Below are 57,671 nucleotides of genomic sequence, written 5' to 3' on the forward strand. Positions count from 1 at the left end.
GACCGGCCGGTCTCGCCCACCCTGGCCTACGACCACCCGACCGTCGAAGCGCTCGCCCGCCACCTGGCCGGAGAGGAGCCGGCGGACGTGTCCGGCGTGGCCGCCACATCCCCGGGTGACGAACCGGTCGCGGTCATCGGCATGGGGTGCCGCTTTCCCGGGGCCGACGGCCCGGACGCCTTCTGGAGGCTCCTGCGCGACGGCGTCGACGCCATAAGTGAGGTGCCGCCCGATCGATGGGACGTCGACCGTCTCTACCACAGTGACGAGGGCACACCGGGCCGGATGAGCACCCGCTGGGGTGGCTTCCTCCCGCAGGTCGACCAGTTCGACGCGGCCTTCTTCGGGATCTCGCCGCGTGAGGCGGCCGGACTGGACCCGCAGCAGCGGCTGCTGCTGGAGGTGGCCTGGGAGGCGCTGGAGAACGCCGGGGTGGCGCCCGGCGAGCTGGCGGGAACGCAGACCGGCGTGTTCATGGGCATCTCCGCCATGGACTACGCACAACTACGGGTACGGCTCCCCGACCCGCTGTCCGACCTGGACGGCTACGCCGGCACCGGCAACGCCCACAGCCTGGCCGCCAACCGCGTCTCCTACCTGCTCGACCTGCGAGGACCCAGCGTGGCGGTCGACACCGCCTGCTCCTCGTCGCTGGTCGCGCTGCACCTGGCCTGTCAGAGCCTGCGAGCGGGCGAGTCACGCCTCGCCCTCGTCGGAGGGGTGAACGTCATCCTCGACCCCGCCGTGACCATCTCCTTCTCCCAGGCGCGGATGATGGCGGCGGACGGGCGTTGCAAGACCTTCGACGCCGGCGCGGACGGCTACGTCCGCGGCGAGGGCGCCGGGGTGGTGGTCCTCAAACCGCTCTCGGACGCGGTGCGCGACGGTGACCACGTGTACGGGGTGATCCGCGGCACGGCGGTCAACCAGGACGGGCGGACCGCCGGAGTCACGGCCCCGAACGGCCCGGCCCAGCAGGCGGTCATACGGGCGGCGCTGAGCCACGCCGGGCTGACGGCGGACCGGCTGGGCCACGTCGAGGCGCACGGCACCGGCACCTCTCTGGGCGACCCGATCGAGGTCGGCGCGCTCGCCTCCGTCCTCGGCCGGCCCGCCCCCGGCGAGCAGGCCTGCTGGGTCTCCTCGGTCAAGACGAACATCGGGCACCTGGAGGCCGCGGCCGGAATCGCCGGCCTCATCAAGGTGCTGCTCAGCCTCACGCACGAGACCATTCCCCGGCATCTGCACCTGCGCCGGCTCAATCCGCACATCATGCTCGACGGGACCAGGCTGGCCGTGCCGGTGGAGGCGCAGCCGTGGCCACGGGCGGCGGCCGCGCGCGTCGCGGGGGTCAGCAGCTTCGGGTTCGGCGGCACGAACGCGCACGTGATCGTCGAGGAGGCGCCGGTCCGGCAGCCCAGGAGCGGCGGCGGACCGTCCGGGGGAGCGCGGCTGCTGATCTTGTCGGCCCGGAGCGAGGCTTCGTTGCGGCTGCTCGCCGACCGGCTGGCCGGGTCGCTGGCGGAGCGGCCCGAGCAGGACCTCGCCGACGTGTGCCACTCCGCGGCGGTGGGACGGGCCCGCTTCCCGCACCGGGCGGCGCTCGTCGCCGAGACCCGGGACGAGTTCGCCGCCGGCCTGTCCGCGCTGGCGGAAGGCCGCACCGCGACGGAGGTCCGGCACGGTCGCACCTCGGGCACTCGTCACCCGAAGACGGCCTTTCTGTTCACCGGACAGGGCTCCCAGTACGCCCGGATGGGCGCGGAGCTGTACCAGGACGAGCCGGTCTACCGCGCCGCGCTGGACCGCTGTGACGAGATCGTCCGGTCCTGCCGGGGCGAAGGGGTGCTGCCGCTGCTGTTCCCCGAGCCCGGCGGCCGTTCGCGTCTCGACGACACCACGCACGCGCAGCCTGCCCTGTTCGCGGTCGAGTACGCGCTGGCGCAGCTCTGGTCGTCGATGGGGGTAGAGCCGGACCTGCTGCTCGGTCACAGCCTCGGGGAGTACGTCGCGGCCTGCGTGGCCGGGGTGTTCAGCCTGGAGGACGGGCTGCGGCTGGTGTGCGAGCGGGGCCGGCTCATGGGCGCGCTGCCGGCCGAGGGGGCGATGGCGGTGGTGTTCGGCCCGCGCGCCCTGGCGGCGGAGGCGATCGGGCCCTACCCGGACGTCCTGTCCATCGCCGCGGTCAACGGTCCGGCCAACACCGTGATCTCCGGCCTGGCCACCGCGCTCGACCAGGTGCTGGAGCGGCTGGCCGCCCAGGACGTCAGGACCCGGCGGCTGAACGTCTCGCACGCCTTCCACTCGCCGCTGATCAGGCCGATGCTGGCCGACTTCGCGGAGGTCGCGGCGACGGTGCGGTACCGGCCGGCGCGCATCCCGATCGTGTCCAACCTGACCGGACGGCCGGCGAGGGAAGGGGAGACCCTGGGGGCCGACCACTGGGTCGCTCAGACCGGGTCCACCGTGGAGTTCGCCCGCGGGGTGCAGGCGCTGGCCGAGCAGGGCTGCGAGATCTTCGTCGAGTCCGGCCCCAGGCCCACGCTGATCAGCCTCGCGCGTTCCTGCCTCGACCTGGACGGCGCCGTCTGGCTGGCGTCGCTGCGCGAGGGCGAGGACGGCAGGCGGTGCCTGCTGGACAGCGCGGCACAGCTGTTCGTGAAGGGTGTGGACGTACGGCCCGCGGTGCCCGGCGGGCGCAAGGTGCCGTTGCCCGGCACCCCGTTCCAGCGCAGCCGTCACTGGCTCCGGCAGGGCGATCCCGGTCAGGCGTCCGACGAGCGGCCGGACTCGACACGACCGGATCGTTCACCACTCGGCCCGCCGGAGGACGCGGCCACTCCGCGAGGCCGGCGGCTGCTGGGCGGGCGGGTGCGTTCGGCGCTGGCAATGCGGCAGTGGGAATCCCACCTGAGCCTGCCGGAGCTGCCCTTCCTCGCCGACCATCGGTTCGCCGGTTCCGCGGTGCTGCCCGCCACCGGGTACGTGAGCATGGCGCTGGACGCCGCCCGGGAGGCGTTCGGCGGCGACGACAACGTGCTGACCGACCTGACGATCAGGCAGACGCTGTTCGTGCCCGAGGACGGCAGCCCGCGGGTGGCACAGCTGGTGCTGTTCCCGGACACGGCAGGTACGGCGGAATTCCAGATCCTCAGCCAGCGTCCGGAGACCGACACCGAGTGGACGCTGCACGCCGGCGGGCGGCTGCGGCGGCGGCTCCCGCAGGACGGCCGCTCCCGGCACACGGGATGCGCCGCGCCCGAGGAACTGCGCGCGGACTGCGGCGAGGAGCTGTCCGAGGACCGGTTCTACGACCGGCTGGGCAGGAGCGGCCTCGGGTACGGACCCACGTTCCGTACCGTCCGGCAGGTCTGGCGCAGTCCCGGTCGAGCGGTGGGGAGGGTCGAAACCCCACCGGCCGACGAGCCCGGCCCCGGCCTCGATCCGGTGCTCCTGGACGGATGCCTGCAGGTGCTGGCCGCCGCGCTGCCGGACGACGGCTCCGCCGCGGACACCTACCTGCCGAGCATGGTGGAGCAGGTCCGGTCGTACGGCCGGCTGCCGGACCGGGTGTGGAGCCACGCGACGACACGACCCGGAACGGCCGACGACGGCGCACTCGTCGGCGACGTACGCGTCCTGGACGATTCCGGCCAGGTGCTGGCGGAGGTGCTCGGGCTGCGGCTGACCGGGATGAGCCCGGCGTCGGCCGACCGCGGCACGGCCCGCGCACCCGTCGTCTACCAGCCGGTCTGGGTGCAGGCGCCCCCGCCGCCCGCGGCGCCGGCGAGCGCGCCGGGGAGCTGGCTGGTGTTCGCCGACTCCGGCGGAGTCGGCGCGGAGCTGGCGGCCCGGCTCGGCGCCGCCACCTGCGTGATCGTGACGCCCGGGGACGCCTACCAGGAGACCGAGGGGCGGGTTCAGGTCGACCCCGCCGACCCGGAGCACCTGGCCCGGCTGCTCGCCACGGTCACGGCGGAGGGCCGCCCGCCGCTGCGCGGCGTCGTGCACCTCTGGTCGCTGGAGGCGGCGATGCCGCTGGAGCGGACCGACCTGGCGACGGTCGCGGACGCGCAGCGGCTGGGGGTCCACCACCTGGTCCTGCTCGTCCAGGCGCTGAGCGCGGTCTCCCCGGTCCGGCTGTGGCTGGTGACCCGGGGGGTGCACCACGTGGTCGAGGCCGACACGGCGGTCTCGGTCAGCCAGGCGCCGGTGTGGGGCCTGGGCCGTACTCTCCGCTGGGAACATCCCGAGCTGGACTGCCGGATGATCGACCTGGATCTCGCCCCGGCCCTCGGCGTGGTGAGCGCGCTGCTCGCCGAACTGCGTGCCGACCCCGCCGGCGAGGGCGGTGAGGAGATCGCCCTGCGCGGCGACGTGCGCTACGCGCCGCGGCTGCGGCCGGTGCGGCGGCCCGGCGAGGAGGACCGGCTCGCCGAGGCCGACGGGCCCGGCCCTGACGGCGTGGAGCGGCTGGCCGTACCTGTGGGGACGCCGTACCGGCTGGAGGTCACCCGGCCGGGACGCCTGGACAACGTGCGGTTGCGGCCGACGGCCCGGCGGGAACCGGACCCCGGGCAGGTCGAGATCGAGGTACGGGCGGCGGGAGTCAACTTCCGGGACGTGATGAGCGTGCTCGGAATCTACCCGGGACCGCCGATCCCGCTCGGTGCGGAGTGCGCCGGCCGAGTGGTCGCGACAGGCACCGGGGTCAGCCATCTGGCCGTCGGCGACGAGGTGGTGGCCGTGGCCGGGGCGAGCATGGGCAGCCACGTCACCACGGCCGCCGAGCTGGTGGCGCGCAAGCCCGCGTCGATCGACTTCGAGGAGGCGGCGACCGTCCCCATCGCCTTTCTCACCGCGCACTACGCGCTCGACCGGCTGGCCCGGCTGCGGCCGGGTGAGCGGGTCCTGATCCATTCGGCCGCCGGCGGCGTCGGCCTGGCCGCGGTGCAGCTGGCCCGGCTCGCCGACGCCGTGGTGTTCGCCACCGCCGGTTCGCCGGAGAAACGCGCCTACTTGCGAGATCTCGGCGTGACCCAGGTGATGGACTCCCGCACGCTCGAATTCGGTGAGGAGATCACCCGGCACACCGACGGGCAGGGCGTCGACGTCGTCCTGAACGCACTGCCCGGCGAGTACGCCACAAGGAGCCTCGCCCTGCTCGCCCCCTACGGCAGGTTCGTGGAGATCGGCCGTACCGACATCTACCTGAACCGGCCGCTGCCGCTGCACCCGTTCCGGGCCAACCTCGCCTACACGGCGGTCGACCTGGAGCGCGTCTGCCGCGAGCGGCCGGGGCTGGTCCGCACGCTGTTGGAAGAGGTCCTGGCGCGTTTCGCCGACGGCACGTTGCGCCCGCTGCCGCGACACGTCGTCCCGGTGCGGGAGGCGGTCGCAGGCTTCCGCCACCTGGCACAGCGCCGCAACATCGGCAAGGTGGTGCTGCGACTCGAAGAACGGGCCGCGCCGAACGAGGAACGCCAGGCCGGACACCGGGCGGGACAACTGTCAGGACCCGAGCTCGCCTTCGCGTCATCGGCGCCGTCCGGTCCGGCCGACGCGCTGGGGGCGGACGGGACCTATCTGGTCACCGGCGGGCTCGGCGGGCTGGGCCTGGCGGTGGCCGACTGGCTGGTGGAACGGGGAGCGCGGCGGCTCGTCCTCCTCGGCCGCGGCGCGCCCACCTCGCCTGCCGCGGAGCAGGTGGACAAGCTACGCCGGGCAGGGGCCGACGTGCGGATCGTCCGCGCCGACGTGGCCCGCGAGGACGACGTACGACGGGTGGTCGGCGGGATACCCGCCCTGCGGGGAATCGTGCACGCGGCGGGAGTGATCGACGACTCGACCCTGCGCACGCTTGAGCAGTCCAGCCTGGCGGCCGTGCTCGCGCCCAAGGTGCTGGGGGCCTGGCACCTGCACGCCGCCTGCCGCGACGCCCCGCTCGACTTCTTCGTGTTGTTCTCGTCGCTCGCCTCGGTCCTCGGCTCTCCCGGTCAGGCCGGGTACGCCGCCGCGAACGCCTTCCTGGACGCGCTGGCCCAAGCCCGCAGGGCCGCCGGGTTGCCGGCCGTCACCGTCAACTGGGGGCCGTGGGCCGAGGTGGGAATGGCCGCGCGGCACGAGGCCCGCAGGCTGCACGACGGCCACGGCGTGGGCCTCATCGCCCCGCACTCGGGCCTGCGCGTCTTCGGAACGCTGCTGGAACATCCGACGGCGCAGGCCGTGGTCGCCGCCGTGGACTGGTCCCGGCTGGCGGCCGCCCGAGGGGCCGGCAGGGTGCCGTCCGTGCTGACCGAGGTCGTCGACCGGCCCGGAAGCGATGGGCATGACAGCGCGGAGAGGGCCTGCCCGCTCCGCACGCGAGTCCTCGCCGCCGCCGGCCCGGACGGCCGCGAGTCGGTGCTCACCGAGTACCTGCGGGAACAGATCGCAGCGGTCCTGGGCCTGTCCGCGGATGCGGTGGACCCGAAGGAGTCACTGAACAACATCGGCCTGGACTCCCTGATGGCGCTCGAACTGAAGGAACGGCTTGAGTCGGCGAGCGGCGTACGGGTGCCGATGGAGATGCTGTTCCACGATCCACGCATCGTGGACCTGGTCGGCGTGCTGCTGGCGGGGTTGCCCGCACCCGGGACCGGCGAGCCGGTGAACCACAGCCGCCGAAGGGATGAGAGGGCAGGCCGATGACGGAATCGCCGACCCGGTTCACAAGTGTGCGCACCCTGGTCGACCTGCTGTCCTGGCGGGCGGAGCGTGATCGCGGGCAGCGTGCCTTCGTGTTCCTTGACGACGATCCGGCAGGCGCCGTCGAACGGAGTGACCGCGCCGATCTGGCGGAGATCGGCTACGCGGAGCTGGACCGGCGGGCGCGCACGATCGCGATCTGGTTGCTGGGCGTCAGCCGTCCGGGGGAGCGCGCGCTGCTGTTCTACCCGCCCGGAATCGACTACATCGCGGTGTTCTTCGGCTGCCTCTACGCGGGGGTGGTGGCGGTGCCCGCCTACCCGCCACAACCCAACAGGCGGATCCGGCGTATCGAGGCGATGGCCGTGGACGCCGGGGCGACGGTGGCACTGGCGCCGCAGGAGTTCCGGACGACGCTGGAATCCCTCTTCGCGTCCGAGCCCGCGCTGGCCGGTGTCCGCCTGGAGACCCCGGCCGAGGAGGAGGGCGCACACCGGAACTGGCAAAAGCCTGACATCAGCGGCGACACGCTGGCGATGCTGCAGTACACCTCCGGCTCGACCGGTGTGCCGCGCGGGGTCATGGTCGCGCACCAGAACCTGGTGGAGAACCTGGCCGCGATGGCGTGGATGCTGGACGGCACGCCGCGCGGCACCGAGCCGCGGCCGTTCCAGCAGGATCCGGAGCGCTACTGCGAGGCGGTGAGCTGGCTTCCTCCGTACCACGACATGGGGCTCATCGGCGGCATCCTCATGCCCCTGTACGCCGGTCGGCCGGCCGCGCTGATGTCCCCCGCCGCGTTCCTCCAGCGCCCGGCGCGCTGGCTGGAGGCGATCTCCCGCTACCGGGCGGCGCACAGCATCGCTCCGAACTTCGGCTACGACCTCTGCACCCGCAGGGTCACGTCTGAACAACGTCAAGGGCTCTCCCTGGAACGATGGGACCTGGCGATGTGCGGCGGGGAGCCGATCCAGGCGCGGACGGCACGCCGGTTCGCGGAGACGTTCGCACCGGCGGGCTTCCGGGCAGCGGCCTTCTACCCCTGCTACGGCATGGCCGAGGCGACGTTGATGGTGACCGGCCGTCCTCTGGACCGGCCGATGGCCGTCCAGGCGCTGGACGCCGCCGAGCTGCGGGCCGGCCGGGCGGTCGAGACCGACGAGAGTCCGGCCGCGCGGGTCGTCGTGGGATGCGGGCGGGCGGTGCCCGGCCACCAGGTGGTCGTGGTGCGGCCCGAGGACGGCACGCCCTGCCCGCCGGGCGAAGTCGGGGAGATCCAGGTCTCGGGGCCGAGCGTCGCCCGAGGTTACTGGAACAGGCCGGAGGAGACGGCCCGGACGTTCCAGGCAGATCTGGCAGGCGTCCAGGACGGCGGCCCGTACCTGCGCACCGGCGACCTGGGCTTTCTGCGCGGCGACGAGCTCTTCGTGACCGGCCGGGCCAAAGACCTGATCATCATCCGTGGCCGCAACCACTACCCACAGGACATCGAGGCGACGGTCGAGTCGAGCCATCCCGCGCTGCGGCCGGCCGCCGTCGTGGCCTTCTCCGTCGAGGACGATGCCGAACCCCGGCTGGTCGTGGTCGGCGAGGTGGAGCGTCCGCACGGCATCGAGGTCGCCGAGGTGATCGGCGCCGTACGGCAGGCGGTCGCCGAGGAACACGAGCTGCGGGTGGACGCCGTCGTGCTGGTCCGGCCGGGCAGCGTGCCCAAGACCTCCAGCGGCAAGCTGCAACGTGGTGCCTGCCGGGACGGTTACCTGGCTGCCGACTTCCCCGTGGTCGGCGAATGGCACGCCGTCGTCGGCGCGGAGCCCGTGCCTGACGAGGAGGCGCCGGCCGTACCGCCCGCGTCGGCGCTCGAACCCGTGACCGGACCGGCGAGGGGACGGTCCGCGGCCGAGATCGAGCAGTGGCTGGTCGCCCGGCTCGGCGGCCGGCTCGGCGTGGACCCCCGCGACATCGACGTGGCGCAGCCGTTGGCGCGGTACGGGCTGGACTCCAAGGAGGCCGTGGCCATCACCGGCGAGCTGGCGGACTGGCTGGGGATCGTCCTGCCCGCCACCCTCGCCTACGAGTACCCGACGATCGGCTTGATCGCCCGGCACCTGACCGGGGAGCCCGCGTCGTTCGGCGACCGGGACCGTCCCGAGCGGGACTGGACGCGAGCCGAGCCGATCGCGATCATCGGCATCGGCTGCCGGTTCCCCGGGGCCGACGGCCCGGAGGGGCTGTGGAGCCTGCTGTCCGGCGGGGTGGACGCAATCCGCGAGGTGCCGGCCGGCCGGTGGGACGGGGTTCACCGGCGCGCGGGCGACCTGCCCGGGTTGCGCTGGGGTGGCTTCCTGGACCGGGTGGACCTGTTCGACCCGGAGGCGTTCGGCATCTCTCCCCGGGAGGCCGCATCCATGGACCCGCAGCAGCGGCTGCTGCTGGAGGTCGGTTGGGAGGCGCTGGAGGACGCCGGTCAACCGGTGCACGGCCTGGCGGGCACCGACACCGGGGTGTTCGTCGGCATCTCCAGCAACGACTACGGTCAACGCCGGTTCGACGCCGTCGACACGGTGGACGCCTACGCCGGCACCGGGAACGCGCTGAGCATCAGCGCGAACCGGCTGTCCTACCAGTTCGACCTGCGCGGCCCGAGCCTCGCGGTGGACACCGCCTGCTCCTCCTCCCTGGTGGCCGTGCATCTGGCGGTACAGAGCCTGCGGGACGGGCGATGCGGGCTCGCGCTCGCCGGCGGGGTCAACGTCATGCTCTCGCCGGGGGTGACCGCCGGGTTCGCCAAGGCCGGATTCATGGCCCCGGACGGCCGCTGCAAGTCCTTCGACGCGGACGCCGACGGCTACGTGCGCGGCGAGGGGGCCGGGATGGTGGTGCTCAAGCCGCTCAGCCACGCGCTCGCCGACGGCGACCCCGTCTACGCGGTCATCCTGGGCAGCGCGGTGAACAGCGACGGCCGCACCAACGGGCTGACCGCGCCGAGCATCCAGGCGCAGGAGAGCGTGCTGCGCGCGGCCTACCGGGATGCCGGGGTGCCCGCCGGACGGGTCCGCTACGTCGAGGCGCACGGGACCGGCACCGCTCTGGGCGATCCCATCGAGGCCCGCGCCCTGGCCGGGGTCCTCGGAGAGGAACGGCCCGAGAGCCGCCCCTGCCTGATCGGTTCGATCAAGACCAACGTCGGCCATCTGGAGGCCGCGGCCGGGATCGCCGGGCTGATCAAGACGGCGCTCTCGCTCTGGCACCGGCGAATCCCGCCCAGCCTGCACTTCCACCGGCCCAACCCGCAGATCCCCTTCCACGAGCTGCCCCTGCGGGTGGTGCGGACCCCGCTCGACTGGCCTGACGACGGCGAGCCCGCCCTGGCCGGGGTGAGTGCGTTCGGGTTCGGCGGCACCAACGCCCATGTGGTGCTGGAGGAGGGGCCCAGGCTGAGCTTCGGCAGGTCGTCGGGCGGGTTTCCCGCCGCGGTTGGCGACACCGCTCCCGCAACCCCGGAGCCGGTGGCGGCGCAACTGCTTCCGCTGTCCGCGCACAGCCCGGACGCGCTGCGGGAGCTGGCCCGGGACTGCCTCAAGGCGCTGACGCCCACCGCGGAGCGTCCGCCGGTTGGCCTGGCGGATCTGTGTCACTCCACCGGCGCGCTGCGTACCCATCTTGATCACCGGCTTGCCGTCGGCGGCGCGACACGGCAGGAGGTGGCGGCCGGGCTGCGCTCGTTCCTGGCGGACGAGGCGGGGCCCGGCGTAGCGGCCGGCCGCCGGGCATACGGCCGCCCGCCCCGGCTGGCCTTCGTGTTCTCCGGGCAGGGAGTGCAGTGGTGGGGCATGGCACGGGACCTGCTGCGGCAGGAGCCGGTGTTCGCCGCCGCCGTCGCCGACTGCGCTGAGCTGGCCGACTGCGAGACGGACTGGTCGCTGCTGGCCGAACTGCACGCGGACGAGGCCGCGTCCCGGTTGCGCGAGACGGCCGTCGCCCAGCCGGTGCTGGTGGCCGTGCAGGTGGGACTGGCGGCTCTGTGGCGCTCCTGGGGAGTCGAGCCCGATGCCGTGGTCGGACACAGCGTGGGGGAGATCTCCGCAGCCGCGGTGGCGGGCGCTCTGACGCTCTCCGACGCGATGCGGCTGGCCGTGCTGCGCGGCCGGATCATGCAGCGAGCCGCGGGGACGGGCGCGATGGCGGCCGTGCATCTCGGCGCGGCGGAGGCCCGGCGGGCGGTGCTCGGATGCGAGGACACGGTGTCCGTCGCGGCCGAGAACAGCCCGGTCTCCAGCGTGCTGTCAGGGGAGCGGGCGGCGTTGGACCGGGTGCTGGCGCGGCTGGCCGACCAAGGGGTGAGCCATCGCCTGCTGGCGATGGACTACCCGTTCCACAGCCCGGGGTTGCGGCCGTTCGCGGCCGAGCTTCCCAAGCTGTCGGCCGGGCCGGTGGTGGAGGACACCTCGGTGGCCTTCTACTCCACGCTCACCGGCGACCGGTACGGCGTCCACGAGTGGGACGGCGACTACTGGGGGCGTCAGCTGTGCGAGCCCGTGCTCTTCGCCGCCGCGATGGAGAGGCTGATCACCGACGGCCATGAGACGTTCGTCGAGGTCGGGCCGGACCCGGCGCTCACGGGTGCGATGACGCAGTGTCTGGGGGCCAGGCCCGGCCAGGTGCTGGCGTCCCTGCAAAGGGGCCGCGACGACCGCGCCGCGCTCCTGGAGACGCTCGGCACGCTCTACGCCACCGGCCACCGCGTCGACTGGGACGCGGTGCGGTCTCCCGGCAGCCGCCGCGTCCGGCTGCCCCGGTACCCCTGGCAACGCGAGCGCCACTGGGCCGAGCCGGAGTCGCCGACCGCGAGCGACGGCGCCGGACACCGTCTCGCCGGCGGTGACGTGGACGCCGAGGCGCATCCGCTGCTCGGCCGGCGGACCTCGATCGCGTCGGTCGCGGGGGTGTGGGCCTGGGAGCGGCGACCGGCCGAAGGTCACCTGTCATACCTGGCCGGGCACCGGATCGACGGTTCGGCGGTGCTGCCGGCGGCGGCCTATGTCGAGATGGCGCTGGCCGCCGCCCGTCAGGTCTTCCCGGATGGGCCCTGCGCGGTGGCGGACATGGTGCTGGAGCGTCCGCTGGCGGTCACCGGCCGGTGCACGATCCAGACCGTCCTCACGCGCGTGTCCGACCGTGACCTCGATTTCCACATCTGCGCTGGTGCCGTCCCGGCGGACGTCCCACCAGGACAGGACATGTCAGGGCAGGGCGCGGGCGGTGTGCCGCTGGAGTGGGCCGTGCACGCGCGCGGCCGGGTGCAAAGGGGGCAGACGCATGGTCGCGGCAACGGATGACCCCTGTCTGCGGTTCGGGCTGATCTTCTTCTCCAGCCGTACCGAGGCGGCGGGGCAGGACGCCTATCGGCTGCTGCTGGAGAGCGCGCGGTTCGCCGACACGCACGGGTTCTCCTCCCTGTGGGTGCCGGAACGGCACTTCACCCCCGACGGCTGGCTCTATCCGAACCCGTCGGTGGTGGCGGCCGCGCTCGCCCGGGAGACCAGCCGGATCGCGTTGCGCGCGGGCAGCGTGGTGGTGCCGTTGCACCATCCGGTGCGGATCGCGGAGGAATGGGCGGTCGTCGACCAGCTCTCCGGCGGGCGGGTGGGACTCTCCTTCGCCTCCGGCTGGCATCCGGACGACTTCGTCTTCGGCCCCGACCGCTACGCCGACCGTCACGAGCACATGTACCGCGGCATCGAGTCGGTCCGCACGCTCTGGCGGGGGCAGCCCGTCACGCTGCCAGGCGGCGACGGCCCCGTGCAGGTTCGCGTGTATCCGCCGCCGGTACAACCCGAACTGCCGGTGTGGATCACCGCCGCCGGCAACCCGCAGACCTTCGAGCGAGCCGGCGCCATCGGCGCGAACGTGCTGACCCACCTGTTCAACCAGAGCGTCGCGGAACTGCGCGAGAAGATCGACGTCTACCGGGACGCGCGCCGCGCACACGGCCACGGGGAGACCCCCGGCCAGGTCAGCGTGATGGTGCACACGTTCGTCAGCGACGACGCCGAGCTGGTCGACGGGCAGGTCCGGGACGCCTTCTGCGACTATCTGAAGTCGGCGTCGTACCTGCTCACCGGGGTGGCCGCGAGCAGAGGGCAGCAGGTCGACCTCGGCAAGCTCTCCCCCCAGGACGTCGACGAGTACGTGCGGTTCGTCCACGACCGGATGGTGGAGCAGCGGCGGGTGCTGTTCGGCACCCCGGAATCCTGCCACGATCTGCTGCGCGAGCTCAGTTCGGCGGGCGTCGACGAGATCGCCTGCCAGCTCGACTTCGGGCCGTCGGTCCCGCTCGTTCTCGGCAGCCTGCCCGCCCTCGACCGGCTGCGGAGGCAGGCGGAGCAGCTGGGGGCCACGGTGAGGCCGTCGCCGCCCCCGCCGGTGCGGGAGTCGGCCGTCACGACCGGGGTGTCGGGCGGCGTCGCCGAAGTCCGGGCCCGGTGCGCCGAGCAGGTGACCGGGGCGGAACTGTACCGGCGGCTACGCGGCTGGGGCGTCGAGTTCGGCACCGACTTCCAAGGGCTGCGCCAGGTCTGGCGCCGGGACGGAGAGGCGCTGGGCCAGGTCGAGCTGGCCGACCGGCTCGCCGCGGAGGCCGACGCCTATGCCGTGCATCCCGCCTTTCTCGACGCGTGCCTCCAGGTGCTGATCGCCGCGCTGCCCGGAGGCGGGTCGGCAGACGGCGGCACGCCGCTGCATCTGCCGGTCGGCATCCGGCGGTTCGAGCTCTTCGGCAAGCCTGGACGCCAGGTCCTCAGCCACGCGGTGATCGATCCCTTGGCCGGCCGGCCCGGGGGCGAGGTGGTCGGCGACGTCCGGCTCATGCACCCGGACGGGACACCGCTCGCGCAGGCTCTCGGAGTGCGCCTGCACCCGCTGCACGGCATGTCCGGTCCGGACGCGGCCGAACCGATCGACGATCTCTGCTACCTGATGCGATGGGAAGAGGTCGCCGGGGGGTGTGCCGCCGACCGGACTCCCGGCCAGGCCACCCCCGCCGCGCCGCCGGCGGGGCGTTGGCTGGTGTTCGCCGACGACGACGGCGTGGCCGACGCACTGCTGCCGATGCTCGCGGCGCCCGGCCTGGAACCGGTGGTCGTCACCCCCGTGGACGAGCCGGGGACGGTCGAACCGCAGGCCGGGGGAGCGCATGCGGTGCGCTGGCGGATTCGTCCCGACTCGCCTGAGGACATGCGCCGTCTCATCGCTGCGGTGACCGGGCCGGACGCCCCTCCCTGCCAGGGGGCGATCCACCTTTGGAGCCTGCGGGCACCGGAGCTGGACACGATGGACGTCGCTGACCTGCCGCAGGCGCAGCGGTTCGGTTGCGGAAGCGCGCTCCAGCTGTTCCAGTCCCTTGCCGAGCCGACCGTGCCCCGGCCACCGCGGGTCTGGCTCGTCACCCGTGGAGCCCAGCAGGTCATGGACGGCGAGGGCGTCGCCGCGCTCCAGGCCCCACTGTGGGGGTTCGGCCGCGCGGCGGCGTTCGAGCACCCGGCACTCTGGGGCGGGCTGGTCGACCTCGACCCGGAGGCGTCGGCCCAGCAGGCGGCGACGGCCCTGCGCCAGGCACTCGACCACCCGGACGAGGACGAGCTCGCGGTACGTGCCGACAGGCGGTACGCCGCGCGCCTGGTACGGGCTCCCGCCGTCCGGTCTGCCCCGGGGGGCGCACCCGCCGGGGTGCCGGACATGGTCCGCTGCCGTCCGGACGCCCGTTACCTGATCACCGGCGGGTTGGGCGATCTCGGCCTGGAGGTCGCGCGCTGGCTGGCCGACCGTGGGGCTCGCCATCTGGTGCTGCTGGGACGTACCGGACTGCCGGACCCGCGGGACCGGCACCGGGCGCCGCCGGACGGCCCACTGGCCGCCAAGGTCGCGGCGGTGGACGAGTTGACGGCACGCGGTGTGGACGTGCTGGCCATGGGCGTGGACGTGGCAGAGCCCGCGGCGCTGTCGGCGTGCCTCGCCCAGCTCGTCCAGGACGGACGCCCGCCGATCCGGGGGGTGGTGCACGCGGCGGCCACGGTACGCGGCGGCATCCTGGTCAACCTGGACCAGGCGGCGCTGACCGAGGTGCTGCGACCGAAGATCGACGGCGGGGTGCTGCTGCACCGCCTGCTGGCCGGCGCGGACCTGGACTTCTTCCTGCTCTTCTCCGCCATCCCGGCCTCCTTCGGCTGGCTCGGGCAGGGCGCGGCCAACTACGCCGCGGCGAACGCCTTCCTCGACGCCCTGGCCGCGCACCGGCGCGCGCTCGGCTTGCCCTCGACCAGCATCGCCTGGGGACCGTGGGCGGAGGCGGGCCTGGTACGGCGGGCGGCGGGCGGCGCGGAACGCCTGGCCGACCAGGGCATAGGCACGCTCTCCAACGCACAGGGCAGGGCCGTGCTGGAACGGCTGCTCACCGGGGACGAGAGCCACACCGTGGTGGCCTCCATCGACTGGCCGCAGATCCTGCGGGTCGCCCCGGCGCTGGTCCGATCCCCGTTGCTGCGTCGTCTGATCGAACAGCGGACGGTGGCCGAGGCGCGACGTGGCGGGGCAGGCGCCGGCGGCGAAGAGCTCCGCGCGCTACCACCGCACGAGCGCGAACCGTGGCTCGGCGAGTACGCCCGGGGCAAGGTCGCCGAAGTGCTGCGCATCCCGGCGGACCGCCTGCACCTCGATCGTCCGCTCAGCGAGGCCGGCCTGGACTCGTTGATGGCCATCGAGCTCAAGAACCGCCTGGAGGCCGATCTCGGCGTGCACGTCCCGATGGTGACCTTCCTGCAGGGGCCGAGCATCCGCCGGCTCGCGACGGAGGTGATCGGGCAGCTCACCGACCCCGGACCGGCGTCGTCAGCCGCCCCCGTAACCGTCGCGGCCGGAAACCCGGCACGCGTGGCCGACGGCGGCGCCGCGAGCGTGGCGGCCTACCTCGACCAGTCACTCGCCGCCCAGGTCCTGGCCGATCTCGACCGGCTCTCCGACGAGGACGTCACGCTGATGATCGCCCAGCTTGAGGAGCACCATGACCACGACTGACCCTTCGACGGAGGGCAGCCGCGCCAGGCTGGCCGAGCTGCTCCGCCGACGGGCCGATCAGCCCCAGGTGGAACTCGACGCGTCGTACGGGCAGCAGGCCCTCTGGTTCCTCTACCGGCTGGCCCCCGGCAGCTGCGCCTACAACGTGATGCAGGTGGTCCGGGTCCGCGGCACGCTGGACCTGGCCGCGCTTCGCCGGACGCTGGAGACGGTGTCGGCCAGGCATGCCGCGCTCCGCACCCGATACGCGACGCGCGACGGCCGGACGATCCAGATCGTCGATCGGGAGCAGCCGGTCAGCCTGACCGTCCTCGACGCCTCCCGCTGGACCGGGGAACGGCTGGCCGAGGAGGTCCGAGAGCGCGCGGAGCGCCCATTCTCGCTGGAGCATGGCCCGGTCTGGCGCGTCGAGGTGTTCGCCCGAGGCGTCGACGAGCACGACATCCTCGTGTGTTTCCACCACATAGCGGTGGACATCTGGTCGCTGAGCCTGCTGCTGGACGAGATCCGAACCCTCTACGCGGTAGGCGGCCATCCCGCCGAGGCCGCGCTTCCGCCCGCCACGCCGTACTCCCGCTACGTCCGGTGGGAACGCGACCTGCTGGCCGGGGAGCGCGGCGAGGTGCTGCGCCGGTACTGGCAGGAGCGGCTCGCCGATGCCCCGCTCCAGTTGGAGCTGCCGACGGATCGGCCTCGTCCGGCTCGGCAGACGTACCGGGGCGACCGGTGCGCGGTCGAACTGAGCGGCGATCTGACGGCCCGGCTCAAGGCCCTGGCCAGGGCCGAGGGGTGCACGCTGTACACGCTGCTGCTGGCGGCCTACTTCACCCTGCTGCACCGCTACACAGGACAGAGCGACCTCGTGGTCGGCTCGCCCATGACGGTACGGCCGACCACCGAACTGGAGCGCCTGGTCGGGTACGCGGTCAACCCGGTCGTGCTCCGCGCGGACCTGTCCGGTGACCCGCCGTTCACCGAGCTGCTGGCCACGGTCCGGCGCGTCGTGCTGGAGGCGATCGAGCATCAGGACTATCCCTTCTCCCTGCTCGTCCGGCGCCTGCAACCGGATCGGGAGCTCAGTCGTTCCCCCGTCTACCAGGCGATGTTCATCTGGGACCGGCCGCGCACGGAGAACACGCGGGAGACGCCCGGCTGGGAGCTGATCGCCTCCGAGCAGTGCGGTGCCGCGGTGGACCTGACGCTGACGGTGTTCGAGCTGCCGGACGGTTTGCGGGCGACGCTTCAGTACAACCGGGACCTGTTCGACGAGCAGACCGTGTCCGCGATGGGGGAGAACCTGGGCACACTGCTGGAGGCGATCGTGGCCGCGCCGCGTCAGCACCTCTCCGGGCTGGATCTGCTCACCCCCGCGCAGCGCCGGCTGATCGTCGAGGACTGGAACGCCACCCGCCGCGAAGTTCCCGAGTGCGGTGTGCACGAGCTGGTGGCACGGCAGGCGCTGCGTACCCCCGACAAGACGGCGGTGCTGGCCGACGACGGCATGCTCACCTACGCGGAGCTGGACCGGCGGGCGGACCGGCTCGCCGTACGACTGCGGGCGATGGGCGTGCGGGCCGAGACCCCCGTGGGCGTCTTCCTGAGCAGGGGCACGGGCATGATCGTCGCGATGCTCGCGGTGCTCAAGGCAGGCGGCGCGTACGTGCCCCTGGACCCGGCCTACCCGTCCGACAGGCTGGCCTGGATGCTGACCGACAGCTCCCCGGTCCTGATCCTCACCGACTCCCGGGTCTCGGCGAAGGTGCCACCAGGCCCCTGGCCCCGGCTGGAACTCGATCAGGAGCCGGACCGGGACGCCGGTCAGGAGGCCGTCCGGCCGGACGGGCCCGTGGCGGACCGCCTCGCATACGTGATCTACACGTCCGGGTCCACCGGCCGTCCCAACGGGGTGGAGGTCACCCATCGGAACCTGGTCAACTTCCTGGTCGCGATGCGGGAACGGCCCGGCCTGCGCGACGACGACGTACTGCTCGCGGTCACCTCGTTGTCGTTCGACATCGCCGCGCTGGAGGTGTTCCTGCCGCTGACCGTCGGAGCCACGGTGGCGGTGGCGGCGGAGAGAGAGGCCGCCGACGGAGCCCGGCTGCTGGCCCGGTTGCGCTCGTCGAGGGCCACCGTCATGCAGGCCACCCCCATCACCTGGAGGGTGCTGCTGGACGCGGGGTGGCGAGCGGATCCGGAGCTGACCGTGCTCTGCGGCGGTGAGGCGCTGCCGGGCGAGCTGGCCGGCCGGCTGGCCGACCGCGCGAAGGCCGTGTGGAACCTGTACGGACCGACCGAGACCACCATCTGGTCGACGGCGCACCGGGTGGACTCGTCCGTGTTCCCGGTGCCGATCGGCCGCCCGATCGCCAACACCCGGACGTACGTGCTGGACGCGGCGCTGAATCCGGTGCCGATCGGCGTGGTCGGCGAGCTCTGCATCGGCGGCCGGGGCGTGGCCCGGGGATACCGGCACCGCGGTGACCTGACCGCGGAGAGGTTCGTGCCGGACCCCTTCGACCCCGAGCCGGGCGCACGCCTGTTCCGCACCCGCGACCTGGCCCGGCTGCGCTCCGACGGCCTGCTGGAGTTCCTGGGCCGTACGGATCACCAGGTCAAGGTGCGCGGCGTGCGGATCGAACCGGAGGAGGTCGAGGTGGCGTTGCGCGCGCACGCCGCCGTCGACGACGCGGTGGTGGTGCTGAGCGCCGCCGGCGATTCACGGGACGCCCGGCTGGTCGCCTACCTCACACCGCGGCCGCCGCGACACGGCGTCGACCGCACTCAGGTGCCGGAGCCGACCGGTACGGAGCTCCGCCGTTTCCTCGCCCGTACGCTGCCGCAGGCCACGGTGCCCTCGTCGTTCCTCTTCGTGGACGCGTTGCCGCTGACCGCCAACGGGAAGATCGACCGGCGGGCACTCGCGGCCCGGGCCCCCGGCCCGGACGACGCCAGGCCGCACGGCGCCGAGCCGGACCCGCCCTCCTACGAGGGGCCGCGCACGCCGCTGGAGAAACAGCTCGCCGACCTGTGCGGGCAGGTCCTGCGCAGGGACGGGATCGGCGTCCACGACAACTTCTTCGACCTCGGCGGCACCTCGCTGCACGTCGTCGAGATCGTGACGCTGGCCTGGACGGCCGGACTGGCAGTGACTCCGGAGGCGCTCTTCCAGTACCAGACGATCGCCGAACTGGCCGCCGCCCTCGAACCGGGCGCGCCGGCCGGGAGGCCCGCGGAACGGGGCACACGATGAGTGAATCACCCACACAGCGGACCGTGATCGAGAGTCTGGGGGTGTACCTGCCGTCGCGGGTGCTGTCGACCCAGGAGGTCCTCGACGGTTGCCGGACCCCGCTCCGGTTCCCGCTGGAGCGGTTCACCGGCATCCGATCACGGCGAGCCGTCGAAGACGGGCAGTACTCCATCGATCTGGCCATCGAGGCGACCTCTCGTTGCCTCGCCCGCTCCGCGCGGGATCCCGCCGAGATCGGCCTGCTGATCTGCTGCAACATCTCCCGGCTGGACGGGCCGATGACGTTCTCCTACGAGCCGAGCACGTCGGCCAAACTGCGCGAACGCTTCGGCCTGCGTCAGGCGCTCTCGTTCGACGTGACCAACGGCTGCGCCGGGATGTTCACCGCGATCGCCGTCGTGGACGCGTTCCTCAAGGCCGGCGTGATCGACAGCGGCCTCGTGGTCAGCGGCGAGCACATCACCCACCTCACCCGGACCGCCCAGCTGGAGATCGACGGTTTCATGGATCCCCGGATGGCCTGCCTGACCCTCGGCGACGCCGGGGCCGCACTGCTGCTGGGGCGCTCCACCGACGGGAACAGCGGCTTCCACGCGCTGGACCTCTACACGCTGGGCCGCTATGGCGAGTACTGCCTGGCGCATGCGACGGACCGGGAGCACGGCGGTGCGATCATGCACACCGACTCGCTCCGGCTGCACGCGGTGACCGTGAACGAAGCGATCTTGCACGCCATGGACGTGCTGGCCGGGCTGGGTGCGCGCCCGGACGCCTGCCAGCACCTGATCATGCACCAGACTTCGGAGAAGACACTGAGCGACGCAGTGACGGAGATCAACCGGCGCTACCGGCGGACGGTGTGTCACCCCGGCAACGTCGTCTACAACCTGGCCGAACGTGGCAACACTGCGACCACCAGTCATTTCATCGCACTGCATGACAAGGCGTCCAGCGGGCGGGTGCGTACCGGGGACAACGTGTTGTTCAGCGTCACCGGTTCCGGACTGACGGTCGGCACAGCCGTCTACACCCTGGACGACCTGCCCGACCGGCTGCGCGACCCCGGTGCGCCGCCGCGCCCGTCCGGCGCCCCGGCACCGGCCCCGAGCGCGACGCGACGGCCCCGCCGGCGGGTGCGGATCGAGAGCGTCGGCATGTCCCCGGACGGCGGGTCCGCGGACCGGCGCGCGCTCGAACTGGCCCGGCTCGCCGCCGATGAGTGCCTGCGGGAGTCCGGATACCACCGCAGCCGGATCGAGCTGCTGCTGTACGCCGGGGTCTACCGTGAGCAGTACCTTTCCGAGCCGGCACTGGCGGCGCTCGTCGCCGGCGCGCTGGAGATCAACGACAGCGTGGAGTCGGATCGGGCCAGGCGCACTTTCGCCTTCGACGTGTGCAACGGATCGCTCGGCTTCCTCAACGCCTGTCACGTGGCCGCGACGATGATCGAGGCGGGGAAGGCCGAGACGGCGATGGTGCTCGCCGCGGAGATCGAGAACAACCTGGAGGTACGGCCGGACGCCTTGCTCGGAGTGCGCGAGGTGGCCTCGGCCCTGATCCTGGACGCGGCGTCGGACGGACACACCGGTTTCGGTCAATTCCTCTTCCGCGCCCACCCTCAGCATCTGGCGGCGCGCACGATCGAGGCACGACACCACGGCGGACGTTCGTACCTCCATATTCACCAGGACGGCGATCTGGAGGACCACTACCTGTCCGGACTGACCGAGGTGACCGAGGAAGTCCTCGACCGCGACGGCGTCAAGGCGGACGAGCTCTGTGCCGTACTGGCCCCGCAACGCTCACCCGAGTTCCTGCGACGGCTGGCAGAGGCGCTGGACGTGTCGCCGGAGCGGGTCGTCAACACCTGCGCCGACGGCCTCGACCTCTACACCTCCTCACTGCCGTACGGCTTCCGCGGGGCGCGCGAGCGGGGACTGGCGAGGCCCGGTGACGTGGGGCTGGTGCTGGGCGCGGGCGCGGGCGTCCAGGTCGGCGGCGCGCTGTACTGGTTCTGAACGATGCCTCCGACGACGACCGATGCGGCCGAGCACGCGATGAGCACGACGCACGGGAGCCAACCTTGACCACAACGGCCCCCCCGAACACCTGGGCCCTGCCCAGCCTGGCCCTGCCCAGCCTGGCCCTGCCCAGCCTGGCCCTGCCCAGCCTGGCCCTGCCCAGCCTGGGTATGCACAGCTCGGGCTTGGACGGCTTGGGCCTGTACAGCGCCCAGGCGCTCTACCTGTTCGCTCCGCTCGTCGTCGGCATGGTGGTGCTCGGGGTCGCGCTCCGGTTCGATCTCGGGCGGTGGCTGCGGCGGCCGGTCGACGCGAGGCTGACCGTCCGAGGGCGGCGCGTCTTCGGCGCGAACAAGACCTGGCTCGGCATGCTGTGCAGCCTGCTGGGCTGCACCTTGGGGGTGGCGGTACAGGCCGCCGTCGGCGACCGGGCCGGCGACCTTGCACTCATTCACTACCGCGCCGAGATCGTGCTCCCCTTGGGAGCGACACTGAGCCTGGGGGCGACCGCCGGCGAACTGATCAACTCCTTCGTCAAGCGCCAACTGGACGTGCCCCCGGGGCGCCCCGGCCATGGATGGTGGGGACCCCTGCTGCACGTCGTGGACCAGGTGGACTTCTTGGTGACCCTCTGGCCACTGTTGCTGCTCTGGCTGACCCCCGACTGGCCGCTGGTGCTGCTCTCCTTCGGCTGGACCTTCGTCCTGCACCAGGCGATCACCCTGACAGGCCGCCGAATCGGCCTGACCGGACGAGCCCCATCGTAAGAGGCCGCCCCCACCGTCCACCCGAGCACCCGATGACCGTCACCATGCGAACCCAACACAAAGCACTACCCGGAAAAGCAAAATGTGGAGGCCCGTTGAACCGGAACCCCCACATGTGCGGTTGATGTGTCCGAGGGGGGACTTGAACCCCCATGCCCATCACTGGGCACTAGCACCTCAAGCTAGCGCGTCTGCCTATTCCGCCACCCGGACTTGGTGCCTGCACGCGGGACCGTCATCTCGCGTCGGCTCCGTAAGGTTAGCAAACTCTGGGGGGTGAGTCATACCAAGTATCGGCACAGCGGCCGGCGACACCTGCCCGGCGCCCCCGGCCGCACCCCCGGGATGACCCTTCCAGGTGTCTCACGTGAAGCGGGCCAGCGTGTCCTTGGCCTTTTTCGGGGTCTCTGCTGAAAAGCCCTTGCGGCAACTTTGGGTGCTGCTACGGTTACGGATCGTTGAGGGGTGAGTCCACGGACCGGCCTCACGATGTGAGGCCGGTTCCGGAAGCTGGGAGATCAGGTGGCACGCACGAAGGTCGGACAGTCGGGGGCGTCGTCCCTCGCTGTGCGCCGCGTGCCCATGACGTTCCCGGATCAGGACATGACGTTCCCGGAACAGGACATGACGTTCCCGGAACAGGATATGACGTTCCCGGAACAGGGCACGACCGCCGAGCGGGCCGACCGGATGGCGCGGTTCGCGGCCGGCGCTCGCGGAGTTGTCGTGCGAGCGGTCACGATGGGCGCCCTCGTGGCGGCCGGGTGGCTGCTCGCCGTCGTGTTCGGCATGATGTCCGCCGCTCCGGCGGCCGCGGACGCCACCGCGGCCACCACAGGAGCCGCCGACGCGGCCCCGGCTCCTCTTTCGGCCCCCGTTCAGCTTTCGGCGTCGGACAACGCCGAGGCGATGGCGGGGCGCACCGTGGACGGTCTCAACAGCCAGCAGGATCCTGGTCTGCCACCACCATCCTCCGCCGGAAAGATCTTGGACACCAACGGATTGGTGCCCAACGGTGGTGGCAGTGGCCCGTTCGGGCCCGGTATGGGGGATGTCGCGAGGTCCGGTGTCGACCCGCGGCTGCAGTACCAGCCCGCCGTCATGGCGCGTGTGCTGCCCCCCGTCGTCCGCACAGCGGCGGACGACCCTTCCTTCTCACCTGACTGATCCCGCCATCCAGGCACGCCCCGGACGACCCGTCCGGAGAGCGGCGGCGGAGCGTGGTCATTTCCCCTCCGTCGGCGGGTGAGACGTCAGTCAACCTGTTCGCGAATCCGAGGTCACCGCTGTGCGCGACCTCGCACGTCCTCGCACGGCCTCGGCTGCCCGCGAACCGTTTCAGGTATCCCCCCAAGAACCACTAGGAGCATTCAGCATGCGTACGTGGGCTAGAGCATCCACCCCTGCGGCCCTTCTGGCGGTCGCGGTCATGTCGTTCGGCAGCAGCGCGGCCCTCGCCGACACCTCGGGAGACTCCTCCGTCGGCGGCGGCAACCAGGTCAACCTGCCGATCAACCTGCCCATCGACATCAGCGGCAACGCCGTCGGCGCGGCCGGCCAGTCGACCGCCGGTTCCCAGGGCGGCGCCTCGGTCGAGAACGTCGGCCCGAGCGACATCCCCAACCGCACCTCCGGAAACTCCAGCGTGCTCGGCGGCAACCAGGTCAACGCGCCGATCACCGCGCCGCTGAACGCCTGCGGCAACGCGATCTCCCTGTTCGGCAGGTCGGACGCGGGCTGCCGGGGCGGCGCGACCGTCCACAACAAGGGCAAGGGCGGCGCCGGCGGCAACCAGACCTCGGGCGACTCCAGCCTCATCGGCGGCAACCAGCTCACTGCGCCGATCACGGCTCCGATCAACGCCTGCGGCAACGCGCTGGCCATCTTCGGCGACGCGACCGCGGGCTGCAAGGGCGGCGCCGCCGTGCACAACAGCGGCGTGGGCGTGGGTGGCAACCGTACGTCCGGGCGCTCCTCCGCGCTGGGCGGCAACCAGGTGGTCGCGCCGGTCAACGCGCCGGTCAACATCTGCGGCAACGCGGTGGCGGTGTTCGGACGGGCGTTCGCGGGCTGCCAGGGCGGCGCCAGTGTCACCAACTCGGGCGGCGGCTGGCTGCACCACATGGCCGCGCCGGGCTCCACGGGCAACGACACCGACGGGCGCTACGGCGCGGGCAGCGGCAACCAGGTGATCGCGCCGGTCAACCTGCCCATCACGGCCTGCGGCAACGCCGTCGGCAACGCGGTGGCCAACTGCCGGGGCGGCGCGACGGTGCTGAACACCCGCGCCGGTTCGGGAGCGGGCGGGAACACGACCTCTGGGCGTTCGGGCGTGCTGAGCGGCAACCAGGTGATCGCGCCGATCACCGCTCCGGTCAACGTCTGCGGGAACGCGGTGGCCGCGTTCGGCAAGGCGTTCGCCGGGTGCAGGGGTGTCGTGTCGGTCAAGAACGGCGGCCGCGGCGCCGGTGGCAACCACACCTCCGGGCAGTCGGGCGTCGGAGCGGGCAACCAGGTGATCGCGCCGATCACGGCTCCGCTCAACGTCTGCGGCAACGCGGCCGCGGTGCTCGGCGCCTCCAACGCCCACTGCAAGGGCAGCGCGACCGTCTGGCCGCACGACGGCGTGGGCGGCGGCGGCAACCACACCTCAGGGCGTTCGGGCGTGCTGAGCGGCAACCAGGTGGTCGCGCCGATCACGGCCCCGGTCAACGTCTGCGGCAACGCGGTGGCCGTGCTGGGCGACGCCGCGGCGGGCTGCCTCGGCGGCGCGCACGTCGGCAAGCCGGGCTACCCGGGCGGCGGCTACAACCAGTTCCTGCGCTCCACCGGCCACACGGCCGCGGCCAAGAGCGGGCTGCTGCCCGCGGTGCCCGCCGTCCCCGCGCTCAACAGCGTCGGCGGCGGGTCCGCGCTGCCCGACGTCGGCGGCGTGCCGAACGTGGGTGGCGTGCCCAACGTCGGCGGTGTGCCGAACGTGGGTGGCCTGCCGGTTCCCGGCAACGTGACGCAGCAGCTCCAGGGCTCGGGTCTGCCGGTCGGTGGCGGCCTCTCCTCGCTGCCGCTCGTGGACGACGCCTCCAAGACGCTGGGCCTGCCCGCCCTTCCCGAGCTGCCCGGCCTCCCCGGCCAGGCGCAGGCTCCGACGCAGGCCGCGCCCGGCAACGTGGAGGTGCCGGCCAAGCCGTGGCAGGACCGGGTGCCCACCCGGCCCGGCAAGCGTCACCTCGCCGACAGGGCCGACAACGTGCGCAAGGCGCCGCCGCGCCCCTCGTCGCCGCTCTCGCCGGCCACCGACCTGCTCACCTCCACCCCGGTCGGCGGCGCTGTGACCTCCGCCACCGGTGGCCTGCCCGTCGGCAACCTGGGCCTGATGAGCGCCGCCCAGCCCGCCGGTCTCACCGGGATGAACTCCAGCTCGCTGCTCGCGCTGCTGCTCGGCTCGATGTTCGCCGCTTCGGCCACGCTGTTCGCGACCGCTCGCCGGTTCCGGTTCGGCCGTAAGTAGATATACGGCATAGGCAGGTAACCGCAGATACCGCTACCGCTCGCCGCCGTGAGTGGTAGGCGATAGATGCTTTGCCCGTTCCGGGGGCGCGGCCCGGGGCGGGCAAAGCCATGTCCAGGCTCAGAGCGTGCTGCGGACACGGATGACCTTGCGGCGCAGCCGTACGTGCCGGCTCCCGTCGGGGTGCACCCGCACCCGCGCGAGCTCCCACTGGCCGTACTCTGCATGTTCGGTCAGCAGTTGACGTGCGGCTTCGCGAGTGAGGTCGCGCGGAATGAAGATATCCATGTAGGAGTAGTCGAGCACAACGATTAGTCTCCAGGGTGAGTCAGGGCGCCATGCCGCTCGATGGGCCTTATTCTGCGTGCTTGTGGGTGGACCCGGAAGCTAGTGGGTAGCCCGGGGGAAGGAAATTTCCGCGAGTCGGGTTACCTTTCAGATCTATGCCGACTCCCGGTAGGGGGATTGCAAGCGAACAGTGAGGTAGGAAGCAGCGTGCCAGCCAAGAACGGCAGCTCCGGCGGAACACGCCTGGTGATCGTCGAGTCGCCCGCCAAGGCGAAGACGATCGAGAAATACCTCGGCGCCGGCTACACGGTGGAGTCCAGCATCGGCCACATCCGTGACCTGCCGGAGCGGGCCGACGACATCCCCGAGGCGTTCAAGAAGGAGCCTTGGGCGCGCCTCGGCGTGAACGTCGAGCACGGGTTCGAGCCGCTGTACGTCGTCAACCCCGACAAGAAGGCGCAGGTCAGCAAGCTGCGTCAGCTGTTGAAGGGCGCCGACGAACTCTACCTGGCCACTGACGAGGACCGTGAGGGCGAGGCGATCGCCTGGCACCTGCGCGAGGTACTCAAGCCGACCGTGCCCGTCCACCGCATGGTGTTCCACGAGATCACGCCGCAGGCGATCCGCGACGCCGTCGCGAACCCGCGCGACCTCAACCTCCGCCTGGTCGACGCCCAGGAGACCCGCCGCATCCTCGACCGCCTCTACGGCTACGAGGTCAGCCCGGTCCTGTGGAAGAAGGTCAAGCCGCGGCTGTCGGCCGGCCGGGTGCAGTCGGTGGCGACGCGGCTGGTGGTGGAGCGCGAGCGGGAGCGCATGGCGTTCACCTCGGCCCACTACTGGGACCTGCAGGCGCTGTTCGACTCCGGCAAGCCCGAGGAGCGGCCGCGTGACTTCACCGCGACGCTGAGCTCGGTCGACGGCAAGAGGGTGGCCCAGGGGCGCGACTTCGCCAGCACCGGGCAGCTCAAGACGGCCGACGTGCTCCACCTGTCCGAGGCCGCCGCCGGTGAGCTGGCCGGCAGGCTCCAGGGCACGTCGTTCTCGGTCAAGTCCGTCGAGCGCAAGCCGTACACGCGCAAGCCGTACGCGCCGTTCCGGACGACCACGTTGCAGCAGGAGGCCAGCCGGAAGCTGGGCTTCTCCGCCAAGTACACGATGCAGGTCGCCCAGCGGCTGTACGAGCAGGGGTTCATCACCTACATGCGTACCGACAGCATCACGCTGTCGGAGACCGCCATCGCGGCCGCCCGCTCGCAGGCCATCAAGCTCTACGGCGCCGCGTACGTGCCCGACAAGCCGCGCGTCTACAGCAGCAAGGTCAAGAGCGCGCAGGAGGCGCACGAGGCGATCCGGCCCTCCGGCGAGGAGTTCCGCACGCCGGGCGAGACCGGGCTGTCCGGCGACATGTTCCGCCTCTACGAGCTGATCTGGCAGCGCACGGTCTCCTCGCAGATGAAGGACGCGGTCGGCGAGTCGATCAGCGTCAAGGTCAGCGGCCGTTCGGCTGCCGGCGAGAACGTCGAGTTCAGCGCCTCCGGCCGGACGATCACCTTCTACGGCTTCCTCAAGGCGTACGTGGAGGGGGCCGACGACCCCTCGACCGACCGCGACGACTCCGAGAAGCGGCTGCCCAACCTGGCCGAGGGCGACGCGCTGACCGTGTCGCGGCTCGACGTGGCCGGCCACTCGACCAAGCCGCCCGCCCGCTACACCGAGGCGTCGCTGGTCAAGGAGATGGAAGACCGGGAGATCGGGCGGCCCTCGACGTATGCGTCGATCATCGGCACGATCCTCGACCGCGGCTACGTGTTCAAGAAGGGCACCGCGCTGGTGCCGTCGTTCCTGGCCTTCGCCGTGGTCAACCTGCTTGAGCAGCATTTCGGCAACCTGGTCGACTACGACTTCACGGCCGAGATGGAGAAGGTGCTCGACGACATCGCCAACGACCGCGCCGAGCGGGTGCCCGAGCTGCAGCGGTTCTACTACGGCGCGGGCGACGGCGACGAGGGCCTGAAGGAGATGGTCACCGACCTCGGCGACATCGACGCCAAGGAGATCAGCTCGTTCCCGATCAGGGGCACGGACATCGTCCTGCGGGTCGGGCGTTACGGGCCGTACCTGGACAGGGACGGCGCGCGGGTCAACGTCCCGGAGGACACCACGCCCGACGAGCTGACGGCGGAGAAGGCCGAGGAGCTGTTCTCGCGGCCCACCGGCGACCGTGAGCTGGGGCGCGACCCGGTGAGCGGGCACACGATCGTGGCCAAGGACGGCCGTTACGGGCCGTACGTGACGGAGATCCTGCCCGAGCCGGCCGAGGATGAGGCGCCGAAGAAGCGGACGAAGAAGGCAGACGCCCCCAAGCCGCGCACCAGCTCCCTGTTCAAGACGATGTCGCTGGACACGATCACCCTCGACGACGCGCTCAAGCTGCTGGCGATCCCGCGGGTCGTGGGCGAGCTCGACGGCGAGGAGGTCGTGGCGCACAACGGGAAGTTCGGGCCGTACATCAAGAAGGGCACCGACTCCCGCTCGCTCTCCTCCGAAGAGGACCTGCTGACGGTCACGATCGAGCAGGCCAAGGAGCTGTTCGCGCAGCCCAAGCAGCGCGGGCGGCGGGCCGCGGCGGCGGCGCCGCTGCGGGAGCTGGGCGACGATCCGGCGTCGAAGAAGCCCGTGGTGGTCAAGGAGGGGCGTTTCGGCCCCTACGTGACCGACGGCGAGACGAACGCCTCGCTGCGCAAGGGCGACACGGTCGAGGACATCACCATCGAGCGGGCCGCCGAGCTGCTGGCCGAGCGCCGCGAGCGGGCGCCCGCGCCGAAGAAGACCACGCGGAAGGCGCCGGCGAAGAAGACGACCGCGAAGAAGCCGGCGGCCAAATCGTGAGTGGCACAGCGAAGGAGCCGGCGGCCGGATCGTAGGCGGCACCGCGAAGGAGTCGGCGGCCGGGTCGTAGGCGGCACCGCGAAGGAGTCGGTGAATCGTCAGTGGCACCGCGGAGAAGCCGGCGGACAAGTCGTCAGTAGCATCGACGTGTGATCGTGCTGGTCTTCGTCGCTCTGGTCCTGGTGGCGCACCTGTATCTGTGGCATCGCATGGTGCGCTCCGCGACCCGCCCCGGGCGCGCCCGCAAGGTGCTGACCTGGGGCCTGGTCGGGCTGGTCCTGCTCGTGGTGGCCACGTTCGTGGGAACGCGGATGGAGCTGGGCAACTGGCTGGCCTGGCCGGGCTACCTGTGGGTGGCGTTGATGTTCTACCTCGTGGTGTTCCTGCTCGTGCTGGAGGTGCCGCGGGCCGTCGCCTCGGTGCTCATCCGCAGGCGCGAGCGCAGGACGGTGGCGGCGGAGGAGCCGGTCCCGGTCATGGCGAGCCCGGTTCCCGCGGTGGCGGCCGTCTCCGTGCCGCCCGCGGCCGAGCCGCCCATGAGCAGGCGGCTGTTCCTGGGACGCACCACCGCAGTGGTGGCCGGGGTCGGCGCGCTGGGCACGGTCGGTTACGGCGTGAGCCGCGCCCTGGGCGACCCCGTCCTGGAGCCGGTGCGGGTCACACTGCCCAAGCTCGACCCGAGGCTGAACGGCCTGCGCTTCGCCGTGGTGAGCGACATCCACCTGGGCCCGCTCACGGGCATCGGCCACACCGAGCGCATCGTCAGGATGATCAACGGCCTGCGTCCCGACGTGGTGGCCATCGTCGGCGACCTGGTGGACGGGTCCGTCGCCCAACTGGGCGCCCTGGCCAGACCGCTGAAGAGCCTTGAGTCCCGCTACGGGGCATACTTCGTGACCGGCAACCACGAGTACTACACCCAGAACGGCCCCCAGGAATGGGTCGAGGAGCTCGACCAGCTCGGCGTCCGTTCGTTGCGCAACGAGCGCGTGGAGATCACGCACCAGGGCGCCGTACTGGACCTGGCCGGGGTGAACGACCTCAACGGCGAGGCCATGGGCGACGGCCCCGACTTCGGCAAGGCGCTCGGCGGACGTGAGCCGGGGCGGTCCACGGTGCTGCTCGCGCACCAGCCCGTACAGGTGGAGCAGGCCGCCGGGTTCGGCGTCGACCTGCAGCTCTCGGGGCACACGCACGGCGGGCAGATCATGCCGTTCAACCTGGTGGTCGGCCTGCAACAGCCCGTCGTGTCCGGCCTGGCCACGATCGACGGCGTGCAGGTGTACGTCACCAGGGGTGCCGGGTTCTGGGGGCCGCCCGTACGGGTCGGAGCGCCGCCGGAGATCACTATGCTGGAGCTGCGCTCCTGACTTTGCGCGACGCGGTGGCCACGTGGTGTCATCCTGGCGTAGTATCCGACCGGATACTCACAGGAGGTGATCATGGTTTCCTCTCCCGCCGAAGGTGCCTTGCGCCAGGCGGCCGCGCTCGCGCCCGACGTCGCGTTCTGGGCCAGGCGCGGCGGGCTGCTGTTCCGGCAGGCCCGCCACGCGGCGAGCATGAACCAGAAGGCGCTGGCCAGCAGGAGTGGGACCTCGCGCACCACACTGTCCGCCTACGAGCACGGCAGGAAGTCGCCGACGCTGGAGACGGCCGGGCGCATCCTCGACGCGGCCGGGTTCCGGCTGGCGCTTGAGCCCAAGGTCGAGTTCGCCGTGGAGACGGCGGCCGGTCGTAGCTTCCACGTCCCGAGCCGGTTGCGGCGGCTGCCGGTGGCCGCGGCGCTGGGGGTCCTGCGGTTCGGCGACCGGGTCTACGACCTGGCCGATCGCGGCCAACGCCGGGCGGCCTACTCGGTGCTGCTGAGCGAGGGCGGTCCCGCCGATCTGCTCGACCACGTCGACGGCGCACTGCTCGTCGAGCTCTGGGGCGAGCTGGCCCTGCCGTCGGCCGTCCGTGCCGCCTGGTCCCCTCTGGTGGAGGAGATCAGACAAGAGGCCGGAGTAATGAATTGATGATGATTTCGGTGGGCTGTTCCGAGTGCGCGACCTGCGCGCAGACCCGACTCCGTAATACCCTCAGCCACGGACAAGCGGGTAATTGCGCGTTGTCTTCTTGTCTTCCCATGTCCGGCCGACACCTGGATACGCTGAAATCATGACTGCCCCTAGGCGCGCCGCGAATGTGCTGGCCCATGCGCCGTTCCGCCGGCTCTGGACGGCCATGTCGGTGTGCAGTCTCGGCGACTGGCTCAACATCCTGGCCCTGACCGCCCTCGCCGGAAACCTCAACCAGGGCGACTACCGCATGCAGTCGTTGGCCGTGGGCGGCGTGTTCATCGCCAAGATGTTGCCCGCGGTGCTGCTCGGGCCGCTGGCCGGGGTGTTCGCCGACCGGTTCGACCGGCGGCTGACCATGTTCACGGCGGACCTGGCCAGGTTCGCGGTCGTGCTGTCGATCCCCGTCATCGGCACGTACCAGTGGGTGATCGTCGCGACCGTCCTGGTCGAGTGCGTCAACCTGTTCTGGGTCCCCGCCAAGGACGCCACGGTGCCCAACCTGGTGCCCAAGGACCAGCTCGAATCCGCCAACCGGCTCAACCTGCTGGTCACCTACGGCAGCGCGCCGATCGCGGCCCTGCTGTTCGCCGCGCTGTCCCTGGTCGGCGACATGGGCCGCAGCGTCCTGCCGCTGCTCGGCGGCATGGACCCGACCGCCCCGGCACTTATCGTCAATGCCCTGGCCTACCTGGTGTCGGCCTTCCTGATCTTCACGCTGCGTGGCATCCCCAGGCGCGACGGCGCGATCTCGACGCCCTCGGTGCTCAAGCAGATCGTCGAGGGCTGGCGGTTCGTGGGCGGCAACCGGCTCGTGCGCGGGCTGATCATCGGCATGCTGGGCGCGTTCGCCGCGGGTGGGGCCGTGGTCGGCGTGGCCAAGATCTACGTGGTGGCCCTCGGCGGCGGCGACGCGGCCTACGGCGTCGTGTTCGGCGCGGTCTTCGTCGGCATGGCGCTGGGCATGTTCGTCGGCCTCAGGCTGCTGCACGGGCTGTCGCGGCGGCGGCTGTTCGGCCTGGCCATCACCGTGGCCGGGCTGGTGCTCGTGGCCATCGCGCTGATCCACAACCTGCCCATCGTGGTCATGCTGACGGTGCTGCTCGGGGCGTGCGCGGGCATCGCGTGGATCATCGGCTACACCCTGATCGGGCTGGAGGTCGACGACACGCTGCGCGGGCGCACGTTCTCGTTCCTGCAGTCCACCGCGCGGGTGACGCTGCTGCTCGTGGTGGCGGTGGCCAACCCGCTGGCGGCGCTGTTCGGCGCCCACGAGTTCGGCCTGGGCACGATCGCCTACCGGTTCGACGGCACCAACCTGGTGCTGGTCATCGGCGGCGTGCTCGCGGTGGCCGTCGGCATCCTGGCGCTGCGCCACATGGACGACAGGAAGGGCGTCTCGCTCTCGGCCGACCTGATCGCGGCGGTGCGCGGCGAGCGTTACCCCGCCGAGCCGGCCGAGCACGTGCCGGGGCTGTTCATGGCGTTCGAGGGCGGCGAGGGCTCGGGCAAGACGACGCAGTCGCGGCTGATCGCCATCTGGCTGCGCGACCAGGGCTACGACGTGGTCCAGACGCGGGAGCCCGGCTCGACCAAGATCGGCATGCGGCTGCGGGCCATCCTGCTCGACGCGGCCGAGCGTGGCCTGTCGGCCCGTTCGGAGGCCCTGCTCTACGCGGCCGACCGGGCCGAGCACGTCGAGAAGGTGATCCGCCCGGCGCTCTACCGGGGCTCGCTGGTGATCAGCGACCGCTACGTCGACTCGTCGCTGGCCTACCAGGGCGCCGGCCGGGCGCTCGATCCCGAAGACGTCTCCAAGATCAACGCGTGGGCGACGGGCGGGCTCGTACCGCATCTGACCGTGCTCATCGACACGCCGCCCGAGGTGGGGCTGACCCGGCTGGGCGGGGCGGCCGACCGGATCGAGTCGGAGCCGCTGGAGTTCCACCAGCGGGTGCGCAGGGAGTTCCGCGCGCTGGCCGCCGCCGATCCAGACCGCTACCTCGTGGTCGACGGCACGATGGCGCCCGAGGTGCTGACCCGCCAGATCCAGGACCGCATTCGCGAGATCCTGCCCGACCCGGTTCCCCGGGAGTCCGAAGACGCCACGGGCACGATGCCCGCCATCCGCGACTAGCCTTACCCCGTGACGGTTTTCGATGACCTCGTCGGGCAGAACCAGGCGATCTCGGTGTTGTCGCGGGCCGCTGCGGCGGCCGGCGAGGCCGTCAGGGGCGGTCGCGGCGCCGGCATGACGCACGCCTGGCTGTTCACCGGCCCGCCGGGGTCGGGCCGGGAGGAGGCCGCGCGCGCCTTCGCCGCCGCGCTGCTGTGCCCCGACGGCGGTTGCGGCCACTGCGACCAGTGCCACCAGGTGCTGATCGGCTCCCACCCCGACCTGGAGTCCGTCCGTCCGGAGGGGCTGTCCTACAGCGTCAAGCAGACCCGCGAGCTCATCCTGCGGGCCGCGGGCGCCCCCACCCAGGGCCGCTGGCGGGTCATCCTGTTCGAGGACGCCGACCGCGCCACCGAGTCGGCGGCCAACGCCCTGCTCAAGGCCATCGAGGAGCCGCCGGCGCGCACGGTCTGGCTGCTGTGCGCGCCGGCCCCCGACGACCTCATGATCACCATCAGGTCGCGCTGCCGCCAGGTCACGCTGGCCACGCCGTCCACCGAGGCCGTCGCGCACGTGCTGGCCACGCGTGACAGCGTGCCGTGGGAGACCGCCGCGTTCGCCGCCCGGGCCGCGCAGGGGCACATCAGCAGGGCGCGGTCGCTGGCCCTCGACGAGGGCTCCCGTCGCCGGCGGGAGGCCGTGCTGGGCATCCCGCGCTCGCTGACCGGCGTGGGCGAGTGCATCTCCGCCGCCGAACGCCTGGTCAAGACGGCTGAGGAAGAAGCCGCGGCGGCCACGGCGGCGCTCAACGAGAACGAGACGTCCGAGCTGCGCAAGCTCTACGGCGAGGGGTCCACGGGCAAGGGGCTCAACCGGGGGCTGGTGCGCGGCGGGGCCGGAGCCCTCAAGGAGCTGGAGGACCGGCAGAAGTCCCGGGCCACCCGCATCAAGCGGGACTCTCTCGACGCCGCGCTGCTGGAGCTGGTGTCGTTCTACCGTGACGTGCTGGCCATGCAGTTCGGGGCGGGGGTGGAGCTGGCCAACGACGACATCCGGTTCGACCTCGACCAGCTCGCCAAGTCGTCCACGCCGGAGGAGACGCTGCGGCGGATCGACGCGATCATGCGGTGCCGGGAACGGCTGGGCGCCAACGTCAACCCGCAGATGGCCGTGGAGGCGATGATGTTGTCGCTGCGTGCGGCGGCCTGACCTGGTCTCGGCCCCTGCCCGCGGCGGCTCGCCTTCGTGATCCGACGGCGGTGGTGACGGCGACCCCTCGATGCTCATGAACGCGGTGCGCCGCACGCCGGACGGCTCGATGTGCCGGTTCCGGGGCGCCTGAGGGTTCGCCTGCCGGAGATCTTGTGCGGGCGGAAAGATATCCGGGTGACCGGAGCAGCAGACGAGCCCGTGAGGCGTCTCTGTAGCGTGGAAGTCGAACTGCTCTCCCAACAACAGGCCCTGGAGCGGCAGCGGGTCGATGTGGCGTCGATCTTCGCCGAACATCATGTGGGCCTCGTGCGGCTCGCCTTGATCATGGTCGGTGATCAGGCCACCGCCGAAGACGTCGTGCAGGAGGCGTTCGCACGTACGCACGCCGGCCGGGCCCGCCTGCGGGAGGCCGACAGGGCGCTGGCCTATGTGCGGTCCGCCGTGCTCAACGGGTGCCGGTCCGTCCTGCGCAGACGGGCGACGGCGTTCCGGCGGGCGGTGCCCTACGAGCCGCCGGTCTGGTCGGCCGAGAGCGCCGCGCTGCTGGGCGAGGAGCGGCGCGAGGTGCTGCTCGCCCTGCGGGAGCTGCCGCGCAGGCAGCGCGAGGCGCTGACCCTGCGCTACTACTTCGATCTGTCCGACCAGGAGATCGCCGAGACCATGGGCGTCAACGCGAGCACGGCCAGGTCCACGATCGCGCGAGGGCTCGCCGCCCTCGGCCGGGCGCTTGGGGAGGAATCATGAACAGCCCGATGGAAGACAGACTGCGGGAGGCGCTCGTCGAGGCGGGCGCGACGGTGGACACGGGCGCGCTCAAGCCGCTGCGGGCGCCCGAGCGGCGCCGGAGCCGGATGGACCTGCGGCTGGTGGGCGCGGCCGTGGCGGTGGTGCTCGCGGGGGCGACGACCGCCGTCTGGCTGGGGGTTCGAGGAGACGAGCACGTGGTGACGCTGGCCGCTCCCACCGATGGGCGGTCCGATTCGTCGGAGTTGACGATCTATCTGTGTTCGAGGACGGCCAGTGGGAAGGCGCCGTCCTGCAAGGGGCAGGACGTCACACCCGAGCAGGCGAAGTCGATCGAGGTGGCGGCGAAGGAGGTGCCCGGCGTCGTCTCGGTGACGTTCCTCGACCGGGAGGCGGTCCTCGCCGCTTTCCGACAGGATTTCGCGCACAATCAGCAGGTGCTCGACGCGGTGACGGCCGACGACCTGCATGCGTCGTTCCGGCTGCGACTTGAGCCTGGCACGGATCCGGTGAAGGTGAAGCAGGCGCTCGCCCGGCTCCCCGGGATCGAGGACATCGACCTGGTGCCCGCTGCTGTCTCCCTTCGGCCATCGGAGGCTCAGATCAGTGTCTTCCTCTGCCAGGACGGCACGGCGCTGCCCACCTGCGGTGCCGAACGAGCATCGGACGGCGAGCAGGTCATCAAGGAGGGAAAGGGGATCACGACGAGACAGAAGGACAAGGTCCTCGCGCTGCTGAAGGCGTCCAAGCAGGTGAAGTCCATCTTTTACGAGGACCGGACGTCGGCGTACGAGAACTTCAAGCGCGACTACGAGGACAACAAGGCCCTGGTCGCCGCCACCAGGGTAGAGGACATGCCGGAGTCGTACCGGTTGCGCATGAGGTCGGAGCTCGACGACTGGAGCGGGCTGGTCAAGACCCTGAGACAGCAGCGGGGTGTCGCATCCGTCGTCGTGCAGCGTTGCCTGATCGAGAGGCTGGCCCTGACCGGCTACCGGGTGAGTCTGCCGAAGGACAAGCGGTGCCGGGAGGGCGGCTGATTCAAGATCGGGCTCGGTGCCCCTCACGTTCGCCGGGCGGACCCACGTAGTGTGGCAACGGAAGGCCGTAACAACCCCCGAGGCCGTCAGGGAGGCGAGCTCTAGCCCATGGGAATGATCATGGCCGTGAGCTTCACGCGCTACGGGAGGCTCTACTACCTCGATCCGGGCGGGCACGCCCCCAAGGTCGGCGACAAGGTGCTGGTGCCGACCGACTCGGGTCCCGAGGTGGCGGAGTGTGTGTGGGCGCCGCAGTACACGAGCGAGGACATCGACGGTCTGCCCGTGTGCGCGGGGCCGGCGGAAGAGGAACACCTCTCGCGCGACGAGTCCAACAAACGCCGCAGGGCCGAGGCCCGCAGCGTGTCCAAGAAGCTGATCAAACGACATGGGCTGCCGATGAAGGTCGTCGGCATCGACTATCTCGACCAGGACAACGTCTACACCGTCTATTTCTCGGCCCCTCATCGGGTCGACTTCCGGGCCTTGGTCCGCGACCTGGCCCGTAACCTGCGGGCCAGGGTCGAGTTGCGGCAGATCGGCCCCCGGGACGAGGCGCGGCTGCAGGGCGGCATCGGTCCCTGCGGCCGTGACCTGTGCTGCGCCACCTTCCTGAAGGACTTCGAGCCGGTGTCCGTGCGCATGGCGAAGGATCAGGACCTTCCGGTCAATCCGCTGCGCATCGCGGGAGCTTGCGGGCGGCTCATGTGCTGCCTGAAGTACGAGCACCCGCTGTACGTCGAGAGCCGGTACAGAATGCCTCGCGCGGGAAGCCGGGTGAGCACGCCTCAGGGCGACGGGGTCGTGACGGGGCACAACGTCCCGGGCGACACGGTGACGGTGCGCCTGGACGACGGCGGGAGGCGCTGCGCGTGCCCGTCCGCGTCGGTGTGTTCGCCTCGCATCCAGCACGACACGATGTACGGCACCCAGGAGGAACCAGCCGATCAGCAGCCTTCCGGCGAAGGGGAGGAAAGCTAGACAACTCATCCCGTTCTGGTCCAGGTGATGCTCGGGTCGGCTCGTCCGCGGACAAGCCGAGCAGGCGGTAGATGCCGGGCTGGAGCGGTCGGCCGTCGTACGTTGGGTGCGTCGCTTCCGTGTACGACGCAGCTCAAGCCACTGGCTGGACGCGCCGAGGGCCGCCGTCCGCGCGCGGTCACGGGAGGTGGGTTCCAGAGCCTGGAGAGCCAGCCATGAAGAAGCCGGTGGAGTCGAGCGGCGGCGTGCCCGCGGTGCAGGTGCTGCTGTCGCCTGCCAACGTCTGGCGGGCCGGGCTCGCCGTGGCGGCCGTCGTCGCGGTGGCGTTCTTCCTCCGGTTCGTGCTCACCGACGCGGGTCCGCTGATCGCCATGCTGGTGATGGCGTGGTTCCTCTCGCTGGCCATGGAGCCCGCCGTGCGCCGCATGTCGCGGCGCATGCCACGGGGCAGGGCGACACTGCTGGTGATGACGCTGTTCATCCTGGCCTTCGTGATCTTCCTCGTGCTGTTCGGCAGCATGTTCGTGCAACAGGTCGCGGTGTTGCTGAAGGCCCTGCCCGAGGTCATCACCGGCGTCGTCGAGTGGGTCAACACCCGGTTCGGCACCCGTTACGAGATCTCCGACATCCTCCACTCCATCAACCTCACCCCGCAGCAGGCGGCCGAGTACGCGCAGGGTGCGCTCGGCGGGATCCTGGGCCTGCTGGGCACGGTGACCGGAACGGTGTTCAACCTGTTCACCCTGGCGCTGCTGACGTTCTACTTCTCGGCCGACGGGCCGAGGCTGCGCCGGTGGCTCGCGCAGCTGCTGCCCGGCCGGGTCCAGCAGGTCTTCATCAGCGTCTGGGACGTGTCCATGATCAAGACCGGCGGCTACGTCTCCTCCCGGCTCATTCTGGCCACCATCAACGGCACGGCCTCGGCCCTGGTGTTCCTGCTGCTCGGCATGCCCTCCTGGCTGGCGCTCGGGGCGTGGACGGGGCTGGTCGCCCAGCTCGTGCCCACCATCGGCACCTACATCTCCATCGCCCTGCCGGTGGTGGTGGGGCTGGTCTCGTCCCGGCCCTGGATCGGCGTGGCCGCGTTGGCCTGGGGCATCGTGTACCAGCAGGTGGAGAACCTGACGCTGGAGCCGAAGATCAGTTCGCGGGCGGTGGACATCCATCCCGGGGTGTCCTTCGCCGCCGTGATCCTGGGGGCGTCGCTGTTCGGCGCGATGGGTGCGCTGCTGGCCATCCCGGTGGTGGCCATGCTGCTGTCGCTGGTCGACACGTTCGCCACGCGTCAGGAGTTCCGGGAGGTCATGGCCGCCGAAGCGGCGCCGCCGAAGGGCGGACCCGGGGAAGCGCCGCCGCCGAAGGGCGGGCACGGTGCGCCGCCGCCGAAGTGACGTGCGCTCCGGCGGGCGGAACGGGGGGCCGGTCAGCCCTGGGGATAGCCGGGGATCCGGCGACGCTGGGTCGCGGTGCCGACCCAGTGGACGAGGTCCAGCACGACCGCCACGGCGATCCAGAACCAGTCCACTCCTCTGAGTCCGACACCGGGGATGTAGAGGATCACGTACATCAACGTGGTGAACGGCAGGAAGATCAGGCCGAGCAGGGGCCAGATCCAGGTGTCGAAGGCGGCGCTCACCAGCGCGGGCCGCGCCACCCAGATGATGAAGACGGCGAGTCGTGGAAACAGCCCCGCAAAAACCGCGAACAAACAGCCCATGGCAGCCCCCGCCTCTCCATCACGCCTCACCAGAAAGAGGGCGAAGTGGATGGTCCCCGTGACCACGGCCGCTCACCCTCGACGGCGGGCATGAAAAGGCCCTGCTTCCGTTTGCCTGGCCGATGCCTTCTCGGCGTGCTGGGGGCCGAATCCGAAAGGCTGCACAGATTTGCCCCATGGAAATCCTTTGCCTCCTCGCGGTGGCCGCCCGATCGGAAAGGGGGGATCAGAAGCAGGGAGGGCGGGTCTGGCAGAGGTTGCCCCCGTACGTGCCGTGATGTGGGGTGCTGCCCTCTGGACCACCTGTTCGTCGACGCAACCGATCAGAAGGAAACAGCCCCATGAGCAACCTCATCGCGATCTCCTACCCGGACGTCGCCACCGCCATCGCCGTACGTGATCGCCTCGCCGACCTGCAACGGCAGAACCTGATCACGATGGAGGACATGGCCATCGTCGAACGCCGGGCCGACGGCACGATCAAGCTGCTCCAGACCAAGGGGACGACCGGCATGGGGGCGGCCGGCGGAGCGGTGTGGGGTGGCCTGATCGGGCTGTTGTTCTTCATGCCGCTGTTCGGCATGGCGCTGGGCGCCGCCACCGGAGCGGCCGCCGGAGCGCTGACCGATGCCGGCGTCAACGACGAGTTCATGAGGGAGCTCGCCGACACGCTGGAACCCGGCACCGCCGCGCTGTTCGTCCTGGTCGTGCAGAGCACTCCGGACAAGGTGATCCCGCAGATCCAGTCGTACGGCGGGCATGTCATCCAGACCTCGCTCAACCGCGAGGAGGAAGCGCAGCTGCGCGAGATGATGGAGGGGACCGGCGCCCGGTGAACGGAACCGTCTCGCGCCACCACGGATCCGCGGCGCGCACGGCCGAGCCTCGCTGACCGCGCGGCCACCACCGAGAGAGGTCGCCATGGGGAAGGTGCCCGATCCGGCCGACGGTCATCGGTCGCCGGCCGGCGGCGCCCACAAGGACTACACCGGTGCCGTCTACGGATCACTGCTCGCCGCCTCGGTGGTGGCGGGCACCGCGTCGCTCGGCAGGTTCCCGCGCCTGGAGATGATCGTCTTGCTGTTGGGGACCAGCGTGGTGTTCTGGGCCGCTCATGTGCACGCCCGCCTGTTCGGCGCCCGTGCGGTCTTCCAGAGCATGAGCGTGGCCGACATCCGCCGGGCCTGCGCCGAGGAATGGCCGATCGTCACTGCGGCCGTGCCGCCGGCCGTCGCCGTGGCCGTCGGACCACTGCTGGGTCTCGAACCGCAGGGCACGGCGTGGCTGGCCATCGCGGTCGCGGTGGCCGGGCAGGTCGGCTGGTCGGCCGCGGCGGCCGTGGGGATCGGTGCCTCGTCTCGGATGGTCCTGGTCACGAGCGTGGTCAATCTGCTGCTCGGGCTGGTCATCGTGGTGCTGAAGGCCGCGTTCCAGCATTGAGCCGGGGTGGCCGGTCCGCCGCGTGGTGTGCCGGGAGCTTCCCGGGGCGGAAGTCCCAGTGAGTTTCGGATCGAGGGAGGTGGACGATGTGCCGCGGCGATCCCGTCCGTGAGGGTTTCCGCGCCGGTCCGGGCGGTGGGCTGCACCGGCGGGGCGGAACGTGACCGGCACCGGCCCGGACGCCTTCGCGAAGAGCCCTCTGGCCCCTCTGGCGCTGGCCCAGTTCATCTGCAGCTTCGCCGGCTCGAACATGAACGTGATGATCAACGACATCGGCCGGGACCTGGACACCACGGTGGAGGGCGTGCAGAGCACGATCACGCTGTTCCTGTTGATCATGGCCGTGCTGATGATCCCGTGCAGCAAGCTGACCGACCGCTGGGGACGCAAGAGGTGTTTCCTCGCAGGGCTCACCCTGTACGGGATCGGCGCTCTGACCAGCGCCTTTTCGCCCAGCCTGGCAGTGCTGATCGTCGGCAACTCGGTCCTTGAGGGCGTCGGGACCGCATTGCTGATCCCGCCCGTCTACATCCTCGCGACGATGGCGTTCGACGATCTGCGGGCGCGGGCCAGGGCCTTCGGCCTGATCAGCGGGCTGGGCGGGGTCGGAGCGGCGGCGGGCCCGCTGATCGGCGGGTTCATCGCCACGGCGATCACCTGGCGGGCCGCGTTCGTCTTCCAGGCGGTGGTCGTCGCGGTGATCGTCTTTCTCAGCCGCCGGATCGCCGACCCGGTGGCGCCGGACCCGACCCGTCCCTTCGACGGCGCCGGGGCGGTCCTGTCGGCCGTCGGCATGTTCTTCGTGGTGTTCGGGATCCTCCAGGCCAGCAAGAACGCCGTGCTGATGGTGGCGTTCCTCGTCGTCGGGGCCGGGTTCCTGGTCTGGTTCCTCCTGCACATCCGCGCTCGGGAACGCGCGGGGAAGGAGCCGCTGCTCTCGACCCGGCTCTTCCGGAACCGCACGTCCAATCTCGGCCTCGTCACCCAGAACATGCAGTGGCTGGTGCTCATGGGGACGTCCTTCGTCGTCGCGGTCTTTCTGCAGAAGGTCCGCGGGTACAACGCGATCCAGACGGGCGTCATCTTCACATCGGCGACCGTGGGGGTCCTGCTGACGTCGCTGGCGGCGGAGCGGCTCACCAGGAAGCACTCCCAGAAGAACCTGATCTCGGCGGGTTTCGCCATGACCGTGACCGGGATCGCGGTCCTGCTCGCCCTGGTCGGGGCGTCGTCGAGGGTCGTCGCCTTCGTGCCGGGGCTGCTGCTGATCGGGCTGGGCGTGGGCGTGATGCTGACCCCGTCGGTCAACGTCGTGCAGTCCAGCTTTCCCGAGGAGCAACAGGGCGAGATCTCCGGGCTGTCGCGCAGCGTGTCCAACCTCGGCTCGTCGTTCGGCACGGCGATCGCGGGCACGATCCTCATCTCCGGGCTGGCCGAGGGGAACCGGTCCTATGCGCTCGCCATGATCGCTCTTGCGATCTTCGCCCTGGTGGGGCTGGGCGCCGCGATCCGGCTGCCCGCTCGGTAGGCCATGAGGTTCACCGCCCGTCCGGGGCGGCGCCCTCAAGTTGTTCGTCGAGGGCGATGGCCGCCGCGATGAGCGCCAGATGGGTGAACGCCTGCGGGAAGTTGCCGAGCTGCTCGCCCGACGGGCCGATCTCCTCGGCGAACAGGCCGACGTGGTTGGCGTAGGTGAGCATCTTGTCGAAGGCGTACCGGGCCTGCTGGAGCCGTCCGGCGCGGGCCAGGGCCTCGACGTAGAGGAAGCTGCACAGGTTGAAGGTCCCCTCCGACCCGCGCAGGCCGTCGGGGGACGCGGCCGGGTCGTAGCGGTAGACGAGGCTGTCGCTGACCAGCTCCTTGTCGATGGCGTCCAGGGTGCTCAGCCAGGCCGGGTCGCGGGGGGAGATGAACCCGACCCGGGGCATGAGCAGCAGCGACGCGTCCAGCACGTTGGTGCCGTAGTGCTGGACGAACGCCTGCCGCTCGGAGTTCCACCCACGGTCGACGATCTGGTCGAAGACGGCGTCCCGGACACTCCTCCAGCGGACGAGGTCGGCGGGACGGGAGTAGGCGGTGGCCATCCGGATGCCGCGGTCGAAGGCGACCCAGGTCATCAGGCGGCTGTAGGTGAACTCCTGGCGCCCGCCACGGGTCTCCCAGATGCCTTCGTCGGGACGGTCCCAGGTGTCGGCCAGCCAGTCGAGCAGCTTGGCGAAGGACCGCCAGCCGCGGATGCCGCCGACCTCCTGGGCCTGGGCCAGCGCGTCCGCGGCCTCACCGTAGATGTCGAGCTGGAGCTGGTCGGCGGCGGCGTTTCCGGCCCGTACCGGGCGGGACTGCCGGTATCCCTCCAGGTGGCCGAGTACTTCCTCGGTCAGCAGGGGATCTCCGTCGATCCGGTACATGATCTGCAGCGGCTCGCCCGAGGCGCGGCCGACGATCAGGCGTTCACGCAGCCACGTACGGAAAGCCTGGGCCTCCTCGACGAAACCGAGGTCGATCAGGGCGCGGACGGACAGGGAGGCGTCGCGGACCCAGGTGTAGCGGTAGTCCCAGTTGCGCTCGCCGCCGATCTGCTCCGGCAGTCCCATCGTGGCGGCGGCGATCGGGGCGCCGGTGGGCGCGTACGTGAGGAGCTTGAGCGTGATCGCCGAACGGTTCACCATGTCACGCCAGCGACCCCGGTACCGGGACGCGCGCAGCCAGTCGTGCCAGAAGTCACGGCAGGTCTCGAAGCTGTCGCGCGCGCTGTCGGGGGTCATGGGCGGCACGGGCTGGTCGCCGTCGCTGTCGCTGGTCAGGACGATCGCGGCCGTCTGGCCGGCCTGGAGGGTGAAGTCCGCCACGACGTCCTCGCCGTCGGGGCGCAGGGTGATGGGGCCGGCGGCCTGCAGGTGCAGGTTCGTGCCAGGGCCCTGGAAGACCGCTGATCGGTCGTCGTGGAGGGCGAGCGTGTGCGGTGCCCGCCCGTAGTCGAAGCGGGGACGGCAGGTGAACGTGAAGGGCAGGCTCCCGCGGACCACCCGGGCGAGCCGCACCAGGCGGTGCCGGCCGGAAGGCGTGGCGGAGGTGTTCGGTTCCATGTAGTCGGCGACCTCGCCGACGCCGCCGGGGCCCATGAAACGGGTGACGAGGATGGCGGTGTCCGGCAGGTAGAGCTGCCGGACGGTCGTCTCGTCGGCCCGGTCCACGTCGGCGGCCAGCCGGCAGTGCCCACCGCGCCCGCTGTCGAGGATGGACGCGAAGAGGCTCGGGGAGTCGAACCGGGGCGTGCACCACCAGTCGATGGTGCCGTCGCCGGAGACGAGCGCGGCGGTCTGCAGGTCTCCGATCATGCCGTGGTCCGCGATCTGCGGGTAGCCGTTCATGGATGCCTCCGTTGTTCGCCGGACATACCGGACGACTGCCTCCGGACGTGTCGCCTGAGCGACCGTGCCCGGGGGGAACGGAGCAGTCTTTTCAGGCTAACTCCTGACTTGACGTGAAGTCATCCGGGGGAGGGCCGTTCCTTCTCGTCCTGGTGAGCGCCGGGGGCTCCGCGGCGTGTCCCGTGCCGGCGGTGGTTGGGTGGTGGGGTGCGCAACTACCGCTCGGGGTGGGCCTCCGCTCTGCTGCCTATGTCTGGTTCGTGGTGGGCGCCGGTGTCGCGTGGTGTCGCGGCCGGGGTCACGGTGTCGGCGGTGCTCCTCGCCGGCGGGTGCGGCAGGGAGGAGCGGGCGGTGCGAGGGCTCCGCTGGTCCGATTGCGGTGACGGGTTCGAGTGCGCGACGTTGCGGGTGCCGCTCGATCACGGGGAGCCCGACGGTGAGCAGCTTGAGCTCGCGGTCGTCCGGCTGCCCGCGAGCGGGCCGCGGCTCGGCTCCCTGGTGGTGAACCCCGGCGGGCCGGGGGCCTCCGGGGTCGAGTACGCCAGGGCCGCCCGGCTCGCCGTGAGCGCGAAGGTGCGGGAGCGGTTCGACGTCGTGGGGTTCGACCCCCGCGGGGTGGGACGGTCGGCGCCGGTCGAATGCCTCGACGACGAGCGGCTCGACGCGTTCCTGGCCATGGAGACCACGCCCGACACCGCCGCGGAGCAAGGGGAACTGGAGGCCGCGGCGCGGAGGTTCGCGGCAGGCTGCCGGCGGCACGCCGCCCGGCTGCTGCCCCACCTCGGGACCGTGGACGTCGCCCGCGACCTGGACCGGCTGCGCCAGGCCCTGGGCGACCGGAAGCTCACCTATCTCGGCAAGTCGTACGGGACCTTCCTCGGGGCTGTCTATGCCGATCTGTTCCCTGACAAGGTGCGGGCGCTCGTGCTGGACGGCGCCGTCGATCCGGCCGGCTCGCGGGTGCGGATGAACGCGGAGCAGGCGGTGGGCTTCGAGAAGGCGCTGCGCGCGTACGTCGAGGACTGCCTGAGCGGCCGGGACTGCCCGTTCGCCGGACGCGACGTCGAAGCAGCGATGGACGAGGTCGGGGCCCTGCTCCGCCGTGCCGACGCCCGGCCCTTGGAAGGGGGTGGGCGGCCGGTCACCGAGGCGCTGGCCACGCTCGGAGCGCTGACGCCGCTCTACGACCGCGCCTCCTGGCCGGAGCTCACCGAGGCGCTGCGCCGGGCGCTGAAGGGCGACGGCTCCCTCCTGCTGCGGAACGCCGACCAGCTCGCGGGCAGGCAGGACGACGGCACCTACTCCAACCAACTGGAGGCCGGCCTGGCGGTCAACTGCGTCGACGGCCCGTATCCGACGACCGCCGCGGCCTTCGCGGCGGACGCGGCGGAGACGTCCAGGGAGGCGCCCCGGTTCGGGCCGTACATCGTGTGGTCGTCGCTGCCGTGCGCCTTCTGGCCGGCTCGGCCGACCTTCTCGCCACATCCCCTGACCGCCGAGGGCGCTCCTCCGATCCTGGTCGTCGGCACGAAACGCGACCCGGCGACGCCGTACGGATGGGCTCGGGCATTGGCGGGGGAACTCCGGTCCGGCGTGCTGCTCGGTTACGACGGCGACGGGCACACCGCGTACGGGGGCGGCTCGCCGTGCGTGGACGACGCCGTCGATCGGTATCTGGTGGAGGGGGTGCCGCCGGGAGATGGCGTGATCTGTCCCGGCATCCGGTGATCAGGAGGAGCAAGAACCCCTCGATCTCCTGTAGACTCCTTCAAGCCGTACGGCACGCCGCCTTAGCTCAGTCGGCCAGAGCACTTCACTCGTAATGAAGGGGTCTGGGGTTCGAATCCCCAAGGCGGCTCCAGGTCAGAAGCCCTCCGCAAGATCGCGGAGGGCTTCTGCGTGTCTAAGTGCGTGATTACCGCTGCCACACGACAGCGGCCAGCCCCTCCCGAGCCTCGATGGCTAAACCAATCCAGGCCCAGCGGATGTACTAGTTCTTCGCCGTAGCCATTGCTAACGCCGGTACCGTGGAGACCGCCGCCATCCACAGCACATGATTGCTGGGATCCTGCGGGGATGGCAGCCACCACCCCCGCAGGCGTACACAGGTGGTTACAGGTTCCAGCCGAACCTCAGCTCCCGGCGTCGCGGCGGACGACCGTGGCGACGCCGGGAATTTGACCGCCACACGATCCGTATGTAGCCGTTCACTGCATTCTCCTCTCGTTTATGGGAGGTACCGTAGCAGCGTGCGCGTGCGCGGGGTGGAGGCTTCGTGTTTTTTCTGAAAATCGACTGGCCTTGCCTTCGCTTGTGTGCGCTGACCTGCAGTTTTGTGTCGTAGGCAGGTGGTGGTGCCGATTGCTGCATAGACACTACTGAAGAACGATGCTAGTTCTCTTGATGGCGACTGGTTCTTCGCTGGCTATTCGCACATGGGAAGCGAGACGCTAAATGGATGTACGAAAGGGGCTTTCAAAAGGGTTTCCCCTTCCCTTGAACCTGCTGCTTCTATTGCATGACGGTTAGTCAGTGGCCATCGACGATGCCACCTGATCCCCCGAAGATTCGATCCATCAGGATTGCGCCCTCCTGGAGCACTGGCCGGATCTGCTTCCGGTAGACCAGCTCGGTCACGCTGGTACTGCTATGTCCTACGAGACGGGAGATCTCCTCGATGGGTGTGCCGTTGTCCGATAGCAGGGATACGAAGCTGTGACGAAGCTCCCGCGGCGTCCACTGTGTTGGATCGAGTTTGGTCTTCGAGATGACCCTGCGGAACGCTCTACGAACGTTGTGCGCGTCTAGGGGAGTTCCAACTGCCGAAGCGAACACCAGGTTGTGTTCTTGCCACCGTTCCCCGGCTGCTTCACGGTCCTTCGTCTGCCGAGCCTTCTGGACGTGCAAGGCCTCGATACAGCGCTGTGGGAGAGCCAGGGTTCGACGTGATTTCCTGGTCTTGGTATCCCCTCCTGCCCGTACCGAACGCCACACCGCTACATGCGGAGGGATGGTTGGCTCGCTAGCCGGGTCCCCTTCCAGCTCGACGTACTCCCATGTCAGGGCTCTCAGCTCTTCGGTGCGAGCACCAGTTAGGAGGGCTAGTACCAGATAGCTATACATACGGGTTCCTTCCGCAGCTTCTAGTACGGCTTCTGCCTGAGCCATTGTTAGGGCTTTGGATGGGCGTCCTTCCCTACCCTTCGGAATCGAGCAAAGCTCAACGATGTTCCGCTTCACCAGATCTCGTGCCATCGCACGCTTGACCGCTCGGTTGAGGTAGGAACGGATGAGCCGCAGAGTGCTGGTACTGAGTACCTTGGCCTTCGAGGAGAGCCACGTATCCACGTCATGAGCACTGAGATCCCGAAGCTTCCGCTTCCCCAGGGCAGGGATCAGATGGCTGTTGCAAAGGGTTCGGCCAGTCTCGTATGTGGCTCTGTCCCGCTTGCTTAGCTCGTACCTAAGCCAGTCCTCGACGGCTTCCTTCACGGTGTAGTTTCCGGGAGCGATGGCGAGGCCATCTTCGTAGTCCCGGAGGACTTCCTTAAGCTTCTGCTTCGCCTCGGTCTTGGTCTTACCGCTGCCTCTCTTAACGATGCGTTTGCCGCTTCCGTCATGGCCGAGGCTGGCGGTGGCGATCCAGCGTTGGCGCTTGTCGTCCCAGTGGAGGCCGCCGTCTCCTCTGCTGCGTCGTTTGGTCATCAGGCTGCTTCCTCGGCTTCCTTCTCTAGGAGGGCGATGTAGTCGCGGATGGCACCGGGGGTGATGAGGCGGGCGCGGCCTTGCTTGACGGAGCGCAGGCGGCCGGTGCGGATCTGGTCGTAGATGACGGTTCGGCTCATGCGGAGCAGGCGCATGGCGTCGGTGACGCGGTAGAGCTGGGTGTCGGCGGGCCGGACGCTGTCCGGCGCTGAGGTCGTCACTGGTGGGTCTCCTCATCGGTGGGGACAGCGGGGACAGGCAGCAGAGCCGGTTGTCCCTCATGGGTATGGGCCTTGGTGCTGGTCGTGGCGTGGTCTGGGACGGTTGGGACGCCGGGGACGCCGGGGACGCCTGCCGGTGACTCTGTTCCGGGGAGGCGGTAGTGGCCGGTGGCGTTGACGCAGAGTTGGCCGTCGGCGTTCATGCGTTGACAGGTCTTGCGGACGTTCTCGTGGGACAGGCCGGTGGCGTCGGCGATGGCCTTGGGTGTGCTGTTCGGGTTGGCGCGGACGTGGCGGGCGATGGCGGCTCTGGTGTCCGACAGGGCGTGGTCTTCGGGTGGGCCGTCCAGGAGGTGCCAGAGGCCGGCGGCCGGTTGAAAGGCCATTGCGTATTCGGCTTCCTCGACATCGCGGCCGGTGACGTGCAGGACGCCGTCTGCGGTCCCTCTGGCGCGTTTGAGGACGAGGGTGGCGTCTGCTGCTCCGGCCAGGCCGTTGGTGCCGGAGACTTCGCTCAGGAAGTCTTCTGAGGCCATCTTGCGGACGTGGTGGATCAGGACGACGGCGACGCCGTAGGTGTCGGCCAGGCGCTTGGCGCGGCTCATGGCGGCGTAGTCGGCGTCGTAGGCGGACAGGCCGGGTGGTGTGTTGCCTCGGATCTTGGCGAAGACGTCGATGACGACTAGGCGGGCGTTCGGGTTGCGGTCGAGCCAGCGGGCGATGGCCTCTTCCCCGCCCTGCGGGAGGGTGGGGCAGGTGGTGGCCAGGGTCAGGTCCTTGGGTGCGGGTTGGCCGCTCAGGATCTTGCCCATGCGGTTCTGGAGGCGGCGGGCGGTGTCCTCCAGGGCGAGATAGAGGACGGGGCCGGGCTCCAGTTCGATGGCTTCCAGGGCCTTGGCGCCGCTGGCGACGGCGATGCCCAGTCCGAGGCTGAGCCAGGACTTGCCGACCTTGGGCGGGCCTGCCAGGAGGCTGAGTCCTTCGGCGATGATGCCGGGGACGGCCCAGCGGGGCTCCGGGAAGGTCATGGCCATCAGTTCGTCGGCGGTCCAGGAGGTGCGGAACGGCACGGGCTGGCTGGGCGCATTGACGGCATCACCGTTGACCAGGCGTAGGTGAGTGGTGCGGTCGTTGGTCATGCGGCCACCGTTCGAGGCCGGCGAGCTCCGGCGCGCAGGCCGGAGGCGATGGTGCGCTGGGCCTCGCCGTACGGCTGGCCGATCTGCGTGGCTGCCTCTGTGAGCCACGTAGTGACGGCAGCGGCGTTCAGCTCGCCTCCGGCGACGAGCTGGCCGAGTGCGACGGCGGCGAGGTAGAGGGCGTTGTTGTGGCCGTGCGGTGGCGAGCTGGCCACTCGGTCCAGTTCGCCGAGGACGGCGGCGCGGATGTAGGAGCCGCGCCGGTCGGATGCGAGGGGCACCGTGACTGGCTTCTGTGGTGGGAGCGGGGCCGGGCGTAGGCGTTCGACCAGCCAGGTCGGGAGCGGTGCGGGTGGGATCGGGTGCAGGACTTCGTAGGTACCGGTGGCCTCGTGGTCGGTGACGTGGCTGCCGGGGCCGACGACGTAGCCGCCGTTGGCGCGGGTGTCGATCAGCCAGCCGAGGCCGCCGTTGCCGCCTTGCGTGTTCGTCAGGGTGACTCCATTGGGTGCGGTGAAGTACAGGTGCAGGCCGCCGCGTCGGGTGCGGACCTGGAAGGTCTCCAGTGGGAGCGGCTGGCCGGCCTCCTCGCAGAGGGCGGCGAGGACGTCCGCTCCGTCTCGGACGCCGGGGCAGTTCCACTGCGGTGGTGGCTGCTCGCTGGGCTTGGGCTGGTCCAGGTCGATGACGACCAGACCGGACGGGCCGGTGGCGATGCCGACGTTGTACGGGCGCTGCCAGATGCGGCGGATCGTGGCCGGGTCGGTGGTCGTGCGGTGTTGCCAGGCGGTGAAGCCGCGGGGCGGGGTCTTGCCCTTCGGGGCGAGCGGGAAGACGTGCCAGCCTCGGGCGGCGGCTGCGAGGGCGTAGCGGGTCAGGTTCTTCGTCGGCATTGGGTGCTCCAGTCAGCGGGTGCGGTGCAGGGCGCGGGCGTGGTTCCAGATGCGGCGGCCGATCCGGAGGCGTAGGCCTGTGGCGCGGCAGCGGCGGCAGTCGTGAGTGCCGCGTCCGATGCGATTGGGCTTGCGGCCCTTGCCTTGGCAGGAGCGGCAGCGGCGGAAGGGCCGGATGTAGCACTTGGCGGCGTAACGGACGGTGATGAACAGGGCGATGACGATCACTGCGCTAGCGGTGAGCGTGGCAGGGGTCATGACGGGCCTCCTGGGCCGTTTTTGGGTGTCGTCAAGCGAGGGCGCTAGCGTGCTAACGCCCTGGCCAGGGCTTATTTCTGGTGCTAGCGGGGGTGCTAGCGATAGCAGGGTCAGCCGCTAGCGCTAGCACCCTCCGGCGGGGTCACTCGGTGCCGGTTCGGCGGTTACGTTCCGCCATGGCGTCGGTGAGGTCGTCCAGGCGGATGCCGCGCCGGGTGATGGCCTTGCCGTCGATGCGGCGGCCGATCGCCTGGACGGGTACGCCGTGCGGCTTGAGTGCCGTGGTGAGCTGTTCGGAGGCCCAGCCGGTGTAGAAGTCGGGGCGGAGTTCGGCCAGGCGGGAGCATAGGGTCTCGTTCCAGGCGGCCGTCTCGCCTGCGGGCCAGATCTGGGCGACGTCGGACAGCAGGTCGAACGTGGGTGCGTCAGTGCGGGTCTGGGTGCCCTCCTCGGGCAGGGTGCCGGCCAGGCCGCGTAGCTGCATGGCGCGGGCCACGACCTGCTTGGCCTTGTCGGTGTCCACCTCGAAGGAGCGGCGGGCGGCGGGCTTGCCGAGGCCCGACAGGATGCCCCAGCCGGCCTCCTTGACCGGCTCGAAGATGGTGGCGCGGTAGCCGTTCTTGTACATCGAGGTGCCGAGGATCATGTCGTTGGCGACCTGGTCGGCGACGCTCATGCAGTAGCGGGTGTTGACGTTTCGGGTGATGCCGGTCGGCAGGCTGTCCTTGTCGGGGATCTGGGTGCCGATCAGCAGGATCACGCCCAGGGCACGGCCCAGCTTGATGACTTTCTCCAGGATCTCCCCGGCTTCCTTGCCGTACTTCGGGTGCAGGAACAGCTCTTGGATCTCGTCAATGGCGACGATCAGCGGGTGGAGGCCGGAGTCCTTGAGCGAGGCGAGTTCCGGGGTGACCTTGTTCTCCGGGGCCTTGCCGAGCTGGGCGTAGTGGGCGATGCGCTTGGAGCGGCGTTCGCCCTCCTTGTAGAGCCAGCGGATCATTCCGGAGCAGCGGGCGATGGTCTCGTCGTCGAAGCCGTTGCCGTACTCGGTGCAGACGGGCTCCAGGACCTTGAAGTCTCCGACGCCCTTGAGCTCGTAGATGCGCAGCTCGGCGCGCGGGTCCAGGCTGGCGGCGAGGACGGCCAGGCGCAGGGCGAAGGTCTTGCCGGAGCCGGGCTGGCCGCCGACCAGCCAGTTGCGGAACATCAGGGCCGCATTGACCGTGTCCATGCGCGGCGTGGTGGCGAACGGGAACGGCTTGAAGACGTCCACCTTGCCGTCCTTGAGGAGGGGCCAGGCGGGCTGCTTCATCTGGGACGCGGGTTCGTAGCCGACCCACAGGGCCAGGCGGCCGGGGTGGCCGTCGCCGGGCTCGGGCCAGACCTGGTCGAGCGGGAGACGCATGCCGGAGGCCAGCCGGCCGCGCCGGGCGACCACGTCGGCGGCCTCGACGCCGAACGGCAGGTCGATGATGGCGAGGTGGCCGGGGCCGTCACGGTGAATGTCCTGCGGGAAGCTGATGGCGTGCTGGTCCTTGCTCACGGCCTGGTTGATGCCGGAGATGCCGCAGGACAGCAGCGCACGGCGGACCAGCTCGGCGGTGAGCTTGCGGTAGCGCGGTCCTTCGGACACGCGGTCGGTGATGGGCTTGTCGGTGGGCCTTCCCGCACGGGCCAGCAGTGGCACGGCCACGGCGACGGTCAGCAGGCGTCCCCAGGTCGGGATGTCGGCGAGCAGGAACACCAGCAGGCCGATCAGGACCGTCACGGCGAGGCAGACCAGGACGGACCAGCGCCACCGCGACTGTCGCTGGCGCTGCCTGTCCAGCTTGAGCCAGGTCTCCGGGTCGTTGCGGTCGGCGGCGTACTGGCGAAGTGCCCAGTTGCCCTCCTCCGCAGTGGCCCAGTGGAGGAGCTTGCCGGTAGCTCGGAAGAACCCGACCGGCGCGTAGAGGGTGGCCTTGGCGGCGTACTTGGGTGAGCGGACGGCGTGGTAGCCGACGACGTACCCGGCGTCCTGGGCTGCCCAGACCAGCATGGAGCGCGCGGCTTTCCAGGAGCGCAGGGTGGCCGGGACGATCGGGGCGCGACGCTGATCCGTGCTGGACCGGTACGGCACGTCGTCGTCGGGCGGGTCGACCGGCGGGCCGAGGACCGTGCCCTCGACCGCGATCGTCTCGCGGTCGAAGAACTCATCCTCGTCGCGGTCCGGCTCCTGGTCGTCCGCGCGGTTGGCTCGTCGGCGGACCGCGTGCAGCGGGACCACCTCGCCGCCGTGCTCGGCGCGGTCGAAGGCGGTCAGGTCGTCGCCTTCCCCGGTGTGGTCTTCGTGCTCGTGCGGGTGATGAGTCATGATGTGTGCACCTCGTGTGCGTAACTGCGGGCGGGGTTACGGGGCGCGGCCGGAGTCTTGGCGGATGAGGCCGCGTCCCGTACTGGCTTGAGCAGGGACGATGTGCGGTCGGACCGCGTCCCGTCCTGCCTGGCGTGGGTGGTCGGTGCGTGTGGTGGATCGTCGGTCGAAGGGCAGGCGATGGAACGTTCCATCAGGCCGCCTCGCGTCCGGTCTCCTCGGCGGTCGGACCGGTCTCGGACCGCAGGCGGGCGAGCAGCGCTCCGGCCCGGTCGGTGGAGACGGACTGGCCGGTCTGGCGGATCGCGTCGCGCAACCGGTCGCGCGTCAGTGCGATGCCTCGGGCTTCGTGGTCGGCGGCGATCTGCCAGCCCAGCGGCATCAGGTCGTCCACCTCGGACGGGGCGACGGCCGGGCGAGTGGTCTTACGCGTCTTGCCCTTGCGAGGCGATGGCTTGCGGTCGGGTGCGGCAGCCAGAGCCGGACGCTGGGGAGCCGGAGGCTGTGTGAGACGCATCCTCTCGATGTGGATCGGGGCCGGGGCCAGTTCGCCCAGCTTGTACAGGGCGCGCTCGCGTCGGCTGGCCTTGAACTGCCACAGGCGGCCGTACCGGTCCTGAAGGTCGGTCTTGGCCAGGATGCGGTCACGCTCGCGGTTCAGGGCGTCGGGGTACGAGCGCACCTCCCAGAGCACCATCCGTCGCCACAGCGCGAACGTGGGAAGCGGGGACAGCACCCACCGCGAGACGCGGATGCTGTCGAGTCGGCGGGACGGGTTGGCCAGGTTGGCGCGCTTCCGTACGGCATGCGTGCCGATCTCCACGGCCACCACCCACAGGCCGGGCAGGATCGCGTGGGCGATCACGGCGAACCAGTCGGGTCCGCCCGCTACACCGGTGTAGGCGGCGACGTTCAGGTAGACGGTGACGGCGGTCAGCGTCCACGGGATGAAGCGCAGCCAGCGCACCCGCATGTCCAGCCGGGCGAGGACGATGTCCAGCGCGGAGAACACGCCGATCCCCAGGTCCACGCCCAAGGGCAGCAGGAAGGCGAGCGCTCCGAAGGTGGGCTTGGCCGCGTTCATGACGGTGGCGAAGGAGATGACGAACCCGACCAGGCCCAGCACGCCGACTGCGGCGGCCGTGACCGAGATCAGCGTCTGCTCTCCCTCCGACAGCGGGCGCGGGCCGGCGGCAGGTTGGTCGTTCATGACGGTTGCTCCGTTCGGCGGGTCTGTAGGGCGTTCGTGGGTCGGGTTCATCAGCTCCACCGCCGTCCCCAGCAGCGCGGGCAGCCGGGCTTGTTGCACCAGTTCTGTGGACGGCTGGCCCAGAACCGGGTGATGAGATCCGGCGAGCCGCCTTGCTGGACGGTCAGGCGGGCGACCTGCCACAGGCGGAATCGCTCCTGGCCCATGCGCAGCAGCTCGGCGATCAGGCCACCGGCGAGGAAGACGAGAAGGTAGACGAGGGCTGTGATCATGGTCAGCTCCACTGACGGTTCTTGAACTGCTTGGTGGACTGCTTGCGGCGCTCGATCGCCTCGGGATCGGAGAAGCGATCGAGGCGTGGGTTGGCCTTGCGGGCGCGGGCCTGGAGTCGCGCCCACTGCTGGTCGGTGATGGTGTTCGGAAGCTGGTCGTCGGACATGGCCGGTCTCCGATCAGTGGCAGGAACGGACGAGGATGCGGCAGACGCGACACCCGGCCTGGCCACGAACGCCATGGATGACGCAGCGCTGGATCGGCCGGCCACCGCCGCAGCGGCACCCGAACGGGCTGCGCGTCCGTTTGCCGCACTCGCAGCACTGGAAGCGGGCGGCCATCAGGCCACCTCGTTCGTACGGCGGGACGGGAAGAAGGTGAGGAGCGGACGCACGTCCCGCAGTTCCTCTGCGGTGTAGCCCGCCCAGACGCCCTCCTCCGGGGCGAGCGCCATGGCGTACGACAGGCACGCGGCGCGGGCCGGGCACCTGGTCTGGCAGATGGCCTTGGCAGTGGCCTCCCGCACCCATCGCTCCTCGTCGGTCTCGGTGTCCGGACCGGTGAAGAGCACGGCCTGGGTGGAGTCGCAGGCCGGTTCGGCGTTGATGAGGTCGTCCAGGAGGTCGGTGACGTCGTCGTCGTACTGGTCGTTCACAGCTCCACCCCCAGTGCCCGCAGGGACTGGACGAGGGCGAGGCGAATGCAGGTGGGGCAGATCGGCGGCGACGGCGGCTCAGCACCGGGCGTGGACTCCTCCACGCTGTCGCACATGAGACAGAACCACTGGATGGGCTCGGCGAAGTCGTCAGGGACGACACGCATGGTCTTGGACCCGTGGGTCATGATGAGGACACCTCTCTAGAAGGGGCGCCGGGGTGCGGGACTGGTTTGGCGCCTAGGGACCGCACCCCGGCTTCTTCGTTGTTTGGGCTGGTCAGCTGGGCTGATCATCCCCTGGTGTGCCTTATTTAAACAAGGCGAACAAGCGCCGTCAATCACTGCTGGCATACTTGTTTGAACAAGGTGAACGAGAGGGGCGCGAACATGCCCAGCCAGAGGCGGCGCGACACGCTCCGTGGAGACGTGTCGGCACGGATCGCCGAAGACCTACGACAGGCCATCCTGAGCGGCGAATACGCCGAAGGGGACCGGCTTCCCAGCACGTCGGAGCTCATGGAGCAGGAGCAGGTGTCGTCGCTGAGCGTGCGGCACGCGTACCAGGCGCTCATCGGTGAGGGCCTGGTGGTGGCGGTCCCGAAAAAGGGCTTCTACGTCCGCGAGTCGCTGTGCATGACCTGGCACATGACGAAGTGGCAGGACCCGCAACGCCTGGAGAACGTCCAGACGGACGGCTGGACGGCGGACGTCGAAGCCGCCGGCTACTCCCACCGGCAGACGATCAGCGTGAGCATCCTGCCCGGCAGCCACATGGTGGCTGGAACACCGGTCGCGGAGCGTCTGGGCATCCCGGAGAACGAGCGTGTCGTCGTACGCAGCCGCGTCCGCTACATCGGCCCCGGCCCAGGCGAGCCCGCCAACGAGCCCGAATCGCTGGCCGACTCCTACTACGCGTACAACTGCGTGAAGGACACCCGGATCATGGAGCCGGAGAGCGTCAACACGGCGCAGGTCCTGGCCGACCTGGGGTGTCCGATGCGGGACCACTTCGATGAGCTGACCCCGCGGATCGCCTCCCGGCAGGAGACGGAACGGCTCCACCTGTCGGGCGTCATGGCCGTACTCGAAGTGGTGCGGACTACGTTGACCACATCAGGTAAGCCGGTACTGGTGCTGCATCAGATCAGACCGGGCAACGGGTCCAAGTACATCTACCAAGTGGGGTACGGCGATGGCTGAGCGCCCCGTCCTGACGGCTCGCCTCGCCGTGGAGAGCGACACCGATCGCGTGATCGGGCTGCGCGCCGAGTCCGAACGCTGGTTGGCCAGACGTGGCATCCAGCAGTGGACGGCCAAGTGGGACGAGGTCGGCCGGGACAAGATCCGCCGCAACATCGCCAATCGCGAGACCTGGGTGTTCGAGGACGACGGCGACGTGATCGCCACCGTCACCCTGAACACCCGGCCGGATCTCGACTTCTGGAACCCCGACAGAGACGGGCCGGCCCTCTACCTGTACAAGCTCCTCCTGGCACGGGACCGCGCAGGCGAAAGCCTAGGGGCCGACATCGTGAACTGGTCAGTGAACCAAGCCGCACTTCGTGGGTTCCCCTGGCTCCGCCTGGACGTGTGGCGCAACAACCACGGACTCCAGCGCTACTACCTGGACCAGGGCTTCGAACACGTCCGAACCGTCGAGGTGCCGGGACGCGACTCGGGGGCCTGCTTCCAGCGGCGGGCGGTCCCCACTCCCGTCGAGAACATCGTCGACGCCGACGCCCAGGCCGATGTCTGAGTCATCAAGGCTTGCGCTGCCCGTGCCTGTGCGCGGCGATCAGCGCGGCCCACACAAGGCGAGCGGTGGCGTGGCGCCCTCGGGCGGTCTCCTCGTACCCGTTCTCCTCGCTGTGGCGACGGATGAGGAACTGTCCCGCCTCGCAGCACCACTCGTACTCACCGCAACACGAGATCTCTCGCACCCGGACAGGACGCGGACCGTATGGGACATGCGGCGTCCACACGTACATGAGGGCTTGCCTTCGGTTCGCGCGCAGGAGGCAACCGCGGTCGCCTCCTGCGCCGGCTGATCTGGCGTTCACGTCGGCTCGGCGTCAACCGTTGGCGACGGTGGTCTTCGCGCTATGGAGACGCAGCACGATCGCGCCATAGATGTAGGAGGGGTTCGATGCGTATCGGTCGAGATGCACGAGCTGAACCGAGCCCGTGGCACCGGGCGCTAACGACTCAAGCGCCCGCCGCAGAAGCGCGGCCGCCTGCGCGGCCTCACCGGTTATGCCGCACGACCCACGGCCGTACTGATCGCAAGCAGCCCACGAGTAGAAACCATCGATGTCCTGGTGCACGACTACATGAGAGCCACGCGCGGTACTACGTCAGAAGAGGACACTGAGCGGCGAACCCCGCTGTCCGCCCCCGTGTCCGCCTGTCCCCGGAGGTGCACCGGATGAGCGACAACGCCACGGCTCCCGTCTGGGCCGGCCGCCTGCTCGCCGCCCGCAACAGCAAGGGCTGGTCCCAACGCGAGCTGGCGCAAGAGCTGGCCAGAGCCTCCGACAAGCCCCTCCCCGAGCTGCCGAACGTCATCCGCCGCATCCGAGGCCACGAGACCGGCGAACACCGCCCCGACGCCTTCTACACCCAGCTCTACTGCAAGGCGTTCGGCCTGACCGAAGACCAGCTGTTCGGCACCATCATCAAGCCCGTCCCCGCCCTCGCCCTCCCCACGTTGGCCCCCGACCCCGACCTCTACGAACGCATCACCCGCGCCATCGAGCACCCCTCCCGCGTCGACCTGGCGACAGTGGAATGGCTGGAACACTGCCTCGCCGAACACCGCCGCGTCGAGGACACGATCGGCAGCCGCCCCCTCCTCCCGCTGGTCCACGCCCAGCTCTCCACCGTGGCCGACCTCGCCCGAGGAGCCCGAGGTTCCCTCGCCGACCGCGCCGTAGCCGTCCTGGCCCAGTACGCCCAGTTCATCGCCTGGATGTGCCAGGACTCCCGTCAGCACGCCGCCGCCCTGGCCTGGTACGACCGCTCCCACGCCTGGGCCGTCGAGGCCGGCGACGCCTGCCTCGCCTCCACCACCTTGAACATGCGCGCCCACCAGGCATGGAGCCTCGGTGACGCCCAACGCTGCATCCGCCTGGCCGAAGCCTCCCGCTGGCACGACGGCCGCACCACCTACGGTGTCCAAGGCATGGCCGCCCAAATGGCCGGCCGAGGCCACGCCCAAATGGGCGAGGCCAACCAGGCCCGCACCCGCCTCGCCGAAGCCGAAGACCTCATCCGCACCGCCGCCGAACACCCCGAAGACGAACCCCCCTGGATGTACTTCTACGACGAGGGCTGGTTCCTCATGCAACGCGGCATGGCCGAACTCGAACTCGGCGACGGCCGCCGTGCCACCGACTACCTCGAACGCGGCCTATCCACCCTCCCCGAGTCCTACCGCCGCGACAGAGCCTGGTATGGCGCATGCCTTGCGCAGGCGCAAGTTGTGCAAGGCGACGCCGAAGCAGCGGTTGCCGTCGCCCTGAGCATCGTCCCGGACGCTTTGGCACTCAATGCCTACGCTGTGAACGAACTTCACCGCATCGCCCATCATCTAGCGGCTACAGGAGCGCCCGGAGCGAAGACGCTCAAGGCATTCCTGACACCTGAGCCACCGTGAGCCTGTCCCTGCTGTCCCCACTGTCCCCCACAGCCTCTAGCGCAGGAGATACGGGATGTTAGCCGAGGACAACCTGTCAAACATCCGTGTCCCAGGCGTCCCTGCAACTCGGGTCGTGGCAGAGAAGAAGATGCCCCCAGT

39 protein-coding genes and 2 tRNA genes (1 of these 41 only partly in view) are annotated in these 57,671 nt (G+C 70.7%); 25 read left to right on the forward strand and 16 right to left on the reverse strand.

Translation table 11 applies throughout. The annotated features are described in order from the left end of the window. The 6 genes from AB0J97_RS03425 to AB0J97_RS03450 all read left to right on the forward strand — a co-directional run. On the forward strand, window positions 1-6,690 hold the 3' portion of the coding sequence (locus tag AB0J97_RS03425; protein WP_364083892.1) for an SDR family NAD(P)-dependent oxidoreductase. 189 nt of this gene lie to the left of the window's left edge; 6,690 of the gene's 6,879 nt are visible here — the last part of the coding sequence; its start codon lies off the left edge, out of view; the stop codon is at window positions 6,688-6,690. Further along, on the forward strand, window positions 6,687-12,026 hold the full coding sequence (locus tag AB0J97_RS03430; protein WP_364083895.1) for a beta-ketoacyl synthase N-terminal-like domain-containing protein: 5,340 nt from the start codon (window positions 6,687-6,689) through the stop codon (window positions 12,024-12,026). The genes AB0J97_RS03425 and AB0J97_RS03430 overlap by 4 nt, the downstream gene beginning before the upstream one ends. Beyond that, a complete protein-coding gene (locus AB0J97_RS03435; RefSeq protein WP_364083898.1) occupies window positions 12,007-15,759 on the forward strand; it encodes a bifunctional LLM class flavin-dependent oxidoreductase/SDR family oxidoreductase in 3,753 nt (1,250 codons plus the stop codon). Before AB0J97_RS03430 ends, AB0J97_RS03435 begins: the two co-directional genes overlap by 20 nt. Further along, window positions 15,746-19,012 (forward strand): amino acid adenylation domain-containing protein, encoded by a 3,267-nt coding sequence (locus AB0J97_RS03440; RefSeq protein WP_364083901.1) that lies wholly within the window; start codon window positions 15,746-15,748, stop codon window positions 19,010-19,012. The genes AB0J97_RS03435 and AB0J97_RS03440 overlap by 14 nt, the downstream gene beginning before the upstream one ends. 23 nt (window positions 19,013-19,035) lie before the next feature. Next, on the forward strand, window positions 19,036-21,030 hold the full coding sequence (locus AB0J97_RS03445; protein WP_364083904.1) for a 3-oxoacyl-[acyl-carrier-protein] synthase III C-terminal domain-containing protein: 1,995 nt from the start codon (window positions 19,036-19,038) through the stop codon (window positions 21,028-21,030). A 65-nt stretch (window positions 21,031-21,095) separates the two neighbouring features. Further along, on the forward strand, window positions 21,096-21,800 hold the full coding sequence (locus AB0J97_RS03450; protein WP_364083907.1) for a CDP-archaeol synthase: 705 nt from the start codon (window positions 21,096-21,098) through the stop codon (window positions 21,798-21,800). Between the two features lie 127 nt (window positions 21,801-21,927). On the opposite strand, the gene AB0J97_RS03455 is transcribed toward AB0J97_RS03450, so the two are convergent. Further along, window positions 21,928-22,013: transfer RNA gene (locus AB0J97_RS03455), tRNA-Leu, on the reverse strand. 309 nt (window positions 22,014-22,322) lie between these two features. Between AB0J97_RS03455 and AB0J97_RS03460 the strand changes: the two genes are divergently transcribed. Then, the gene (locus tag AB0J97_RS03460) at window positions 22,323-22,967 is read left to right on the forward strand and encodes a hypothetical protein (protein WP_364083910.1); all 645 of its coding nucleotides are present in this window, start codon (window positions 22,323-22,325) and stop codon (window positions 22,965-22,967) included. A gap of 208 nt (window positions 22,968-23,175) precedes the next feature. Next, a complete protein-coding gene (locus tag AB0J97_RS03465; protein ID WP_364083913.1) occupies window positions 23,176-25,308 on the forward strand; it encodes a chaplin family protein in 2,133 nt (710 codons plus the stop codon). Window positions 25,309-25,428: 120 nt separating this feature from the next. On the opposite strand, the gene AB0J97_RS03470 is transcribed toward AB0J97_RS03465, so the two are convergent. Continuing rightward, window positions 25,429-25,614: a DUF5703 family protein gene (locus AB0J97_RS03470; protein ID WP_125641854.1), complete on the reverse strand. Its 186-nt coding sequence runs from the start codon at window positions 25,612-25,614 to the stop codon at window positions 25,429-25,431. A 189-nt stretch (window positions 25,615-25,803) separates the two neighbouring features. On the opposite strand from AB0J97_RS03470, the gene topA reads away from it, so the two are divergent. The 9 genes from topA (at window position 25,804) to AB0J97_RS03515 (ending at window position 38,029) form a co-directional block, all read left to right on the forward strand. Next, window positions 25,804-28,488 carry a type I DNA topoisomerase gene (gene topA / locus AB0J97_RS03475; RefSeq protein WP_364083916.1) on the forward strand — a complete coding sequence of 895 codons (2,685 nt, stop codon included), beginning with the start codon at window positions 25,804-25,806 and terminating at the stop codon, window positions 28,486-28,488. Window positions 28,489-28,637: 149 nt separating this feature from the next. Beyond that, entirely contained in the window at window positions 28,638-29,858 is a 1,221-nt protein-coding gene (locus AB0J97_RS03480) for a metallophosphoesterase (RefSeq protein WP_364083919.1), read from the forward strand. 72 nt (window positions 29,859-29,930) lie between these two features. Next, a complete protein-coding gene (locus AB0J97_RS03485) occupies window positions 29,931-30,503 on the forward strand; it encodes a helix-turn-helix transcriptional regulator (RefSeq protein ID WP_364083922.1) in 573 nt (190 codons plus the stop codon). 142 nt (window positions 30,504-30,645) lie between these two features. Continuing rightward, window positions 30,646-32,682, forward strand: a complete 2,037-nt coding sequence (gene tmk / locus AB0J97_RS03490) for a dTMP kinase (protein ID WP_364083925.1) — start codon at window positions 30,646-30,648, stop codon at window positions 32,680-32,682. 9 nt (window positions 32,683-32,691) lie between these two features. Further along, window positions 32,692-33,870: a DNA polymerase III subunit delta' gene (locus AB0J97_RS03495; protein ID WP_364083928.1), complete on the forward strand. Its 1,179-nt coding sequence runs from the start codon at window positions 32,692-32,694 to the stop codon at window positions 33,868-33,870. A 219-nt stretch (window positions 33,871-34,089) separates the two neighbouring features. Continuing rightward, window positions 34,090-34,617, forward strand: a complete 528-nt coding sequence (locus AB0J97_RS03500; RefSeq protein ID WP_364083931.1) for a sigma-70 family RNA polymerase sigma factor — start codon at window positions 34,090-34,092, stop codon at window positions 34,615-34,617. Beyond that, window positions 34,614-35,657, forward strand: a complete 1,044-nt coding sequence (locus AB0J97_RS03505; protein ID WP_364083934.1) for a permease-like cell division protein FtsX — start codon at window positions 34,614-34,616, stop codon at window positions 35,655-35,657. The genes AB0J97_RS03500 and AB0J97_RS03505 overlap by 4 nt, the downstream gene beginning before the upstream one ends. A 114-nt stretch (window positions 35,658-35,771) precedes the next feature. Next, the gene (ricT, locus tag AB0J97_RS03510) at window positions 35,772-36,638 is read left to right on the forward strand and encodes a regulatory iron-sulfur-containing complex subunit RicT (protein ID WP_357702377.1); all 867 of its coding nucleotides are present in this window, start codon (window positions 35,772-35,774) and stop codon (window positions 36,636-36,638) included. Window positions 36,639-36,853: 215 nt separating this feature from the next. Continuing rightward, window positions 36,854-38,029, forward strand: a complete 1,176-nt coding sequence (locus tag AB0J97_RS03515) for an AI-2E family transporter (protein WP_364083937.1) — start codon at window positions 36,854-36,856, stop codon at window positions 38,027-38,029. A 32-nt stretch (window positions 38,030-38,061) separates the two neighbouring features. On the opposite strand, the gene AB0J97_RS03520 is transcribed toward AB0J97_RS03515, so the two are convergent. After that, window positions 38,062-38,421 (reverse strand): hypothetical protein, encoded by a 360-nt coding sequence (locus tag AB0J97_RS03520; RefSeq protein WP_364083940.1) that lies wholly within the window; start codon window positions 38,419-38,421, stop codon window positions 38,062-38,064. Window positions 38,422-38,696: 275 nt separating this feature from the next. Between AB0J97_RS03520 and AB0J97_RS03525 the strand changes: the two genes are divergently transcribed. The 3 genes from AB0J97_RS03525 to AB0J97_RS03535 all read left to right on the forward strand — a co-directional run bounded on the left by AB0J97_RS03525 (window position 38,697) and on the right by AB0J97_RS03535 (window position 41,323). Further along, a complete protein-coding gene (locus AB0J97_RS03525) occupies window positions 38,697-39,191 on the forward strand; it encodes a DUF1269 domain-containing protein (protein ID WP_364083943.1) in 495 nt (164 codons plus the stop codon). A gap of 85 nt (window positions 39,192-39,276) precedes the next feature. Then, window positions 39,277-39,795, forward strand: a complete 519-nt coding sequence (locus AB0J97_RS03530) for a hypothetical protein (protein WP_364083946.1) — start codon at window positions 39,277-39,279, stop codon at window positions 39,793-39,795. A 160-nt stretch (window positions 39,796-39,955) separates the two neighbouring features. Continuing rightward, window positions 39,956-41,323, forward strand: coding sequence for an MFS transporter (locus AB0J97_RS03535; RefSeq protein ID WP_364083949.1), 1,368 nt, complete (start codon window positions 39,956-39,958; stop codon window positions 41,321-41,323). A gap of 10 nt (window positions 41,324-41,333) precedes the next feature. Here AB0J97_RS03535 and AB0J97_RS03540 read toward each other — a convergent pair whose 3' ends face one another. Next, window positions 41,334-43,166: a glycoside hydrolase family 15 protein gene (locus tag AB0J97_RS03540; RefSeq protein WP_364083952.1), complete on the reverse strand. Its 1,833-nt coding sequence runs from the start codon at window positions 43,164-43,166 to the stop codon at window positions 41,334-41,336. Between the two features lie 273 nt (window positions 43,167-43,439). Here AB0J97_RS03540 and AB0J97_RS03545 point away from each other — a divergent pair, with 273 nt between their 5' ends. Further along, window positions 43,440-44,894 carry an alpha/beta hydrolase gene (locus AB0J97_RS03545; protein ID WP_364083955.1) on the forward strand — a complete coding sequence of 485 codons (1,455 nt, stop codon included), beginning with the start codon at window positions 43,440-43,442 and terminating at the stop codon, window positions 44,892-44,894. A 56-nt stretch (window positions 44,895-44,950) separates the two neighbouring features. After that, window positions 44,951-45,027: transfer RNA gene (locus AB0J97_RS03550), tRNA-Thr, on the forward strand. A gap of 668 nt (window positions 45,028-45,695) precedes the next feature. Here AB0J97_RS03550 and AB0J97_RS03555 read toward each other — a convergent pair. The 11 genes from AB0J97_RS03555 to AB0J97_RS03605 form a co-directional block, all read right to left on the reverse strand. Then, on the reverse strand, window positions 45,696-46,871 hold the full coding sequence (locus AB0J97_RS03555; protein WP_364083958.1) for a site-specific integrase: 1,176 nt from the start codon (window positions 46,869-46,871) through the stop codon (window positions 45,696-45,698). Further along, window positions 46,871-47,092 (reverse strand): helix-turn-helix domain-containing protein, encoded by a 222-nt coding sequence (locus AB0J97_RS03560; protein ID WP_228010966.1) that lies wholly within the window; start codon window positions 47,090-47,092, stop codon window positions 46,871-46,873. Before AB0J97_RS03560 ends, AB0J97_RS03555 begins: the two co-directional genes overlap by 1 nt. Beyond that, the gene (locus AB0J97_RS03565) at window positions 47,089-48,231 is read right to left on the reverse strand and encodes an AAA family ATPase (protein ID WP_364083961.1); all 1,143 of its coding nucleotides are present in this window, start codon (window positions 48,229-48,231) and stop codon (window positions 47,089-47,091) included. The genes AB0J97_RS03560 and AB0J97_RS03565 overlap by 4 nt, the downstream gene beginning before the upstream one ends. After that, window positions 48,228-49,124, reverse strand: a complete 897-nt coding sequence (locus AB0J97_RS03570; RefSeq protein WP_364083964.1) for a bifunctional DNA primase/polymerase — start codon at window positions 49,122-49,124, stop codon at window positions 48,228-48,230. Before AB0J97_RS03570 ends, AB0J97_RS03565 begins: the two co-directional genes overlap by 4 nt. Before the next feature lie 12 nt (window positions 49,125-49,136). Continuing rightward, the gene (locus tag AB0J97_RS03575) at window positions 49,137-49,382 is read right to left on the reverse strand and encodes a hypothetical protein (RefSeq protein ID WP_364083967.1); all 246 of its coding nucleotides are present in this window, start codon (window positions 49,380-49,382) and stop codon (window positions 49,137-49,139) included. Between the two features lie 142 nt (window positions 49,383-49,524). After that, a complete protein-coding gene (locus tag AB0J97_RS03580; protein WP_364083970.1) occupies window positions 49,525-51,735 on the reverse strand; it encodes a cell division protein FtsK in 2,211 nt (736 codons plus the stop codon). A gap of 193 nt (window positions 51,736-51,928) precedes the next feature. Next, window positions 51,929-52,945, reverse strand: coding sequence for a DUF2637 domain-containing protein (locus AB0J97_RS03585; RefSeq protein ID WP_364083973.1), 1,017 nt, complete (start codon window positions 52,943-52,945; stop codon window positions 51,929-51,931). Window positions 52,946-52,995: 50 nt separating this feature from the next. Then, window positions 52,996-53,217 (reverse strand): hypothetical protein, encoded by a 222-nt coding sequence (locus AB0J97_RS03590; protein ID WP_364083976.1) that lies wholly within the window; start codon window positions 53,215-53,217, stop codon window positions 52,996-52,998. A gap of 2 nt (window positions 53,218-53,219) precedes the next feature. Beyond that, complete coding sequence (locus tag AB0J97_RS03595; RefSeq protein WP_364083979.1) at window positions 53,220-53,384, reverse strand: hypothetical protein; 165 nt, start codon at window positions 53,382-53,384, stop codon at window positions 53,220-53,222. Window positions 53,385-53,558: 174 nt separating this feature from the next. Then, complete coding sequence (locus AB0J97_RS03600) at window positions 53,559-53,873, reverse strand: WhiB family transcriptional regulator (protein WP_364083982.1); 315 nt, start codon at window positions 53,871-53,873, stop codon at window positions 53,559-53,561. Next, window positions 53,870-54,061: a hypothetical protein gene (locus AB0J97_RS03605; RefSeq protein ID WP_364083985.1), complete on the reverse strand. Its 192-nt coding sequence runs from the start codon at window positions 54,059-54,061 to the stop codon at window positions 53,870-53,872. The genes AB0J97_RS03600 and AB0J97_RS03605 overlap by 4 nt, the downstream gene beginning before the upstream one ends. A 240-nt stretch (window positions 54,062-54,301) precedes the next feature. Here AB0J97_RS03605 and AB0J97_RS03610 point away from each other — a divergent pair, with 240 nt between their 5' ends. Together AB0J97_RS03610 and AB0J97_RS03615 are read left to right on the forward strand one after the other, a co-directional pair. Next, entirely contained in the window at window positions 54,302-55,075 is a 774-nt protein-coding gene (locus AB0J97_RS03610) for a GntR family transcriptional regulator (protein WP_364083988.1), read from the forward strand. Next, window positions 55,068-55,631: a GNAT family N-acetyltransferase gene (locus tag AB0J97_RS03615; protein ID WP_364083991.1), complete on the forward strand. Its 564-nt coding sequence runs from the start codon at window positions 55,068-55,070 to the stop codon at window positions 55,629-55,631. The genes AB0J97_RS03610 and AB0J97_RS03615 overlap by 8 nt, the downstream gene beginning before the upstream one ends. Before the next feature lie 316 nt (window positions 55,632-55,947). Here the strand turns inward: AB0J97_RS03615 and AB0J97_RS03620 are convergent, their stop codons facing one another. Continuing rightward, a complete protein-coding gene (locus AB0J97_RS03620; protein ID WP_364083994.1) occupies window positions 55,948-56,199 on the reverse strand; it encodes a hypothetical protein in 252 nt (83 codons plus the stop codon). 101 nt (window positions 56,200-56,300) lie between these two features. On the opposite strand from AB0J97_RS03620, the gene AB0J97_RS03625 reads away from it, so the two are divergent. Then, complete coding sequence (locus tag AB0J97_RS03625) at window positions 56,301-57,530, forward strand: helix-turn-helix transcriptional regulator (protein WP_364083997.1); 1,230 nt, start codon at window positions 56,301-56,303, stop codon at window positions 57,528-57,530. The last annotated feature ends 141 nt before the right edge of the window (window positions 57,531-57,671 follow it).

The sequence above is a fragment of the Nonomuraea sp. NPDC049607 genome (genome assembly GCF_040675375.1).
Lineage (GTDB): Bacteria > Actinomycetota > Actinomycetes > Streptosporangiales > Streptosporangiaceae > Nonomuraea.

Coding starts and splice junctions, on each gene's coding strand:
- AB0J97_RS03430 (WP_364083895.1), top strand. CDS start 6,687: ATGACGGAATCGCCGACCCGGTTCACAAGTGTGCGCACCCTGGTCGAC.
- AB0J97_RS03435 (WP_364083898.1), top strand. CDS start 12,007: ATGGTCGCGGCAACGGATGACCCCTGTCTGCGGTTCGGGCTGATCTTC.
- AB0J97_RS03440 (WP_364083901.1), top strand. CDS start 15,746: ATGACCACGACTGACCCTTCGACGGAGGGCAGCCGCGCCAGGCTGGCC.
- AB0J97_RS03465 (WP_364083913.1), top strand. CDS start 23,176: ATGCGTACGTGGGCTAGAGCATCCACCCCTGCGGCCCTTCTGGCGGTC.
- AB0J97_RS03485 (WP_364083922.1), top strand. CDS start 29,931: ATGGTTTCCTCTCCCGCCGAAGGTGCCTTGCGCCAGGCGGCCGCGCTC.
- tmk (WP_364083925.1), top strand. CDS start 30,646: ATGACTGCCCCTAGGCGCGCCGCGAATGTGCTGGCCCATGCGCCGTTC.
- AB0J97_RS03505 (WP_364083934.1), top strand. CDS start 34,614: ATGAACAGCCCGATGGAAGACAGACTGCGGGAGGCGCTCGTCGAGGCG.
- ricT (WP_357702377.1), top strand. CDS start 35,772: ATGATCATGGCCGTGAGCTTCACGCGCTACGGGAGGCTCTACTACCTC.
- AB0J97_RS03515 (WP_364083937.1), top strand. CDS start 36,854: ATGAAGAAGCCGGTGGAGTCGAGCGGCGGCGTGCCCGCGGTGCAGGTG.
- AB0J97_RS03525 (WP_364083943.1), top strand. CDS start 38,697: ATGAGCAACCTCATCGCGATCTCCTACCCGGACGTCGCCACCGCCATC.
- AB0J97_RS03530 (WP_364083946.1), top strand. CDS start 39,277: ATGGGGAAGGTGCCCGATCCGGCCGACGGTCATCGGTCGCCGGCCGGC.
- AB0J97_RS03540 (WP_364083952.1), bottom strand. CDS start 43,166: ATGAACGGCTACCCGCAGATCGCGGACCACGGCATGATCGGAGACCTG.
- AB0J97_RS03555 (WP_364083958.1), bottom strand. CDS start 46,871: ATGACCAAACGACGCAGCAGAGGAGACGGCGGCCTCCACTGGGACGAC.
- AB0J97_RS03565 (WP_364083961.1), bottom strand. CDS start 48,231: ATGACCAACGACCGCACCACTCACCTACGCCTGGTCAACGGTGATGCC.
- AB0J97_RS03570 (WP_364083964.1), bottom strand. CDS start 49,124: ATGCCGACGAAGAACCTGACCCGCTACGCCCTCGCAGCCGCCGCCCGA.
- AB0J97_RS03575 (WP_364083967.1), bottom strand. CDS start 49,382: ATGACCCCTGCCACGCTCACCGCTAGCGCAGTGATCGTCATCGCCCTG.
- AB0J97_RS03580 (WP_364083970.1), bottom strand. CDS start 51,735: ATGACTCATCACCCGCACGAGCACGAAGACCACACCGGGGAAGGCGAC.
- AB0J97_RS03585 (WP_364083973.1), bottom strand. CDS start 52,945: ATGAACGACCAACCTGCCGCCGGCCCGCGCCCGCTGTCGGAGGGAGAG.
- AB0J97_RS03590 (WP_364083976.1), bottom strand. CDS start 53,217: ATGATCACAGCCCTCGTCTACCTTCTCGTCTTCCTCGCCGGTGGCCTG.
- AB0J97_RS03595 (WP_364083979.1), bottom strand. CDS start 53,384: ATGTCCGACGACCAGCTTCCGAACACCATCACCGACCAGCAGTGGGCG.
- AB0J97_RS03605 (WP_364083985.1), bottom strand. CDS start 54,061: ATGACCCACGGGTCCAAGACCATGCGTGTCGTCCCTGACGACTTCGCC.
- AB0J97_RS03615 (WP_364083991.1), top strand. CDS start 55,068: ATGGCTGAGCGCCCCGTCCTGACGGCTCGCCTCGCCGTGGAGAGCGAC.
- AB0J97_RS03625 (WP_364083997.1), top strand. CDS start 56,301: ATGAGCGACAACGCCACGGCTCCCGTCTGGGCCGGCCGCCTGCTCGCC.